We start from the raw sequence: 57,671 nt of genomic DNA, 5'->3' as shown, positions 1-57,671 counted from the left end.
GAGCGGTCGAACTGGTCGCCGTCCCGGTCTCCGTCGATCTCGTGGCTCCAGGCGACGTCCTCTTCCATCAGGGCATCGGCCCGAAGGCTCTCGGTGAAGCTCTGCGCGTCCCGCGCGTCCTGGGAAGGGGAAGAAGAGGAGGTCATTGGGTCCTTACGTCGTTGTGAATGCACTGCTGGGGGTGCAACGCGCGAGGGTCCGGGAAGATTCCCGGCCTCGGCGGCCCGTCGATAGTGACATGCCCGTTCGGAGCGCGTCACACCCTTTTCGCGCCGCCCGTCACCCCGTGCTCCTGGCGCTCCACTCGGGGTGTCCGGGCACGGCCGGGGTCTTCTCCCCGTACAGCCAGGCCTGGAAGAACGGCCCGAGGTCCCGCCCGGCGGTCTCCGAGGCGAGCCGTACGAAGTCGGCGGTGCCGGCCGTGCCGTCCTTGTGGCGGGCGACCCAGGCGCGCTCCAGCCGGTCGAAGGCCTCGGTGCCGATCGTCTGGCGCAGGGCGTACAGGACCAGGGCCGAGCCGTCGTACACGATGGGCCGGAACAGTCCGATCTTCTGCCCGGGTGCGGCGGCCTTGGGTGCGGCCGGGGGCCCGCCGGCGGCCCGCCACTGGTCGGAGCGCTGGTACGCCTCGCGCATGCGCCGCTCCAGGGGGTACTTCCCCAGCCCGTCGGCGTAGAGGGCCTCGTACCAGGTGGCGTGGCCCTCGTTGAGCCACAGGTCGGACCAGGTGCGGGGGGTGACGCTGTCGCCGAACCACTGGTGGGCGAGTTCGTGGACCATCACGGCCTCCACGTACCAGGAGGGGTAGCCGGGCTCGGTGAACAGGCCGCGTTCGAAGAGCGAGAGGGTCTGCGTCTCCAGCTCGAAGCCGGTACGGGCGCTCGCGATCAGCACTCCGTAGTTCTCGAACGGGTAGCGGCCGAGCCGCTCCTCCAGCCAGGCGATGTGGCCGGGGGTCTTGGCGAGCCAGGGTTCGAGCCGCCGTGCGTCGGCGGCGGGCACGACGTCGCGCACGGGCAGGCCGTGCGGCCCGGCCCGGTGCACGACGGCGGAGGTGCCGATGGAGACCTGGGCGAGCTCGGTGGCCATGGGGTGCAGGGTGCGGTACGTCCAGGTCCTCGTGGGCGCGGCCGGGGCGGGGGCACCCGGGAGCGGGAGGCTGCGGCGGACCGGCTCGGGCACCCCGTTGGCCACGGCGGTCAGGCCCTCGGGGGCGGTGACGCGGATGGTGAAGTACGCCTTGTCGGCGGGGTGGTCGTTGCACGGGAAGACCCGGTGGGCGGCGTCGGCCTGGTTGGCCATGGCGAGGCCGTCCGCGGTGGGGACCCAGCCCCCGTCGGAGCGGCCGCGCGGGTCGCTGGTGTGCCGGATGGTGATGTTCAGGGCGGCTCCGCGGGCGAGCGGGAACTGCGGGGTGAGGACGAGGTCCTCGCCGGCCGTCTCGAACCGCGCGGGCGCCCCGTTGACCTCGGCGGAGGACACGGTGCCGTGGGTGAAGTCGAGGTTGATCCGCTCCAGGGGCTCCAGGGTGACCGCCCGGAGGCTGGTGACGGCGTCGAGGGGCCGCGTGTTGCTCGCGTACGTGAAGGACAGGTCGTAGGCGAGGACGTCGTACCCGGGGTTGCCCAGTTCGGGGAAGAGCCGGTCGCCGATGCCGAGGGCCCGGGGCGGCGGGAGGACGGCGGCGACCAGGGTCAGCGAGGCGGCGGCGAGCAGGGCGGCCCGCAGGCGGCGCGAGGTGAGCTGCATGACACACCGCTACCAGCGCCCGCCCCGCGCCCGGGGGCGACGCGCGATGATCCCACCCGAACGGGAGACCCCGGCCGGACCGGCCCGCGCGGAACCGGCCCCCGGGCGGCCGCCCTACGCGCGGCCGACGTCGTAGACGCCGGGGACCTCGCGCATGGCGCGCATCAGGGCGGGCAGGCCGGTCGCGTCGGGCAGCTGGACGGTGTAGGTGTGGCGGACCCGCTGCTCGGTCGGGGGCTCGACGGTGGCGGAGACGATGGAGGCGCCCTCGCGGGACATGGCCTCGGTGAGGTCGGCGAGGAGATGGGGGCGGCCGAACGATTCAGCGACGAGGGTGACCATGCAGTCGGTGGTGGCCCGCCAGTGCACGGCCACGGGGGTGCGGCCGATCTCGCGCATCCGGTCGACGGCCGAGCACTGCACCCGGTGGACGGTGACGGCGCCCCCGCGTACGACGAACCCGGCGACGGTGTCGGGCGGTACGGGCGTACAGCAGCCGGCGAGGCGGACCGGGGCGTCGGGCAGGTCGGCGACCGCGTTGCCCCCGGCGGCGCGCATGGAGGTCATGGGCAGCGGGGCCCGGGGTGCGGCCTCGGGCACCCGCGGACCGTCGGGGTGGGCCCGGAGCCAGCCCGTGATGGCGATGCGGGCGGCGGGGGTGCGGGCGTGTTCGAGCCAGTCGGGGGAGGGTCCCGAGGAGGAGTCCTGGGCGATCAGCAGCTGCACGGTGTCCCCGTCGGCGAGCCGGGAGCCGAGGGCTGCGATCCGCCCGTTGACGCGGGCGCCGATGCAGCCGTGGGCGGCCTCGCCGTGCCGGGCGTAGGCGGCGTCCACGCAGGTGGCGCCCGCGGGGAGGCTGACGGGTGCGGGGTCCGCCGGGCCGTCGGTGAGGAAGACGGTGATCTCCCGGTCCTGGGCGAGTTCGGCCCGCAGGGAGCTCCAGAAGGTGTCCGGGTCGGGGGTGGACTGCTGCCAGTCGAGGAGGCGGGAGAGCCAGCCGGGGCGGGTGGGGTCGATCCGCTCCCCCGGGGCGCCGGGGTCGGCGGGCTCGGCGGGGGCGTAGGGGTTGCCGAGGGCGATGACTCCGGCCTCGGCGACGCGGTGCATCTGGTGGGTGCGGATGAGCACTTCGGCCACCGAGCCGTCGGGGGTGGCGAAGGCCGTGTGGAGCGACTGGTAGAGGTTGAACTTGGGGGCGGCGATGAAGTCCTTGAACTCCGAGACCACCGGGGTGAAGCACGTGTGGAGCTCGCCGAGGACCCCGTAGCAGTCGGCGTCCTCCGCGACGAGGACGAGCAGCCGGCCGAACTCCGGGCCGCGCAGCTCCCCGCGTTTGCGGGCGATGCGGTGGACGGAGACGAAGTGCCGGGGGCGGACCTGCACTTCGGCGGGGATCCCGGCCTCGCGCAGGACGGCCCGTACGGAGTCGGCGAGGGCGGGCAGGGGGTCGCCCTCGGCGGCGTGCGCGGCGATGAGGGCGCGGGTGCGCTCGTACTCCTCGGGGTGGAGGATCGCGAAGACGAGGTCTTCGAGCTCGGTCTTGAGGGCCTGGACCCCGAGCCGTTCGGCGAGCGGGATGAGGACGTCGCGGGTGACCTTGGCGATGCGGGCCTGTTTCTCGGGCCGCATGACGCCGAGGGTGCGCATGTTGTGCAGCCGGTCGGCGAGTTTGATGGACATGACGCGGACGTCGTTGCCGGTGGCGACGAGCATCTTGCGGAAGGTCTCGGGCTCGGCGGCGGCCCCGTAGTCGACCTTTTCGAGTTTGGTGACCCCGTCGACGATGTAGCAGACCTCGTCCCCGAACTCGGCGCGGACCTGATCGAGGGTCACCTCGGTGTCCTCGACGGTGTCGTGGAGCAGGGAGGCCGTCAGCGTGGTGGTCTCGGCGCCCAGTTGGGCGAGGATGAGGGTGACGGCGAGCGGGTGCGTGATGTACGGTTCGCCGCTCTTGCGCATCTGGCCGCGGTGCGAACTCTCGGCGAGCACGTACGCGCGGTGCAGTACGCCGAGGTCCGCGTCGGGATGGTGGGCCCGGTGCGCCTCGGCCACGTGGCCGATGGCGTCGGGGAGCCGGTCGCGGGCGGCCGGGCCGAGCAGGGCGGCCCGGCCGAGCCTGCGCAGGTCGAGCCTGGTCCGGCCGCGCCTGCGCGCGGTGGCTGCGGTCAGGCGGAACTCCGCGCCCGCATCGGGGTTCGTGGCCTCTGCACTCATGGGCACCTCCGGCATCAACCGGCGGTGGTGGGGCAGGGGGTGAGCCCTCAGGGCCGGTGTCTGATGTTACCGACCCCACCACGTGGCGCAGTCCGCCTCTCGCTCAGCGTGAAACGGATCACCCATTCGAGGGAAGCTCTACGCGAAAGCCGTTTCGGTCAGCCAGGCCGGGTCGATCTTGCCTTCGGCCACGATGACGGCGGGGCCGGTCATCTCGACGGAGCCGTCGGGCTGCTCGGTGATGACCAGCGTGCCGCCCAGCACGTCCACGGTGTAGGTGACGGCTTCGCCGGTCAGGGCCGGGTCGGCGCCGTCGCGGCGGGCGGTGGCGACGGCCACGGCGCAGGCCCCGGTGCCGCAGGAGCGGGTCTCGCCCGCGCCGCGCTCGTGCACGCGCATGGCCACGTGCCGCGGGCCGCGGTCCACCACGAACTCCACGTTCACACCGGTGGGGTAGGCCTCGGCAGGGCTGAACGGCGGTGCGGTGTACAGGGTTCCGGCCTCGTCGAGGTCGGCCACGAAGGCGACCGCGTGCGGGTTGCCCATGTTCACGTTGCGGGCCGGCCAGGTCCGCTCGCCGACCGAGACGCTGACCTCGCCCTCGGGGAGCACGGCCCGGCCCATGCCGATGGTGACGTCCCCGGTCTTGTCGAGGTGGACGTGCTTGACCCCGCCGCGGGTGGCGACGGACAGCTCGCCCGGCTCGATGTGCCCGGCGTGCTGGAGGTAGCGGGCGAAGACCCGGACGCCGTTGCCGCACATCTCGGCGACCGAGCCGTCGCCGTTGCGGTAGTCCATGAACCACTCGGCCTCGCCGGCCATGTGCGCGGCCTCGGGGTGCGCGGCGGAGCGGACCACGTGGATCAGCCCGTCGCCGCCGATGCCGGCCCGGCGGTCGCACAGCCGGGCGACGGCCGTCGCGGGCAGGTCGATCGCGTTGTCCGGGTCCGGAATGATCACGAAGTCGTTCTCGGTCCCGTGGCCCTTGAGGAAGGCGAGCTCTGTGGTCGTCACGCGACCATGGTACGGGGGCGGGCCCGCGCGGGGCCGGACGGGCCGGGGCCGTCCCAGGGGGCGAGACGACGGCGCCCGCGGCGGGGCGGTGCGATCGTGCGGATGCCGGGCGGACCGGGCGGCAGGCGCGGCCGTGCGGCGGCCGGGCGGCCGGGTCAGCGCAGGCGGGCCACGCGCCAGACGGCGAGGAAGGCCACGGTGAGGGCCACGGTCGCGTACAGGACGACGATCCGCCAGTCGGGGCGCTCGCCGGAGCCGCGGGCGGGCAGGCCCGGCCAGGAGTAGCCGACCCGGCGGGCGGCCATCATGCCCCAGCCGCCGGCGCAGCAGCTGATCAGCAGGCCGAGCATGGCGACGACGGCCCCGCCGTCGCCGAACTCGAAGGCGAGCGGGAAGGCGAACATGAGCGAGCCCGCGGCGGCGAGCATGACGATCGGGGCCAGCTGCCAGATCCGCAGGCGCCGCTGCGGGCGCAGCTCGACCTCGAACTCGGGGACGGGCTCCTCGTGCTCCGGGCCGTCCGGGCTCAGCCGGTCGGAGTCCGCGGGCAGGCCCAGCACGGCAGGAAGCACCGACTCCTGATCATGTCCGGAGTCGTCGCGCCCGGTGTTCCGAGGGCCGGCCTCCATCGCCACGTGCCCTCCCCACTAGGACTTCGTTCCGCCGAATTTGATGATGGCACGCCCGCGGACCCCCGACGGGCGTCCGGAGCGTCCCGATGCCATCACGTGATCAGGCTGTAACCGCTCGTTCGACCAACGACTGCGCGAGTCCGGGGAGTTCCCCCCGGTCGGCAGCGGCACCGCTGAGCCAGTGGACCCGGGGGTCGCGGCGGAACCAGGAGTCCTGGCGGCGGGCGAAGCGCTTGGTGGCGCGTACGGTCTCGGCCCGGGCCTCGTCCTCGGTGCACTCGCCGGCGAGGGCGGCGAGCACCTGCTGGTAGCCGAGCGCGCGGGAGGCGGTGATGCCCTCGCGCAGCCCCCGGGCCTCCAGGGCCCGCACCTCGTCGACGAGCCCGGCCTCCCACATGCGGTCCACGCGCAGGGCGATCCGCTCGTCGAGCTCGGGGCGGGCCACGTCCACGCCGATCTGCACGCAGTCGTAGACGGAGTCGGGGCCGGGGAGGTTGGCGGTGAAGGGGCGGCCGGTGATCTCGATGACCTCGAGGGCGCGGACGATCCGGCGGCCGTTGCTGGGCAGGATGGCGCGGCCGGCGTCCGGGTCGGCCGCCGCCAGGCGGGCGTGCAGGGCGCCGGGGCCGCGCAGGGTCAGCTCCTCCTCCAGGCGGGCGCGGACCTCGGGGTCGGTGCCGGGGAACTCCAGGGCGTCGATGGCGCCGCGCACGTAGAGGCCGGAGCCGCCGACCAGGACCGGGGTGCGGCCCTCGGCGAGCAGCCGGTCGATCTCGGCGCGGGCCAGCCGCTGGTACTCGGCGACGCTGGCGGTCTCGGTGACGTCCCAGATGTCGAGGAGGTGGTGCGGGATGCCGCCGCGCTCCTCCATCGTCAGCTTCGCGGTGCCGATGTCCATCCCGCGGTAGAGCTGCATGGAGTCGGCGTTGACGACCTCGCCCCCGAAATACCGGGCGAGGGCGACGCCCAGATCGGACTTTCCGGCCGCGGTGGGACCGACGACGGCGATGACCCGCGGAGCGGGGGCTGCACTTCTCACCGACCCAGTCTCGCAAACACCGGGCCCGGTACCCGAACGAGCTACGTGACGGGCCCGCGGCGGGGTCGTTGCCCTTGAGAGGTTCCGCCGGGCCACTGCCCTGTCGGCCGAGCACGGCGACGCGGAACTTTACCCGCACGAGTAACGTTATTGGAGTAGACATGGGCGTTTTTGCATGGTTTCGCCGGAAGGCCAAGGACACCGTCGTGGCGGGGTCCGAGGAGACCCCGGAGCCGGCTCCGGCCCTGACCCAGGAGCCGGAGGGAACCGGCGCCGAAGCGGCCGCCGCGGAGGGATCGGCCGCCACCGATGCGGTGGAGATCCCGAGGCAGCAGTCGGCCGAGGCGGCGGACAGCGAGGCCGGCGAGGGCGCCCGTACGTAGGTATCCGCCAAGAGAAGGTGACCCATGGGCCTGCTGGACAATCTCAAGGCCAAGCTCGCGCCGGCGAAGGACAAGGTCGGCGACCTCGCGCAGCAGCACGAGGGGAAGATCGGCGAGCGCCTGGACAAGGTCGCCCAGGTCGTGGATTCGAAGACCAAGGGCAAGTACAGCGGCCAGATAGCGACCGGCACGGGCAAGGCCAAGGACGCCCTGGGCAAGATCGCCCACAAGGACCACCCGGGCGGTGGCCCGGCGGCTTCCTGACGCGGCGCCCGGTCCGAGGGGCGCGGGGTGCTCCCCGCGCCCCTCGGCCGTGCCGGGCGGCTCGGCCGTGTCCGGGCGCGGGTCCGTCCGTCAGGACCAGGCGGCGACCAGGTAGCCGACCCCGTACGGGGCGTCCTCGTACAGCAGCCGGCCGTCGAGCCCGGCGCCCTCGGCGGCGCCCGCGAGCACCTGCCAGGGCGCCCGGCCGGCGGCCTGGACCGCGGCGCCGAGGGCCGCGTCGATCGCGGCGAGGGCCTCCGTGTCGGCGGAGCCGAGGGCCCGCGCGGCCGCGGCGTCGAAGGGGGCGGCGCGTTCGTCGAGGTAGCCCGGGGCCTTGACCGTGCGGCAGGCGCTGCCGTCGCCCATCACGAGCAGGGCGGTCCGCTGCGGGCCGGCGGACAGTTCGCGGCCTGCGGCGAGGCACTCCCCGGTGCCGAGGGCCGGGTCCACCGCGAGCCCGGTCACGGGGGCGGAGGACCAGCCGGTGTGCTCCAGCAGCCAGGCGGCCACGGCCAGGGAGGCGGGCAGCTCCCGCCCGGCGGGGGCCTCGCCCGTGCCGAGGCGCACCTCGGCGTCTTCCACGCCGAAGGTCCGGAACGAACCGGGCGCACCCTGCGGGTAGCTCCCCGCGGCGGCCCCGGCCGCGGGCCCGACCACGACCAGCCGGTCGGGGCGGGAGGCGGCCAGCACGGCCAGCGCGTCGGAGCAGGCGGTGCGGGCGGCGGCGAGCTCCCCCGCGGCCCCGGCCGCGACCTGCGGCACGAGCAGCGGCGGACAGGGACATACGGCAGCGGCTACGAGCATGATCCGCAGCGTAGTACGCGCAGGGCGGGGTCGGGGGCTGCGCGGAAACGCCGGGGCGCCCGGTCCGCGCGGGACCGGGCGCCCCGGCGGTGCGCAGCAGCGGTGCGTCTCAGGTGAGCGAGCAGCCGCCCGTGGCGGCGGGCAGCGGGGCCGGCGCGCCGATGGACGGCAGGCCGAGCATGACCCCGGCCGGCTGCGCGGGCGCGGCGTTGCGCTTCTCCCAGGCGTCGCCGGCACGCGTCCGGCGGACCTCGGTGGTGGGGCCCTCGGCGAGCAGGTGGTGCGGGGCCGCGTAGGTGATCTCGACGGTCACCACGTCACCGGGGCGGACCTCGGCGTCCGGCTTGGTGAAGTGGACGAGGCGGTTGTCGGGCGCCCGGCCGGAGAGCCGGTGGGTGGCGCCGTCCTTGCGGCCCTCGCCCTCGGCGACCATGACCTCCAGGGTGCGGCCGACCTGCTTCTTGTTCTCCTCCCAGGAGATCTCCTCCTGGAGGGCGACCAGGCGCATGTAGCGGTCCTGGACGACCTCCTTGGGGATCTGCCCCTCCATCTCGGCGGCGGGGGTGCCGGGCCGCTTGGAGTACTGGAAGGTGAAGGCGTTGGCGAAGCGGGCCTCGCGGACCACGTGCATGGTCTGCTGGAAGTCCTCCTCGGTCTCGCCGGGGAAGCCCACGATGATGTCGGTGGAGATGGCGGCGTGCGGGATCGCGGCGCGCACCTTCTCGATGATCCCCAGGAAGCGCTCCTGCCGGTACGAGCGGCGCATCGCCTTGAGGATCGGGTCGGAGCCCGACTGGAGCGGCATGTGCAGCTGCGGCATCACGTTCGGGGTCTCGGCCATCGCGGCGATCACGTCGTCGGTGAAGTCGCGCGGGTGCGGGGAGGTGAACCGGACCCGCTCCAGGCCCTCGATCTCCCCGCAGGCGCGCAGCAGCTTGCTGAAGGCCTCGCGGTCGCCGAGGTCGGAACCGTAGGCGTTCACGTTCTGGCCGAGCAGGGTGATCTCCGAGACGCCCTCCGCGACCAGCGCCTCGACCTCGGCGAGGATGTCGCCGGGGCGGCGGTCCTCCTCTTTGCCGCGCAGCGCCGGGACGATGCAGAAGGTGCAGGTGTTGTTGCAGCCGACGGAGATCGAGACCCAGGCGGCGTAGGCGGACTCGCGGCGGGTCGGCAGGGTGGAGGGGAAGGCCTCCAGCGACTCGGCGATCTCGACCTGGGCCTCTTCCTGGATGCGGGCGCGCTCCAGCAGCACCGGCAGCTTGCCGATGTTGTGGGTGCCGAAGACCACGTCCACCCACGGGGCCCGCTTGACGATGGTCTCGCGGTCCTTCTGGGCGAGGCAGCCGCCGACGGCGATCTGCATGCCGGGGCGCTTGGTCTTCATCGGGGCGAGACGGCCGAGGTTGCCGTACAGCTTGTTGTCGGCGTTCTCCCGCACCGCGCAGGTGTTGAAGACGACGACGTCGGCATCGCCCTCGGCGGTCCCCTCGGGCGCGCGGACGTAGCCGGCGTCCTCCAGGAGGCCGGAGAGCCGCTCGGAGTCGTGCACATTCATCTGACACCCGTAGGTGCGCACCTCGTACGTCTTCACCTGTCCAGGGTAAAGGGGGCGCGGTGGTGGCTCGTGCCGGTCGGTGGGACGGAGGGGGCGGGTGTGACGTGGGACGCCTGGTCTGGCCCGGAATCGGCCGAGCTGGCAGGATCGCGCGCATGCCCCTCCTCATCCCCCGCTTCCGGATCCGCAGGCGCCGTGCCCTCGCGGGTGCGGCGGCCGGGCTGGCCGTGCTCGGGCTGCTGCTCTGGTGGCTGCTGCCCCTGGGGCGCCCGGAGCCGGAGGGCCCGCTGACCTTCAGCACGGGCGGCCGGGCCGGGGTCTACCAGCGCTACGGCGACCTGCTGCGCCAGGCCCTGGCGCGGGACCTGCCGAAGGTGCACGTCACCCTGTTGCCCAGCCAGGGCTCCCAGCAGAACCTGGAGCGGGTGGCGACGGGCAAGGCCGACTTCACCATCGCCACGGCCGACGCGGTCTCGAAGTACCGGATGGACGACCGACCGGGCGCGGACCGGCTGCGGGGCTGCGCCCGGCTCTACGACGACTACGTACAGCTGGTGGTGCCGGCGGACTCGCGGGTGGACTCGGTACGGGACCTCAGGGGTCTGCGGGTGGCGATCGGCCAGCCGGCCTCGGGCGTGCGGCTGATCGCGGAGCGGCTGCTGACGGCGGCGAAGCTGGATCCTGCGACCGACATCACGCCGGTGTCCATCGGCATCGACCAGATGCCGGCTCAGCTGGAGGCGGGCCGGATCGACGCCTTCATCTGGTCGGGCGGCCTGCCGACGAACGCGGTGAAGGAGCTGTCGGAGCGGACCGACATCCGGCTGGTGCAGCTGGGCGACATGATCAAGGAGCTGCAGCGGAGCGGGACCCCGGCGCGGTACTACCGCAGTGCGGTGATCTCCCCCGACACGTACAAGTGGGCGCGGAACAACGACGACGTGACCACGCTGGCCGTGCCGAACCTGCTGGTCACGACGGACCGGACGGATGCGGACCTGACCGAGGGGCTGACCCGGACGGTCATCGGGAGCCGGGACCGGATCGGGCACGAGGTGCATGCGGCGCAGCTGGTGGATCTGCGGACGGCGATCTACACGGATCCGCTGGAGCTGCACGAGGGGGCGGCGCGCTATTACCGGTCGGTGAAGCCGTAGCCGTGCCGGGGCGGGCGGGCTCGCTCTCCGGGGCTGCGCCCCTCCCGCCCTTTCGCCGTTTCCCGGGGCCCCGCCCCCGGACCCCGTTGCGGGGGCTCCGCCCCCGCACCCGCGCTCCTCACACGCCGGAGGGGCTGGAGTCGTCCGCGCCGGCGGGGCGGGAGCCGGCGGAGCCGGAATTGCCGGCGGACAGGAGTTCCGCGGCTGCGGCTGCTGCGCCCACCAGGCCGGCGGAGGTGCCGAGGGCGGCCGGGACCACTTCCAGGGAGCGGACGAAGTCGAGGGTGGCGTAGTCGGCCAGGTGGCGGCGGAGGGGGGCGAACAGGACCTCGCCGGCCGCGGCCACGCCGCCGCCGATGACCGCGAGGTCGGTTTCCACCAGCGTGGCCGTGGCGGCGATGGCCGCGGCCAGGGCCCGGCCGGCTCGGTCGAAGGCCGCCACCGGGACGGGGTCGCCCTCGCGGGCGGCCGCGGCCACTCCGGCGGCGGTGCGGTCGGGGCCGGTCCAGCCCTGCTCGGCGGCCCAGCGGGCGATGGCCGTGCCGGAGGCGATCTGCTCCACGCAGCCGCGGCTGCCGCAGGCGCACGGCTCGCCGTCGAAGGCGACCGAGATGTGGCCGATGTGGCCGGCGTTGCCGGTGGGGCCCGGGTGCAGGCGGCCGTCCAGGATCAGTCCGCCGCCGACCCCGGTGGAGACGACCATGCACAGGGCGTTCGCCCGGCCGCGGGCCGCGCCCAGCCAATGCTCGGCCGCGGTCATCGCCACCCCGTCGCCGACGAGCACGGCCGGTACGCCGGCCCCGTGCCGGGCCAGTTCCGCGGCGGTGCGGTCGAGCACGGGGAACTCGCGCCAGGCGGTGATGTTGACCGGGCTGACGGTGCCGCGGGAGGCGTCCACCGGGCCGGCGCTGCCGATGCCGCAGCGCTCCACGGCGGGCCACGCCGGATCCCGGGCGAGGTCGGCCACGACCTCCGCCACGGCCTGCATGACCTCTTCGGCCCCGGTGCCCCGGGGGGTGGGGCGCTGCGTCCGTGCGGTCATCGTCCCGTCCGGGTGCACCAGGGCCCCGGCGATCTTCGTGCCGCCGATGTCGACGGCGGCGCTCGGGCCGGTGGCCGGCAGGCCGGCGCGCGGGGTGGGGACGGTGGCGGCGGGGCTGGTCACGGGCGCTCCTGTCGGGACGGTCGTGATCCAGTATGCGCGCGAGGGCCGGCACGGAAGCGCCCTTCCCGGCAGCGGACCCGGGCTCGGCACCGGACCGGAGCGGCCCGGCGGAGGTACGGCCCGGCGGCGGAGCGGCCCGGCGGCGGGTGCCGGGAGCCTGCCCCGGACCGCGCCCTACGGGTGGCCGCCCGTGCCCTCGGTGCGGGGGATCGACACCGTCACGCGCAGGCCGTGCGGGGGGTTGCTCTCGTACGACAGGGAGCCGCCGCTCTTGGCCAGCATGGCGCGGGAGATCGACAGGCCGAGGCCCGAGCCCTTGATGTTCTGGTGGCGGCCGCTGCGCCAGAAGCGGTCGCCGATGCGTTCGAGCTCCTCGGCGGTCAGGCCGGGGCCGCGGTCGGCGACGACCACGGTGGCGGCGCCGGGCGCCTCCGTCGTGGACACCGTGACCTCCTCCCCCGGGGGCGTGAACTTCAGGGCGTTGTCGATCACGGCGTCCAGGGCGCTGGACAGGGCGATGGGATCGGCCCAGCAGGTGACGACGGCCTGGCCGGCCTCCGTCAGCCGGACCCCCTTCTCCTCCGCGTACGGCCGCCAGGCGGCGACCCGTTCGGCGGCGAGGGCACCGATGTCCACCAGGCTGTTCTCGGCGGCGGCGTGCTCGGCCAGGGCCAGGTTGAGCAGGTCGTCGAGGACCTGGGCCAGGCGCTTGCCCTCGGTGCGCACGGAGGCGATCTCCTCGTTGCCCTCGGGGAGTTCCAGGGCGAGCAGCTCGATCCGCAGCAGCAGGGCGGCCAGCGGGTTGCGCAGCTGGTGGGAGGCGTCGGCGACGAAGGCCCGCTGCTGCTCCAGGGCCTCTTCGACGTGGTCGGCCATCTCGTTGAACGACAGGGCCAGCCGCTGGAGTTCGGGCGGCCCCCCGGAGGCCGCGACCCGCGAGTTGAGCTGCCCGGTCGCGATGTCGTGGGTGGCCGCGTCGAGGATCCGTACCGGCCGCAGCACCCAGCTGGTCAGCCGCAGGGCCGCGCCGAAGGCCAGCAGCATCGCGGCCGCCAGTCCGGCGACGACGATCAGCCAGCCGCGCAGGATCCGCGAGCGCATCTGCCCGGTGGGCGACTCGGTGACCACGACCGCGACCACGTCCCCGTCCAGGACCACCGGCGAGGCGACGACCAGCCAGGACCGCTGCCAGGGCCACACCTGCGGCGGGTCGTGGCTGCGGCGGCCGGCGAGGGCCTCCTCGAAGGCGCGCCGGCCCTGGCCCTGTTCGGGCAGGCTCCACCAGCCGGGGGCGCGGGCCATCGTGGAGTCCGTACGGGTGAACACGCCCGCCCGGATCCCGTACAGCTCGTGGTAGCGGGCCAGTTCGAACTGCAAGGTGGTGCGGCGCTCGTCGGCGCCGACGGCTCCGCTGGCCGCCGCGTCGCTGACGAACTGGGCGAGTGCCGCGAACCGTGCGGTGTCGTCGATCCGGTCGACGACGACGCGCTGCTGTTCGGCTGCGGCGATGCTGACCGCGAGCGGGAAGCCGAAGGCGATCAGGACGCCCGCCATGAGGACGACGAGCAGCGGGAGGAGCCGGGTGCGCACCGTGGATGACCGTCGGCCGTCAGGGGCCCGGGGGCGGGGCGACGAGCCGGTAGCCGACCCCGCGGACGGTCTCGATGAGGGCCGGCATGCGCAGCTTGGAGCGGAGCGAGGCCACGTGCACCTCCAGGGTGCGGCCGGTCCCCTCCCAGCTGGTGCGCCAGACCTCGCTGATGATCTGCTCGCGGCGGAAGACCACCCCGGGCCGCTGGGCGAGCAGCGCGAGCAGGTCGAACTCCTTGCGGGTGAGCGGCACGTCGGCCCCGTCCACGGTGACCCGGCGGGTGGGCAGCTCGATGCCGACCGGCCCGAAGCGGACCATCGTGTCGGCGGCCGGCACCGCCTCGTCGGCCCCGGAGGTGCGCCGGCTGACGGCGTGGATACGGGCCAGCAGCTCGCCGGTGTCGTAGGGCTTGACCACGTAGTCGTCGGCGCCCATGTTCAGGCCGTGGATCCGGGAGCGCACGTCGCCGCGCGCGGTCACCATGATCACGGGGGTGCCGGTGCGCTTGCGGATCTTCCCGCAGACCTCGTAGCCGTCCTGGTCGGGGAGGCCGAGGTCGAGCAGGATCACCCCGTAGGGAGGGGCGTCGGCGGGCAGCAGGGCCTGCAGGGCCTCTTCGCCGCTGCGGGCGTGCACCACCTGGAAGCCGTGCCGCCCGAGGATCGCGGACAGGGCCGCCGCGACGTGGTCGTCGTCCTCGACGAGAAGCAGTCTCATGGGGTCCCCCTTTCCGGAGTCTCGTACGGGCCACCATGCATCCACGCGGATGAAGAGCCCCACGTCAAGGGGGTTCCGGCGCGGCGCGCCTTCCGTTATGCACCCGGTACGCGTACATGTGGGGCGGTTACGCACAGTGCCGCGGAGAAGCCGTATCGTTATGCTCAATTCTCGCTCAGATGTGATGACGCTGTGCTCACCCCCTCATTACTGTCCTTCCAACCGAGCAGGACGGAGCAAGAGGCCGATGAGCGGAGTATCAGTGGACAAGGGCACGGACGATGCGGTTCCCGCCGCCGAGGGCCTCGTCGTACTGAGCAACGTCAACAAGCACTTCGGCGCGCTGCACGTGCTCCAGGACGTCGACCTGAGCATCGCGCGCGGTGAGGTCGTGGTCGTGATCGGCCCGTCCGGTTCCGGCAAGTCGACGCTGTGCAGGACGATCAACCGGCTGGAGACCATCGACTCCGGCACGATCACCATCGACGGCAGCGAACTGCCGTCCGAGGGCCGCGCGCTCGCCCGGCTGCGCGCCGACGTCGGCATGGTGTTCCAGTCGTTCAACCTCTTCGCCCACAAGACGGTGCTGGAGAACGTGACCCTCGGCCAGATCAAGGTCCGCGGCACGGACTCGGCGACGGCCGTCGCCAAGGCGCGCGCACTCCTCGACCGGGTGGGCGTCGGCAGCCAGGCGGACAAGTACCCGGCGCAGCTCTCCGGCGGCCAGCAGCAGCGCGTGGCGATCGCCCGCGCCCTGGCCATGGACCCGAAGGTGATGCTCTTCGACGAGCCCACCTCGGCGCTCGACCCGGAGATGATCAACGAGGTGCTGGAGGTCATGCAGCAGCTCGCCCGCGAGGGCATGACCATGGTCGTGGTGACCCACGAGATGGGATTCGCCCGTTCGGCGGCCAACCGGGTCGTCTTCATGGCCGACGGAAAGATCGTCGAAGAGGCCACGCCCGAGCAGTTCTTCAGCAGCCCCCGCAGCGACCGCGCCAAGGACTTCCTGTCGAAGATCCTGCACCACTGACCGCCCCTTCTGGTACTCATCCGGTCAGCAGCATTCGCATCGTCAACAACGTCTCACCCGAGGGAAGTTCACCATGAAGGTTTCCAAGGCCGGCTCGGCGCTCGCCATCGCCGCCGTGCTCGCGCTGACCGCGACCGCGTGCGGCGGTGACAGCGACAAGGACGGCGGCAGCGGTGACGGCAAGGGCAAGGTCGTCATCGGCATCAAGTTCGACCAGCCGGGTGTGGGCCTGAAGACGCCGGACGGCAAGTTCACCGGTTTCGACGTGGACGTCGCGAAGTACGTCGCCAAGGAGCTCGGGTACAAGGAAGACCAGATCGAGTTCAAGAAGGCTCCGAGCGCCCAGCGCGAGCAGCTGATCAAGAACGGTGACGTGAAGTTCGTCGTCGCCAGCTACTCGATCAACGACAAGCGCAAGGCCGAGGTCGACTTCGCCGGCCCGTACTTCCTGGCCCACCAGGACCTGCTCGTCCGCGCCGACGACAACAGCATCACCAAGCCCGAGGACCTGAACAGCAAGAAGCTGTGCTCGGTCACCGGCTCCACCTCGGCGCAGAACGTCAAGGAGAAGCTGGCCCCGAAGGCCGACCTCGCGCAGCGCGGCGGCTACTCCGAGTGCCTCACCGGCCTGGAGAACAAGGCCGTCGACGCCCTCACCACCGACAACTCCATCCTGGCCGGCTACGCCGCCCAGCCGGAGCACAAGGGCAAGTTCAAGCTCGTCGGCCTGAAGCTGAGCGACGAGAACTACGGCATCGGTCTGAAGAAGGGCGACAAGGAGCTCCAGTCCAAGATCAACGCCGCCCTGAAGAAGATGGTCCAGGACGGCTCCTGGCAGAAGGCCGTGGACGCGAACTTCGGTCCGGCCAACTACAAGGCCGAGCCTGCCCCGCAGATCACCGAGGGCAGCTGAGTCAGTGACGGGGCGGGCCGCCGGTCCACGGCCGGCGACCCGCCCCGCCCGCCATCCTGGGGAGAGCGCAGGGCAACGACGTGTTCGACTTTCTTGACAATCCGCAGTACGACGTCCTGGGCGCCTTCTGGGTGACGATCCAGCTCACCCTGCTGTCGGCGGCCGGGTCCCTGATCTGGGGCACACTGCTGGCCGGCATGCGGGTCAGCCCCGTGCCGCTGATGCGGAGCTTCGGCACCGCGTACGTGAACGTGGTGCGCAACACCCCGCTCACACTGGTGATCATCGCCTGCTCCGCAGGTCTCGGCGAGACGCTGCGCATCACCCTGGGCGGCGACAACTTCGAGCAGACCGGCTTCCGGCTGGCCGTCCTCGGCTTCATCGCCTACACCGGCACCTTCGTGTGCGAGGCCCTGCGCTCCGGCATCAACACGGTCCCGCCGGGCCAGGCCGAGGCCGCCCGCGCGCTGGGCCTGAGCTTCTTCCAGGTGCTGACGCTGGTCGTACTGCCGCAGGCCTTCCGGGCGGTCATCGCCCCGCTGGCCAACGTACTGATCGCGCTCACCAAGAACACCACGGTGGCGTCGGCGATCGGCGTGGCCGAGGCCTCGCTGCTCATGAAGGAAATGGTCGAGAACGAATCCGACTCGCTGTTCGCGGTCTTCGCCGTGTTCGCCTTCGGGTTCATCGTCCTCACCCTGCCCACCGGCCTCCTGCTGGGCCGGCTGGCCAAGCGAATGGCGGTGAAGCGATGAGCTCCGTCCTGTACGACACCCCCGGCCCCAAGGCCAAGGCCCGCAACATCCTGTACACGGTGATCTTCCTGCTCGTGTCGGCGGGAGTGCTCACCTGGGTGCTGTGGACGATGGCCGACAAGGGCCAGCTGGAAGCGGCGAAGTGGAAGCCGTTCGTCACGGACTCCCACGTCTGGACGACGTACCTGCTGCCCGGCCTCGGTGAGACCCTCAAGGCAGCGGCCGTCGCGATCGTCCTCGCCCTGCCGCTCGGCGCCGTACTCGGCATCGGACGGCTGTCCGACCACCGGTGGGTGCGCATGCCGGTCGGCGCCGTCGTGGAGTTCTTCCGCGCCATTCCCGTGCTGCTGCTGATGGTCTTCGCCTTCCAGCTGCTGGCGGAGTTCACCGACATCGAGTCGGAGTTCCGCCCCTTCTGGGCCGTGGTCATCGGACTGGTGCTGTACAACGCCTCCGTCATCGCGGAGATCGTCCGGGCCGGCATCGAGTCGCTCCCCCGCGGGCAGACCGACGCGGCCAAGGCGATCGGCATGCGCAAGGGCCAGACCATGGCGTACATCCTGCTGCCGCAGGCGGTCACGGCCATGCTCCCGGCGCTGGTCAGCCAGCTGGTCGTGATCGTCAAGGACACCGCCCTCGGCGGCGCGATCCTGGGTGTCGAGGACCTGATGGCGGCCTACCTGACCATCCCGGCGAACTACGGTGCCAACACCATCGCCACGCTGGTCTTCATCGCCGCGATCTTCATCGGCGTGAACTTCGTCCTCACCTCCTTCGCCTCCTGGCTGGAGCGCCGCCTGCGCGCCTCGAAGAAGAGCACCGGCGCCGTCCTCCACGGCGAGGACGTGGAAGAGCTCGCGGCAGGCCCGCACACGGGCGGCCCGGGCGGCGTCTGACGGGGCATCCGCCTGACGTGTGCTCAGCAGGCGGGAGTGACGGATGTGGTGCGGCGGACCCCGGTCCGCCGCACCACACGCGTTTGGGCGCAGCGCTACCAACCGGCACAGGACTGGAAGGGGCTGGGGTGCCGTCTGATGTGATGTCCGGCACGACCCCATCCAGCCGGCATTGTTTCAGCGGTTCTGGTGGCACCGCATCCTCACATTGCGTACGTGAGGGCACGGGCCTGGCAGACGGCCTAGTAGGACCGGCTCCAGTACGACCCGCCCTTTACCGTCGTGAACGGCGGGCAGCCGACAAACGAGTACGTTGTCTTGTTCCAAGCAACTGCGTCGATCTGCATACGAGGCCCGCCATCCCAAGGATCGCAGAAGGCAGAGGCCTTCCAGCTTCCGCCGTTGCCGTGATCACAGATGGCCGCCCATCCATTCCCCGTAGGAGCCCTGAAGGACTTGCAGCCCGTAGGCCAAGCGGTGGCCGCCGCTTGAGCCGTGCCCTGGACCCCGAAGCCCATCACCGCCGCCGAAGCGAGCAGCACCCCTAACATCTTCTTCATAGATTACTCCTTCGAGATTCGACTCTAGACTTCTCAAGACTTATTTCGAGGGGACGTCTCAACACCCGCGTGAATGGCACGATAGGAGCCCTGGCAATACGCGATCGAGTAACCACGCTGCCTCCACGAGCCGCTCCACGTGTCTTTCTTCCCGGATGCCGCGTCCTGGCAGATGACGATGGCTCGATAGGAGCCGCCGTTATGGCTGCTACACGCAGCAACCCCACCCCAGGGTCCCGGAACCTCGTACCTACAGCCCTCAGGGTGCGCCGTCACGGCTGCCTGGGCAGCCGATGCGCTACCCCCGGCCCCCAGAGAGAAAAGGCCAGTCAGAAGCACCCCCGCCACCGGCAGCATGACAATCCGCCGCGCACGGCCATTCTTCATCACGTGGTTCACTCCCCCAAAGGAAATACTGGCAGCACTCTCACCAGTGAGCACCGGAACCCACATCGATTCCATGAATGCACAGACTGATTCGACCACCCGTGCACACCAGCAACATTTGCACGACCTCCCGACCACAGGCAAGCAATCCATTCAGACTTGAGGGTCTCCTGAGCCTGCACACCCACCCAGAGGCGAACCAAATCAGGAGAAATGGGCCCACACTCCCTCTCGAGAGCCAAATGAATGGACTAATTCCGCGAATGCTGGCCAGAAATGCAAGGTGGATAATTTTGGCCAGGTCGGCCTGAGATGCAGCGAGTCTTTACAGCCGTCAACTGGCCGAAATCATTCCCGACGGTAAATAGCACGACCGGCGTGCAGATGGTCGCGCCGCCACGTCCTCGGGTCAGCCCCGCAGGCTGCCCACGCGGGATGCCCCGGAAGCGACGAGCGTCACTTGACGCATGAACCCGCAGTGGGTTGCATACAGTCTGTGATCACATACCGGACATCGGGAGCCGTGACGTGGACCCGGTGATCGTCGTCGGCGCGGGGCCCGTGGGGCTCTCGCTCGCGCTCGCCCTCGCAGGGCAGGGCGTGCCCTCCGTGCTGCTCGACGAAGGGCCCGGCAAGGACGAGCCGCGGCCGGCCCGGACCGTCGTACTGCACTCCGACACGGCCGCGATGGCCCGCCGCCTGGGCTGCGCCACCCTGCTCGACGAAGGGGCCCGCTGGGCGGGCTGGCGGTCGGTCCGGCGCCGCCAGGAGCCGGTGCGCACCGTCTTCGAGGACTCCGGGCCGGCCGGCACGGCCCCGCTGCACGTGCCGCAGCACGCCCTCGCGCGCGGGCTGCGCGACAGTGCCGCCGCCCATCCGCTGGTCCAGCTGGTCACGGACAGCAAGCTGGACTCGCTGGAGCAGGACGGCACGGGGGTCACCGCGCACACCCGGGGGGCCGAGACCACCTGGTGGCGCGGCAGCCACCTGGTCGGCTGCGACGGCGCCCGGTCCACCGTGCGCAAGCTGCTGGGCGTCCGCTTCCCCGGCCGGACGGCCGTCGAGCGGTACGCCGTGGCCGCGCTGCGCACCGAACTGCCGTGGCCCGGCGAGGGCGTGCTGCACCGGATGCCGCCGTGGCTGGAGGCCGGCGCGGCCGGAGAGGTGTGCGCCCGGCCGCTGCCGGACGGGGTGTGGCGGCTGGACTGGCTGCTGCCGCCGCGGGGGGACCTGGTCACCCCCGGCATGCTCGTGGGCTGGGTGCGCGACACCCTCGCCGGCTGGTGCGGGGGCACCCCCGGCCCGTACGAGCTGCTCGACACCGGCGTGCACACCCTGCACCACCGGCTGGCCCGGCGCTGGCGGGTGCAGCGGGCCTTCCTCGCCGGGGACGCCGCCCACCTGCTGGGGGCGCTCGGCACCCAGGGGGTGGAGGAGGGGCTGCGCGATGCCGAGAACCTCGCCTGGAAGCTGGCGCTGGCCTGGCACCACGGCGAGTCCGAGGAACTCCTCGACAGCTACCAGGCCGAACGGCGCACCGCCGTGGCGGCCCGGCTGCGGGCCGCGGACCAGGCGATGGCGGTGCTGCGCGGTGGCGGGGGCCTGCGCAGCTACCTGCCGGGGGCGGCGCGCAGCCACGACGCGATGCTGACGGACGCGCATCTGGGGCGGGGGCCGCTGGGTTCGGCCCCGGGTTACGGGCGCTCGCCGCTGGCCCCGCCGCCCGCCCCCTCGGCGGCCCCGACCGCCACCGAGCCCGGGGCGCCGGTGGCCGACGTACTCGTGACGGACCTGCGGACCACGGCCCCGGAGGGGGCGACCGTGCCGCTGCGCGATCTGCTGGGCCGGGGGCGGCTGCTGGTGGTGCTGGTCGCGCCCGGGACCGGGGTGTGGGACCGGCGGCACTGGCTGAAGGCGGGGCTGATGCCGCGGCTGGCGGCGGCCGTGAGCGCGCTGCCGGTGCGGGCGGAGCTGCTGGTCGCGGACAGCTATCCGGGGGCGGCGGCCCATACGGTGCTCCTGGTCCGGCCGGACGGGCACCTCGCCGCGACGTTCGCCGGTGTGCGGCCGGCCGAGCTGTACGCGGCGGCCGATGCGGTACGCGGCGGCTCGTCGGGAACCTCCTCCGCCCCGGAGGCGGCCCCTGCCACGGCCGACGCGGCAGGGTCCCGTACGGCGGATGGCGCGGGGGCGGCGTCCAGCCCCTCCGGCGTCTGAGGGGCGGGGTTCGCGGGCAACATCCAGCCCCTCCAGGGGGTACCTCCCAGCCCCCTGGGGCTGGGGGAGTCTGAGGGGCGGGGTTCCGGGTGGAGCCCCGGGGCGGCGGGGGGCCGTTCATGTTCGAGTGGCGCTCCAGTGTGATCGATTGACCGGCCCGGGAGGCACATGGTGTACTCCCGGACATGACCGGCATCGACGTACGCCTCTGGCGGAGGGTCCACATGGACCTCCTCCGCTTCGCGGGCTGCGTGTGTCGCCCGTCCTGCTGATTCGCCCTTTCCCCTGCGCGCCCCGCGCCGCCCGGCCATGCGCCCGCGGCCCGCGCGCTGCCCAGCGAACCCAGGACGGTCCTCCATGCCTGCCGCCACCCTCTCCCCGTACGCTCCCGCCCGGCCGTCGGCCGGGCCCTCCGCCGCCGAGCTCCTCGACTTCGCCCGCCGTACCGCCGCCGATCCCGAGCTGATCGCCTCCCTGCCCCTCGATCCGGAAGGCCGTACCTGGGTGCGGCTGGACGGGCCGGGCGGCAGTGAAGCCTGGCTGATCGGCTGGCCGCCGGGCACCGGCACCGGCTGGCACGACCACGCCGAGTCCCGGGGCGCGTTCGCCACCGCCGCGGGCCGGCTCACCGAGCACTCGCTCACCGTCCGCCTGCCCTCCGAGGGGTGGCGCAGCCTGGAGCTGGCGGGGGAGGTGGACCGCACCCGGGTCCTGGCCGCCGGGACGGGCCGGGCCTTCCGCGAGTTCCACGTCCACGACGTGTTCAACGAGTCGGAGACCGAGCACGCGATCTCGGTGCACGCGTACTATCCGCCGCTCCCCCTCATCCGCCGCTACAGCCGCACCGGCAGGGTCCTGCGCCTGGAGCACGTCGAGCGCCCGGCGGACTGGCAGTGAGCGCCGCGGAGCCCGGCGGTCCGGCCGGGATCGACGAACTGCTGGAGCGCGTACGGGCCGGGTACGAGAGGATCGGGGCCGCCGAGGCGTACCGGGCCGCGCAGGACGGGGCGCTGCTCGTCGACATCCGCTACCAGGCGCTCCGCGAGCGCGACGGGCTGATCCCGGGCGCGCTGGTCATCGAGCGCAACGAGCTGGAGTGGCGGCTCGATCCGCAGGGCAGCCACCGGGTCCCCGAGGCCACCGGCCACGACCTGCGGATCGTCGTGATCTGCAACGAGGGGTACGCCTCCAGTCTCGCGGCGGCCTCCCTGCACCAGCTGGGCCTGCACCGGGCCACCGATCTCACCGGCGGCTTCCAGGCGTGGAAGGCGGCCGGGCTGCCGGTGGTGGTCTGAGACCCGGGCGGGTGCCCCGGCGTGCTGCCGGGGCGCCCGCCCCGCCCCTCTCCGCGCTGTGCTATTCGGCCGCGGTGGCCGCGTGCACCGGCCGGACCCGCAGCGCGGCCCGCCCGGGCAGGGCGGTGGCGGCCAGCGCGAGCAGCGTGGCCAGGCCGACGACCGTACCGGCGGCCAGGGGCAGCACCGTCGGGGCGGCGCGGCCCGTCATGCCGGTGCTGAAGGCGGTCAGGACGGCGAGGGCGATGGCCGTGCCGAGCACCGTCCCGGTGAGGACCACCGACAGGGCCTCGATGCGCAGCATCCGCAGCACCTGGCGGCGGGTGGCCCCGGTGAGCCGCAGGAGCGCGAACTCCCGGATCCGCTCGGCGGTGGACATCGCCAGGGTGTTGACGACGGCGATGGCGGTGAAGGCGAGGACCAGGCCCATCGCGAGGAGGTTGATCTCGGTGCCGGCCTGCTGCCGGTCGGCGCGCAGCGCGTCGGCCTGGGCGGCGGACAGCACCGCGGTGCCGGGCACCCCGTGGACGGCGGCGACGGCGGCGGCGAGTTCGGCGCGGCCGGTGCCGGGGGCGGTGGCCACCAGCACGCTGCTCGCGAGCGGATTGTCCACGTGGGCCGCCACCAGGTCGTGCGCGAGGGCCAGTTCCCCGAAGCCGAGGCCGCGGGCGTAGACGGCGGTGACGGTGACCGTGACCGGGGTGCCGTCGCCGAGGGTGAGGCGGAGCGGGCTGCCGGGGCGCAGGCCCAGCCGGGCGGCGGCGAGTTCGCCGACGGCTGCGCTGCGCCCGCCGAAGCCGGCCAGGGTCCCGGCGGTGACCTGCGGATCCCAGGTCCGGGTGAGCCCGGCGGGTTCCGTTTCCGAGGCCGGACGGGGACCGGCTCAGAAGCTCCCGTACCCCAGGTCGTCCGTCTCCTCGCCCTCGGCCTCCAGGGCGCTGCGCACCACGCGCAGCGCCATGCCCTCCGGGTAGCCCTTGCGGGCCAGCATCCCGGCGAGCCGCCGGATCCGCTTGTCGCGCTCCAGGCCGCGGGTGGCGCGGAGCTTGCGGGCGACGAGCTCGCGGGCCGTCTCCTCCTCCTGCTCGGAGTCGAGGTGGCCCATGGCGTCGTCGATGAGCGCGGAGTCCACGCCCTTGGTGCGCAGCTCGCGGGCGAGGGCCCGGCGGGCCAGCCCGCGGCTGTGGTGCCGGGACTCCACCCAGGCCCCGGCGAAGGCGGCGTCGTCGATGAGGCCGACCTCCTCGAAACGGGAGAGGACCTCCTCGGACACCTCCTCGGGGATGCCCCGCTTGTGCAGGGCGTCCGCGAGCTGGCGCCTGGTGCGCGGGGTCCCGGTGAGCAGGCGCAGGCAGATGGCCCGCGCCTGCTCCTCGGGACTCTGAGGGGGCGCGTCCCGCTCGGCCCTCGACGGGCGGGACACGCTCTCCTCCGCGTGCTCCACGGTCAGCTCTTGGCCGTGGCGGCCTTGGCCGTCTTGGCCTTGGTCGCCGGGGCGGGCACGGCGGCGGCCGCGTCCGGCTCGGCGGCGCCGGCGGCAGCGGCCTCCGGAGCGGGCTCGGCAGCGGCGCTCTTGCGGACGCCGACGCCCAGCTTCTCCTTGATCTTCTTCTCGATCTCGTTGGCGAGGTCGGGGTTGTCCTTCAGGAAGTTGCGGGCGTTCTCCTTGCCCTGGCCGAGCTGGTCGCCCTCGTACGTGTACCAGGCGCCGGCCTTGCGGATGAAGCCGTGCTCCACGCCCATGTCGATCAGGCCGCCCTCGCGGCTGATGCCCTGGCCGTAGAGGATGTCGAACTCGGCCTGCTTGAACGGCGGGGCGACCTTGTTCTTGACGACCTTGCAGCGGGTCCGGTTGCCGACCGCCTCGGTGCCGTCCTTGAGGGTCTCGATGCGGCGGATGTCGATGCGCACCGAGGCGTAGAACTTCAGCGCCCGGCCACCGGTGGTGGTCTCCGGCGAGCCGAACATCACACCGATCTTCTCGCGGAGCTGGTTGATGAAGATCGCGGTGGTCTTGGACTGGTTCAGGGCGCTGGTGATCTTGCGGAGCGCCTGGCTCATCAGGCGGGCCTGGAGGCCGACGTGCGAGTCGCCCATCTCGCCCTCGATCTCCGCGCGGGGCACGAGGGCCGCGACGGAGTCGATGACGATGAGGTCGAGGGCGCCGGAGCGGACGAGCATGTCCACGATCTCGAGCGCCTGCTCGCCGGTGTCCGGCTGGGACAGGATGAGGTTGTCGGTGTCGACGCCGAGGGCCTTCGCGTACTCGGGGTCGAGCGCGTGCTCGGCGTCCACGAAGGCGACGGTGCCGCCGGCCTTCTGCGCGTTGGCCACCGCGTGCAGGGTCAGGGTGGTCTTACCGGAGGACTCCGGCCCGTAGATCTCGACCACTCGGCCGCGCGGCAGACCGCCGACGCCGAGGGCGATGTCCAGCGCGGTCGACCCGGTGGGGATCACCTCGATGGGGTCGTTCGGCCGGTCGCCGAGGCGCATCACGGCGCCCTTGCCGAATTGCCGTTCAATCTGCGCGAGCGCGGCGTCGAGCGCCTTCTCGCGGTCGGTGCCTGCCATGGGTTCCACCCGGGATGTCTGAGTCGATCGCTTCACGTGAAAGACGCTAACGCCTGCCACTGACAATGCTCCTCCACGGCCTTTCCGGCTGTGGATAACTCATCAGAATGGATGTTCGATTTCCGTGTCAAGCGAGCCACGCCGCACCCCCGGCGGGCCGCCCGGCGCCGGCCTCCGGGCCCCGGCCCCCACGCTCCCGCCGGTCCCCCGGCCCCGCAGGTCCCCCGGCCCCCTCGGGCCCCGCCTCAGCGCGGGGCGCTGTCGTCGGCCTTGAAGGGGCCGCCGTGGCCGGGCACGATCACGTCCGCGACCGCCAGCACCCGCTCCCGCGAGGCCCGCAGTCCGTCGCGGTCCGGGGCCACCGGGTCCTCGGCCGGGCCGTCCGGCCGCCACCAGAGGTCGCCGACGAAGGCCACCACGCCCTCGTCCGTGCCCGCGAGCAGCGTGATGTCCTCGGGGCTGTGCCCGGGGGTGCGGATCAGCCGCAGCGAAGGGGTGAGCTCGTACCCCTCGGCGTCCCGGTCGGTCCACTGGTCGGCCTCGTAGACCGCCTTGTGGTCGTGCACCCGGGCCCGTCCGAAGAGTCCCACGTTCATGGTGTTGTCGGGGTGGTGGTGGCTGAGCACCACGTCGGTGATGTCGTCGGGGCCGAGCCCCAGCTCGGCGAGCGGGCCGAGGATGCGGTCGCGGCTCGCCACCATGCCGGGGTCGATGATCACGTGCCGGCCCGCGTCGGAGACGTACGAGACGGTGGCGGCCACTCCGGGGCCGGTGGAGAGGGTGTAGCCGGTGGTCAGGATCGTGTGTGCGGCGCTGCGGCCGGCCGGTGCGTCGGTCATGCCTCGATCTTCCCGGCGGGCCGGGCGCCCCACGAGTGGCACGGATGCCAGTGATCGCAGGAAAAGTGCCATACTCCGCGGGTGCCCCCGTTCACGACCGTCGCCGCCTACGCCCCGCCCGGGGTCGGCCTGCTCGCCGTCGGCATCGTCGCCGAGGTCTTCGCCCGGCGCGGGCCGGACCTGCCCGGTTTCGACTTCGCGCTGTGCGCGGACCGGCCGGGGGCCGTACCGACCGACGTCGGCGTGCCCCTGACCGCCGCGCACGGCCTGGACCGGCTGGCCTCGGCCGATCTCGTGATCGCCCTGCCCGGCGCGGAGTTCCGTACGCCGCCCGGCCCCGCGGTGCTCGACGCGCTGGCGGCCGCCCACGACCGGGGTGCGCTGGTGGCCGCCCACTGCGTCGGCGCGTTCGCCCTCGCCGCGGCCGGGCTGCTGGAAGGGCGGCGGGCCACCACCCACTGGCGGTTCGCGGAACTGCTGGCGAGCAGCTATCCGGGGGTGCGGGTCGAGCCCGAGGCCCTGTACCTCGACGAGGGGCGGATCATCACCGGCGCGGGGGCCGCCGCCGGGGCCGACCTGTGCCTGCACCTGGTCCGGCGCGAGCACGGGGCCGCGGTGGCCAACCACATCGCCCGGGACATGGTGCTGCCCTCGCACCGGGACGGCGGGCAGGCCCAGTACCTGGCCGCCCCGGTGCCCGAGGAAGGCCGGGACGAGCGGCTCGCCGAGGTGCTCGCCTGGGCCCGCGCGCACCTGCACGAGCCGCTGCCGGTGGCGGAGCTGGCGCGCCGCGCCGTGATGAGCAAGCGCTCCTTCGCCCGCCGGTTCGCCGCGGCCACCGGGACCACCCCGCACGCCTGGCTGCGGGACCTGCGGCTGAGCAGCGCCGAGGAGCTCCTGGAGACGACGGACCTGCCGGTCGAGGAGGTGGCCCGCCGGGTCGGGTACGGCAGCGCGGCGGTCCTGCGCGAGCAGTTCGTACGCCGCCGGGGCGTGCCGCCCCGCTCCTACCGGCGCTCGTTCACCCGGCTGCCGGAACCGCCGGACCGACCGCCCCGCCCGGGCGCCCGGCATGCGGCCCGGCCCGCCCCGCAGCACGATGGAAGGGTCTCTGCCACCCCAGGGGGGCCATTGGAGTGAGCGGCCATGTCCCTCGTCAAGGCGGGCCCCGACGCCACCGTCCTCGCCGACCACCTGGAGGTGCCCGGGATCGGGTTCCTGCCCGTCAACGCCTTCGTCCTGCACGCCGCCGAACCGGTGGTGGTGGACACCGGACTGTCGCTGCCCGACCGGGACTTCCTGGCGCGGCTCGGCGAGGCGATGGACCCGGCGGAGGTCCGCTGGATCTGGCTGACCCACCCGGACCGCGATCACACCGGGGGCCTGTTCGCCCTGCTGGAGGCGGCCCCGCGGGCCCGGCTCGTGACCACCTTCATGGGCGCGGGGATCATGTCGACCGAGCGGCCGCTCCCGATGGACCGGGTCTTCCTGCTCAACCCCGGCCAGTCCCTCGACGTGGGCGACCGCACGCTGCACGCGTTCCGCCCGCCGCTCTTCGACAATCCGGCCACCGTGGGCTTCTACGACGACCGGTCGGGCACCTGCTTCAGCTCGGACTGCTTCGGCGGGCCGATGCCGAGCGCCGAGCTGGCGGACGGCGGGGAGGCGGCGGAGGTGGAGCCGGAGCAGCTGCGCGCGGCCCAGCTGCTGTGGGCCACCGTGGACAGCCCGTGGGTGCACACCGCGGACGTGTCCAAGTACCTGGCGACGGTGCAGCCGCTGCGGGAGATGGATCCGGGCCTGGTGCTCTCCACGCATCTGCCGCCGGCCGCCGGGATCACCGCGCGGATGATCGACACCCTCGGCGAGGCCCCGGGGGCGGACCCGTTCGTGGGCCCCGACCAGGCGGCCCTGGAGCAGATGCTCGCGGGCTTCGAGCCGGACGCGCCCCCGGCGGCGGCGTAGCCCGTACGCGGGGCGGCCCGGCGGTGCGATCCGCTCGCCTCTCGGCCTCTCCGGAAAACAAAACACCCGAGGGTGTCAACCCTCAGTTGACACCCTCGGACTGTCAACCTAGGGTTGCACCCATGACGAACCCTTCGGTGGAACCCGTTCGCATGTCCAATCCGGTACGCCTCGACGACCTCATCGAGGCCATCAAGCACTCCCACGCCGACGCACTGGACCAGCTCACCGGTGCCGTCGTCGTGGCCGAGCACCTCGGTGACGTCGCCGACCACCTCATCGGCCACTTCGTCGACCAGGCCCGCCGCTCCGGCGCCTCCTGGACCGACATCGGCAAGAGCATGGGCGTCACCCGCCAGGCCGCGCAGAAGCGCTTCGTCCCCAAGGGGGACGGGGACACCGAGGCGGCCCAGGACTTCGCCCGCTTCACCCCCCGCGCCCGCAACGTCGTCGTCACCGCCCAGACCGAGGCCCGCAACGCCGGGAACGCCGAGATCCGCCCCGAGCACCTCGTCCTCGGCCTGCTGGCCGAGCCGGAAGGGCTCGCGGCCCTCGCGCTGAAGGCCCAGTCGGTCGATCCGGCAGCCGTGCGCGAGGCCGCGACCGCGGCCCTGCCGCCGGCCGCCGAGTCGGTCCCCGCGCTGATCCCCTTCGACGCCGGTGCCAAGAAGGCCCTGGAGCTCACCTTCCGGGAGGCCCTGCGCCTGGGCCACGGCTACGTCGGCACCGAGCACATCCTGCTCGCCCTGCTGGAACTGGAGCACGGCGACGGGGTCCTGAGCCGCAACGGCGCCGCCAAGGCCGCCACCGAGTCCCAGGTCACCGAGATGCTCGCCGCCATGGGCGCGGTGCCCGGGGCCGGTCCGTCGGCGTAGCCGGCCGGACCACCTCCCCCGCCCCCTCGGCCACCTCGTACCGCCGTACGTACGCACCCAGGAAGGCCTGCAGCGTGGCCACGGCCGGGATCGCGATGAGCGCCCCGACCGCGCCGAGCAGCGCGGTGCCGGCGATGACCGAGCCGAAGGCCACGGCGGGATGGATGTCCACCGCCTTCGAGGTCAGCTTGGGCTGCAGCACGTAGTTCTCGAACTGCTGGTACACCACCACGAACCCGAGGACGTACACCGCGTACCAGGGGTCTACGGTGAAGGCGATCAGCATCGGCAGCGCGCCCGCCAGGTACGTGCCGATGGTCGGGATGAACTGGGAGACCAGCCCGACCCACAGCCCGAGGGCGGGCGCGTAGGGCACGCCGAGCACCGCGAACAGCACGTAGTGCGCCACGCCCGAGATGAGCGCCATCACGCTGCGCGAGTACAGGTAGCCCCCGGTCTTGAGGACCGCGATCTCCCACGCGCGCAGCACCTCGGCCTGCTTGGCGGGCGGCAGCACCGAGCACAGGGCGCGCCGCAGCCTCGGTCCGTCCGCCGCGAAGTAGAAGGCGAACAGGCCGATCGTCAGCAGCCTGAAGAGTCCGCCGAGCACGGTGGCGGACACGTCGAGCACCCCGCTCGCACTGTTCTGCACGTACTTCTGCAGCCAGTCGGAGTGCAGCAGGCTGTCCTGGACGGCGAGCCTCGACAGGTCGGTGCCGAAGGTCGAGTTGCTCCAGCTGATCACCTTGTCGAGGGTGACGGGGAACTCCGCCACCATCTCGACGATCTGCTCGGCGAGCATCGAGCCGAGCAGGACGACGAACCCGACGGCGGCGACGAACACCCCGAGGAACACCAGGAAGGTGGCGAGCCCGCGGCGCATGCCGCGGGCCGCCATCCGTCCCACGGCCGGTTCGACCGCGAGCGCGAGGAAGAACGCGATCAATATGTTGATCAGCAGCCCGATCAGCTGGTGGAAGGCCCAGCTGCCCAGCTGGAAGCAGGCGTAGAGGGCCAGCACCACCATCACGGCCCGGGGCAGCCAGCGCGGCATCCGCGTCCCGGCCGTGAGGCCGCCCTCCCCCGCGCCGCCGCCACCGGATGCAGCCGGACCGGTACGGGCATCGCCGCCGCGGCGCGATCCCGGGATGGCGCCGCGGACGGCACCCGCCGCGGCGGCCGGGCCGCGGCCCGCTCCGGCGTCCGCCGCCCCCGGCGCACCCTCCGGGGCACCGGGCCCGTCCGGGGCGTCCGGGGCCTCCACGTCGTCCGGCGCGCCCACGGCACCGGGCGCCTCCGCGGCGTCCGGCGCGCGCCCCGGCTGCTTCGTCCCCGCGCGCGCCGAAGCGCCCGCCGGCTGGTCGGTCTCGTCTGTCGCTGCTCCCACGCAGCAAGTCTCGCCTACCCGCCGCCGTACCCGGGGCACCGGCCGCAGCCCCGTCCGGCGCCGGCGCGCACGGCGGGTGTGGGCCCGTGCCTGCCGGTCAGCGCTTGTGGGCGGGCACGTCCATCGCCGCGCACACCGCGCGCCACACGTCCTTGGCCTCCCAGCCCGCGTCCAGCGCCTGGTGCACCGTCCGCCCGCCGAGCTCCGTCATCACGTGGTCGCGTGCGAAGGAGTCGGCGTACCCGGCCCCGAAGTGGTCGGCCATCCGCTCCCAGAAAATCGTCAACCGCATGCACCCAGTATCCCGCCCCGGAGAGTGGCCCCGGCCCGTTCGCCCGGTGCCGCGCCCCCGCACCCCCCTACCGTTTCGCCATGGCTGGAGACGAGGCATCCCCACTGGCCCGCGCCGAGCAGTTCGTCTGGCTCACCGCCCGGGTCCTGGAACAGCGCAGGTTCGCCTTCCACTTCCTCGGCGGCGGCCCCGATCCGGTCGACGCCGCCCTGGGCCCGTACCTCAACGGGGACGGCGGCTACGGCCACGCGCTCGACCCCGACCTGCGGGGCCCGGCCAGCCAGCCCCTGCACACCGCGCACGCCCTGCGCGTCCTCGACAGCCTGGGCCGCTGCGCCGGCCAGCGGATCGAGCGGCTGTGCCGGCACCTGACCCAGGTGTCCACGCCGGAGGGCGCCCTCCCGCTGTGCTCCCCGGCCGCGCGCCCCTTCCCCGCGGCGCCCTGGCACCCGGCCGTGGACGATCCGCCGAGCGAACTGCTCACCACCGGCCCGGTGGTGGGTCTGCTGCACCGCAACCGGATCTGGCACGCATGGCTGTTCCGCGCCACCGAGTGGTGCTGGGACCGGGTGGAGACCCTGCACCACACCCACCCGTACGAGATCCAGGCCGCGGTGTCCTTCCTGGAGGGCGTACCGGACCGGTCCCGGGCGGCGGCGGCCGCCGACCGGCTGGGCCGGCTGGTGCGCGAGCAGCGGCTGGTGGTGCTCGACCCGCGGCGGCGCGAGGAGTACCCGCAGCCGCCCGGCTACGCGCCGGGCGAGCAGCTGTTCCCGCACGATCTGGCCCGCCGGCCGGAGTCCCCCGCCCGCGGCTGGTTCACCGACGAGGAGATGGGCCGCTCGCTCGATTTCCTCGCCGCCGAGCAGCAGGAGGACGGGGGCTGGCCGGTCCGGCGCCGGGCCTGGGCCCCGGGCAGCTCCCTGGAGCGCCGGCCGATCGCGACCATCGAGGCGCTGCTGACCCTGCGCGCCTACCACCGCCCGGAAGGGCTCAGCCGCCCAGGGCCCGGACACCCGCGGTGACGGCCACGGCCGCCGCGACCACCAGCAGGAACGGCGCCCGCAGCAGCAGGGCGATCCCGGCGGCCGCCAGTCCCGCGGCCCGGGCGTCGAGGACGAGCTCGTGGCCGGAGCTGAAGGTCTGCTGGGCCGTCAGGGCGGCCAGCAGCGCCACCGGGAGCAGCGCGGACAGCCGGCGGACGAGCGGGCGCTCCAGGGCGCCGGCCGGGACCAGCAGGCCGAGCAGCTTGACGAGGTAGCAGCCGGCGGCCGTGACGGCGATGGCGATCCAGACGTTCACCGTCCTTCTCCTTCGGGTCGGGAGGTTTCCGTACGGGAGGATTCCGCGCGGGGGGCTTCCGTACGGGAGGTGCGCCCCTTGAGGTACAGGACGGCGGGCGCGGCCAGCGCCGCGACCAGGACCGGCACCCCGGCCGGCACCAGGGGCAGGAACCCCAGCCCGAGGGCCAGCGCCAGCGCGGCCACGGCCCGCTCGGTCGCCGTGCGCAGCATCGGTGCGAGCAGGGCGAGGAAGACGGCGGGCCCGGCCGCGTCGAGCCCCCAGGCGGCGGTGTCGCCGATGGCCTCGGCGCCGAGGGCGCCGAGCAGGGTGGTCAGGTTCCACAGCACGTAGAGGCTCAGGCCGGTGACGGTGAAGCCGAGGCGGGCCGACGGCCGGTCGCGCTGGGCCAGGGAGACGGCGGCCGTCTCGTCGATCACCCAGTGCGCGGCGAAGGGGCGCACCGCCCGGGGCAGCGCGAGGAGCTGGGACAGGCGCAGGCCGTAGAAGGCGTTGCGGGTGCCGAGGAAGAAGGCGCCGGCGGCGGCCGTGAAGGGATTGCCGCCCGCGGCGAGCGCCCCGACCAGCGCGAACTGCGAGGCCCCGGTGAACACGAGCAGGCTGAGCACGCAGGCCTGGACCACGCTGATCCCGGACCCGGCGGCGGTGACCCCGAAGGCGAAGCCGGAGAGCCCGACCGCGATGCCGACGCCGAGGGAGTCGCGGACCACGGCCCGGCGGGCGGTGCGGTCCCACGGCGGGTCTGCGGGCCCGGGCGCGCCGGGTACGCCCTGCGTGCCGGGTACGCCCTCCGTTCCGGGTACGCCCTCCGTTCCGGGTGCGCCCTCCGTTCCGGGTGCGCCGTACCCGTCCTGCCCGCCGCCCGCGCGGTGCCCGGCCCGGTCCCGTCCGCCGGGCGGGTGGGGCCCCGCACCTCCCGCGGGCCTGCCGGCCGCCACCTCGTCTGCCACTTGATCTGCCACACGCCGACGCTATGCGGCCGGTCTTCTCTTCGTCTTGTACGTTCTTGCACCCGGGCCGCCCCGGACCGCCCCGGCCCGCCCCCACCTGCGTGCGCGGGTGCGCGCAGAATGGGGGGATGGGTACGGGAACGGCGGCGCGGCGGGGCCCGGGCGAGTGGGCGCGGCACTGGCAGCCGGAGCAGCTGCCCGGCCTCGACCTGCTGCGCGCCCACTACGTGCGCCACACCTTCCCGCGGCACGCCCACGACGGGTACGTGGTCGCGGCCGTGACCGGCGGGATCGAGGAGATCGGCCTGCCGGGCGGCACCGACCGCGCCGGGCCGGGCAGCGTGGTCCTGATCAACCCGGAGGTCCCGCACACCGCACGGGCCGGGGCCGCCGACGGCTGGGCCTACGCCACCCTCTACACGCCGCGGGACGTCGTGGCCGAGGTCGCGGCCGAGCTGTCCACCCTGCGCGGCACCCCGGGCTTCCGCGAGTCCACAGTGCCGGACGCCGAGGGCTGCCGGCTGATCAGCGAGGTGCACCGGGCGGCCGAGGAGGGCAACGCCCTGGCCGCCGACAGCCTGCTGCGGGTGGTCGTGGCCCGGATGCTGGGCCGGTACGGCGGTCCGCTGCCGACCCGCGCGGTGCCGGGGGCGGGCGCCGCCACCGCCGCCCGGGCCCGCGCGGTGCTGGCCGAGCGGCTGACCTGCCCGCCCTCCCTCGACGCGCTGGCGGCCGAGCTGGGGACCAGCCCGTTCGCGCTGCTGCGCGCGTTCCGCGAGGCGTACGGCATGCCCCCGCACACCTGGCTCACCGACGCCCGGGTCCGCGAGGCCCGGCGGCTCCTGGACGCCGGGACCGCACCGGGAGAGGCGGCGGTCGCGGTGGGCTTCAGCGACCAGCCCCACCTGAACCGCCACTTCACCCGCATCGTGGGCGTCCCCCCGGGCGCGTACCGGCGCGAGCGCCGGGGGACGCGGGGCTAGGGAGGCGCGCGGTTCGGGAGGCGCGGCCGAGGGGCGGGCGGCTCGGGAGGCGCGGCCGAAGGGCGCGCGGCCGAGGAGCGCCGGGCCGAGGGACCGCTGCCGTCGGGCGCCTGCGGCCCGCTGTCAGTGGCCGGGTGCACGATGGGGGGCATGGCCGGCTCCGCGCTCGACTCGTTCTCCCCCGCGACCCGCTCCTGGTTCACCGGGGCCTTCGCGCTGCCCACCGCCGCCCAGGAGGGCGCCTGGACGGCGATCGGGGCCGGCTCCGACGTGCTGGTGGTCGCGCCCACCGGCTCCGGCAAGACCCTGGCCGCCTTCCTCGCCGCCCTCGACCGCCTGGCCAGCGTCCCGCCGCCCGCGGAGTCGAAGAAGCGCTGCCGGGTGCTCTACGTGTCCCCGCTCAAGGCCCTCGCGGTGGACGTGGAGCGCAATCTGCGCAGCCCCCTGACCGGCATCCGGCAGGAGTCGGTGCGGCTCGGGCTGCCGGAGCCGGACATCCGGGTAGGCATCCGCTCCGGGGACACCCCGGCCGCCGAGCGGCGGGCGCTCGCCACCCGCCCGCCGGACATCCTGATCACCACCCCCGAGTCCCTCTTCCTCATGCTCACCTCGGCCACCCGCGAGGCGCTCACCGGCATCGAGACCGTGATCCTCGACGAGGTGCACGCGGTCGCGGGCACCAAGCGCGGGGCGCACCTCGCGCTGTCCCTGGAGCGGCTGGACGAGCTGCTGCCCCGCCCGGCCCGCCGCATCGGCCTGTCCGCGACGGTCCGGCCGGTGGAGGAGGTGGCCCGCTACCTGTCCCCGCGCGGCCGGGTGGAGATCGTCCAGCCGCCGTCGGCCAAGGAGTTCGACCTGTCGGTGGTGGTGCCGGTCGAGGACATGGGCGAGCTGGGCGGCTCCCCCGCCACCGAGGAGCGCGAGGGCGGCGACAGGCCCTCGATCTGGCCTCATGTGGAGGAGCGGATCGCCGACCTGGTGCAGGCCCACCGGTCCACCATCGTGTTCGCCAACTCGCGCCGGCTCGCGGAGCGGCTGTGCAACCGGCTCAACGAGATCGCGTACGAGCGCGCGGTGGGCGAGGCCCTGCCCGAGGGCCCGCCGCCGGCCGAGGTCATGGCCCAGTCCGGGGCCGCGCAGGGCGCCCCGCCGCTGCTCGCCCGCGCGCACCACGGCTCGGTGTCCAAGGAGCAGCGGGCCCTGGTGGAGGAGGACCTCAAGGCGGGCCGGCTGCCGGCCGTCGTGGCCACCTCCAGCCTGGAGCTGGGCATCGACATGGGCGCGGTGGACCTGGTGGTGCAGGTGGAGTCGCCGCCCTCGGTGGCGTCCGGGCTGCAGCGGGTGGGCCGGGCCGGGCACCAGGTGGGGGCCGTCTCCACCGGCGTGGTGTTCCCCAAGTACCGCGGGGACCTGGTGCAGGCCGCGGTGGTGACCGAGCGGATGCGCACCGGGTCGATCGAGTCCCTGCGGGTGCCGTCCAATCCGCTCGACGTCCTGGCCCAGCAGATCGTGGCCATGACGGCGCTGGACACCTGGCAGGTGGACGACCTGCTGGCGCTGGTGCGCCGGGCGGCCCCGTTCGCCGCGCTGCCGGAGTCGGCGTTCACGGCCGTGCTGGACATGCTGGCCGGGCGCTACCCCTCGGACGCCTTCGCCGAGCTGCGCCCGCGGCTGGTGTGGGACCGGGTCGCGGGCACGGTCACCGGTCGGCCGGGCGCGCAGCGGCTGGCCGTCACCTCCGGCGGCACCATCCCCGACCGCGGCCTGTTCGGCGTGTTCCTCGCCGGATCCGACCCGAAGAAGGGCGGCGGCCGGGTCGGGGAGCTGGACGAGGAGATGGTCTACGAGTCCCGGGTGGGCGACGTGTTCACCCTGGGCACCACCTCCTGGCGGATCGAGGACATCACCCGCGACCGGGTGCTGGTGTCCCCGGCGCCCGGGGTGCCGGGGCGGCTGCCGTTCTGGAAGGGCGACCAGCTGGGGCGGCCGCTCGAACTGGGCCGCGCCGTCGGCGCGTTCCTGCGGGAGGTCGGCGGCCTGCCGGAGGAGGACGCCCGGCTGCGGCTGCTGGCCGCGGGCCTCGACGCCTGGGCCGCGGACAACGTGCTGGCGTACCTGGCGGAACAGCGCGAGGCCTGCGGGCACGTGCCGGACGACCGGACGGTGGTGGTCGAGCGGTTCCGGGACGAGCTGGGCGACTGGCGGGTGGTGGTGCACTCCCCGTTCGGCGCGCAGGTGCACGCCCCGTGGGCGCTGGCACTGGGGGCGCGGCTCGCCGAGCGGTTCGGCATGGACGCCCAGGTGATGCACGCGGACGACGGGATCGTGCTGCGGCTGCCGGACGCGGACCTGCTGGGGCTCGACCTGCTGGACCACGATCCGGCGGGCGCGGCCCACGACTTCGCCTTCGACGGCGAGCAGGCCCCGCTGGGCGCCGCCGACGTCCTCTTCGACAAGGGCGAGGTGGACCAGGTCGTCACCGAACAGGTCGGCGGCTCCGCCCTGTTCGCCTCCCGGTTCCGCGAGTGCGCGGCGCGGGCCCTGCTGCTGCCGCGGCGCAGCCCCGGCCGGCGGACCCCGCTGTGGCAGCAGCGCCAGCGCGCCGCCCAGCTGCTCCAGGTGGCCTCCGAGTTCGGCTCGTTCCCGATCGTGCTCGAAGCCGTACGGGAGTGCCTGCAGGACGTGTTCGACGTGCCGGGGCTGACCGAGCTGATGGGGGACATCGAGGCCCGCCGGGTCCGCCTGGTCGAGGTCACCACCCCCGAGCCCTCGCCGTTCGCCCGCTCCCTGCTGTTCGGGTACGTGGCGCAGTTCCTGTACGAGGGCGACTCCCCGCTCGCCGAGCGGCGCGCGGCCGCGCTCTCCCTGGACTCGCGGCTGCTGGCGGAGCTGCTCGGCCAGGCGGAGCTGCGGGAGCTCCTCGACGCCGAGGTGCTGGCGGAGCTGGAGCGGGAGCTCCAGTGGCTGACCGAGGACCGGCGGATCAAGGACGCGGAGGGGGTCGCCGACCTGCTGCGCCTGCTGGGCCCGCTGACCGGTGACGAGCTCGCGGCGCGCGGGGCGGACCCGCAGTGGCCGCAGGCGCTGGGCGCGGCCCGGCGGGCCATCCGGGTCCGCATCGCCGGGGTGGACCACTGGGCGGCGGTCGAGGACGCGGGCCGGTTGCGGGACGCGCTGGGCACCGCCCTGCCGGTCGGGGTGCCGGAGGCGTTCACGGAGCCGGTGAAGGACCCGCTGGGCGATCTGCTGGCCCGGTTCGCCCGTACGCACGGCCCGTTCACCTCGTCGGCGGCCGCGGCCCGCTTCGGCCTGGGCACGGCGGTGACCGAGGGCGCGCTCCAGCGGCTCGCGGCGGCCGGCCGGGTGGTGCAGGGCGAGTTCCACCCCGCGGGCATCGGCCAGGAGTGGTGCGACGCCGCGGTGCTGCGCCGGCTGCGGCGCCGGTCCCTGGCGGCGCTGCGCCAGGAGCTGGAGCCGGTGCCCCCGGCCGCGCTGGCCGCCTTCCTGCCGCAGTGGCAGCACCTCGGCGGGGCGCTGCGCGGGATCGACGGGCTGGCGCGGGCCGTGGAGCAGCTCCAGGGCGCCCCGGTGCCGGCCTCCGCCCTGGAGAAGCTGGTGCTGCCCTCCAGGGTGAGCGGGTACTCCCCGGCGCTGCTGGACGAGCTGACGACCACCGGCGAGGTGGTGTGGGCCGGGGCCGGGGCGCTGCCCGGCAAGGACGGCTGGATCTCCCTGTACCCGGCGGACTCGGCGCCGCTGCTGCTGCCGGAGCCGCATCCGCTGGAGCAGGGGCCGCTGCACCGGGCCGTGCTGGCCGCGCTCGCCGGGGGGTACGGCCTGTTCTTCCGGCAGATCGCCGAGCAGGTCCGGGCGGTGGAACCCGACGCGACCGATCCCCAACTGGCCGACGCCATCTGGGACCTGGCCTGGTCGGGCCGGCTCACCAACGACACGCTGGCCCCGCTGCGCGCCCTGCTCGGCTCCGGGCGCACGGCGGGCGCGACCGCGCACCGGGCCAAGCGGACGGTGCCGCGGGGGCGTTACGGCTCCCTCAGCGCGTCGGTGTCCCGGAGCGGGCCGCCCACCGTCGCGGGCCGCTGGTCCCTGCTGCCCGCGGCCGAGCCGGAGGCCACCCACCGCGCGCACGCCCTGGCCCGTACGCTGCTGGACCGGCACGGGGTCGTGACCCGCGGGGCGGTGGCCGCCGAGGGCGTGGAGGGCGGCTTCTCGGCCGTCTACCGGATCCTGTCGGCCTTCGAGGACAGCGGGCAGGCCCGCCGGGGCTACGTGGTGGAGGGGCTGGGCGCGGCCCAGTTCGCGATGGACGGGGCCGTGGACCGGCTGCGCGCGGCCTCCAACGCCCGGGACCGCGGCGAGTCCGACGGCGGGCGCCCGGCCCTGGTCCTGGCGGCGGCGGACCCGGCGAACGCGTACGGGGCCGCGCTGCCCTGGCCCGAGCCGCCGATGGGGGCCGGGCACAAGCCGGGCCGCAAGGCGGGGTCGCTGGTGGTCCTGGTCGACGGCGAACTCGCGGTGTACCTGGAGCGCGGCGGCAAGACCCTGCTCTCCTGGCTGCCACCGGAGGACCCGCGCCTGCTGCGCGTGGGCGAGGCCCTGACGGCGGCGGCCCGCGCGGGCACGGTCCCCCCGCTGACGGTGGAACGCATCAACGGCGCCCCCGCCCTCACCTCCCCCCACGCCCCGCCCCTGGAATCCACCGGCTTCCACGCCACCCCCCGAGGCCTCCGCGCCCGCCCGTAACCCTCGGGACTCCGCCCCGAACCCCGCGCCTCAAACTCCCCCAGCCCCAGGAGGCTGGGAGGTACCCCCTGGCGGGGCTGGAGTTCGCCCCTCGGCACCCGCCCGCCGTCCTCTCGGGGCTCTGCCCCCAACCCGCGCCCCGAACGCCCGAGGGGCTGGGGGCGGCCCGCCCCATGGGCACCCGCCCGCCGCCGTCTCGGGGCTCCGCCCCGAACCCCGCGCCTCAAACTCCCCCAGCCCCAGGAGGCTGGGAGGTACCCCCTGGCGGGGCTGGAATTGCCCTCGGCCTCGTCGGCCGGGCGGAGCGCATCGACCCCAGCCGGCGGCGAGACGCCCGAGGCCCCCCGGCAGCGCCGCATCGAGCCCCGCCAGCGGTGGAGGCGCGGGGCCCGGGGCAGAGCCCCGGGAGGACAATGGCCGCATGCCCGAAGGAGACAGCATCTGGCGGGTCGCAGCCCGCCTGCAGCAAGCCCTCGCCGGCCGCGAACTGACCCGCTGGGACCTCCGCGTACCCCGCCTCGCCACCACGGACCTCACCGGCCGCACCGTCCTGGAGGTCGTGCCCCGCGGAAAGCACCTCCTGACCCGCATCGAGGGCGGCCTCACCCTCCACAGCCACCTCCGCATGGACGGCGCCTGGCGCGTCTTCCCCGCCGGGGCGCCCTGGCGCGGCGGCCCCTCGTACGAGATCCGCGCGATCCTCGGCACCGCCGCCCACACCGCGGTCGGCTACCGCCTGCCGGTGCTGGAGCTGCTGCGCACCGCCGAGGAGGACCGGGCCGTGGGCCACCTCGGCCCGGACCTGCTCGGCCCGGACTGGGACGAGCAGGCCGCCGCCACCGCCGCCCGCCGACTGGCCGCGGATCCGGGACGCCCGCTCGGCGAGGCCCTCCTCGACCAGCGCAACCTGGCCGGCATCGGAAACATCTACAAGTGCGAGCTCTGCTTCCTCGCCGCCGCCACCCCGTGGACCCCGGTCGGCGAGCTCCCGGAGAGCACCCTCGCCCGGCTCCCCGGCGCCGCCCACCGCCTCCTGAAGGCCAACGCCGGCCCGGCCGAGCACCCCCGCAACACCACCGGCCTGCGCCGCCGCGGCCAGGAGCTGTTCGTCTACGGCCGCGCGGGCCGCCCCTGCCTGCGCTGCCGCACCCCCGTGCGCCAGGCCCCGCAGGACGACCGCCCCACCTACTGGTGCCCGCGCTGCCAGAGCGGCCCCGTCGGCGGGGAGAACAAGCCGCCCGCGCCACCTGGTTGACGGTCCGTCAGATCCGGTCGTACCGTCCCGGCATGCCCTCACCCCAAGCCTCGTACGACCTCACCGGCCGCACCGCGCTGATCACGGGCGCCGCCAGCGGCATCGGGCGGGCCACCGCCGTCCTCCTCGCCCGGGCGGGCGCGGCCGTGCACTGCGCCGACCGCGACGAGAAGGGCCTGGACGAAACCGCCGCCCTCGTGGCCGCCGCCGGCGGCACCGCCGTCACGCACCCCCTGGACGTGACCGACCGGGCGGCCGTACGGGCGGCCGTCGCGGCGGCCGGACCGCTGGACATCGCCGCCGCCATCGCCGGGGTCATGCACACGAGCAGCGTGCTCGACACCACCGACGAGGACCTGGACCGGGTGCTGGACGTCAATTTCAAAGGGGTCCTGCGCACCTGCCAGGAGGCGGTCCGCGCCATGACCGCCGCCGGCCGCCCGGGGAGCGTCATCACCATGGCCTCCGGCGCCATGGACGCCGCCCAGCCCGGCCTGCTCTGCTACAGCGCGGCGAAGGCCGCCGTGGTCCAGCTCACCAAGACCCTCGCCACCGAGGCCGGCCCCCTCGGCATCCGCGTGAACGCCGTCGCCCCGGGCTGGATCCGCACCCCCATGACCGACCGCCACGACCCCGGGATCCAGGAGCAGACCGAGGCGGCGATGGCCCGCATGTCCCCGCTGCGCCGGGTGGGCGAGGCCGGGGACATCGCGCAGACGGTGCTGTTCCTCGCCTCGGACGCCTCGTCCTTCATGACGGGCCAGATCCTCCGCCCGAACGGCGGCGTCGCCATGCCCTGGTAGCCGCCGCCGCAGCCGCCCCCGCCAGCCGTCCCCCGGGTCCCGCGCCCCGCCGCCGCGCCTCGGAGACCCCGGCCGCCCGGGCCAGCGGCACGCAGTGGACCGGCAGCAGGCTCAGCCCCCAGCCGCCGACCGCCACCGCGCCCTCGACCGCCCCGGTCCGCCCGGGCACGAGGGCCAGCCGCAGCACGGCCCACCACCACAGCGCCCCGCCGGCCACTGCCGCGGCCACGACCAGGGGCGTCCGTATCCGCCGCACGGCTGCCTCCTCCGGCCGGGGTCGGGACCCGCCCCACATCCTCCCGCACCCCCGCGGCCCCCGCATCCAGAACGGCCCCGGACAGCGCGAGGCCCCGGCCCGGCGCACACACACTGCGTGCACACCCGGCCGGGGCCTCGCCCCACGCTTCACCTCAAGCGGCTACGACATCCACCGCTTCGGCCGGCGCCTTGATGGTCACCCGCTCGGTGGGGACCGTGACCGAAGCCACGGAAACCGAATTGAGCATCGGGCGGACCGGTACCGGCACCGGTTCGCTTGCCGCGGCCGACTGGGCCAGCTCGGCGAGCGAGAGTTCATCGCTGACTTCGCGCATCAGCTCGGACATCCGTACGTCCAGCGCGTCACAGATCGCGGAGAGCAGCTCGGAGGAGGCCTCCTTCTGCCCCCGCTCCACCTCGGAGAGATAGCCGAGCGAAACTCGGGCGGACGAGGAGACTTCGCGCAGAGTACGGCCCTGGCGCTGGCGCTGCCGACGCAGCACGTCACCCAGCAGGCGACGGAGCAGAATCATCGGTGGCTCCCTCCTCTGACCGTGTAGCGGCATCCTTCACGCCCCACCGTACCGCCTCGCGCCGCGGCCGTGCGGGGAGCGATGTCGTGTTCACTCAGGGCTGCAAACATCAAATCCCCCCGTTCTGTTCCGTACCCTGTGTCCGCGCATTCTCCCGCAGTTCGCTCGAGAGAAGTTCGAGCACCCTCCGTACACTCTCCCTACGGATTTCCGCTCGGCTGCCGTTCAACCTCAAGGCGGCCGTTTTCCCGCCCGCCGGACCGGCCACCGCGACGAAGACGGTGCCCACCGGCTGCCCGTCCTGCGGCTCCGGACCCGCCACCCCGGTGGTCGCGATCCCCCAGACCGATCCGAGCTCCCGCCGCACCCCGGCCGCCATCTCGGCGGCGACCTGCGCGTTCACCGCGCCGCTGCGGGCCAGCAGCTCCCCGTCCACACCGAGCACCCGCTGCTTGAGTTCGGTGGCGTACGCGGTGACCGAGCCGCGGAAGGAGCGGGACGCGCCCGGTACGGCCGTCAGCGCGGCGGCGACCATCCCACCGGTGAGGGATTCGGCGACGGCGACCGTCTCGTCACGCTCCGCAAGCAGGCCCAGGACTTCCACTGCGGTCCCTTCCGCACCGGACGTCTCGTGCTCCCCCACACCCGCCGTCATGACCGTACTCGCCACTCAGTCCTGTCGCTCAGCTCTGCCCGCTCTGTGCGGCGCGCTCCGCCGCCAGTCCCCTGCGCCGGAGGACGACCGCCTGGCGCACGTAGTCCAGGCCGGTGAGCACCGTCAGCACCACGGCGACGGCCATCACCCAGAAGCGCAGCGTCGCCAGCGGTCCGGTCAATGCCAGAACGTACATGCCGACGGCGGTCCCCTGGGCCAATGTCTTCATCTTGCCGCCGCGACTGGCCGGAATCACCCCGTACCGGATCACCCAGAAGCGCAGCAGGGTGATGCCGAGCTCCCGCCCGAGGATCACCCCCGTGACCCACCACGGCAGGTCGCCCAGCGAGGAGAGGCAGATCAGCGCCGAGCCCATGATCGCCTTGTCGGCGATGGGGTCGGCGATCTTCCCGAAGTCCGTGACCAGGTTGTACGTACGGGCCAGATGCCCGTCGAACAGGTCCGTGATCATGGCGATGGCGAACGCGGCCCAGGCCAGCGAGCGCCAGGCCGGGTCGTACCCGCCCTCCGCGAGGAGCAGGAAGACGAAGCCCGGCACGAGCAGCAGGCGGACCATCGTGAGGATGTTCGCGATGTTCCACAGGCTGGCCTGATTGACCGCGGCAGCCCCCAGCTTTCCGCCGGGCGCAGGCCTACGGCCGGTTCCACCCGCCGCTGAAGCCGGGACTCCGGTCATCCGGCCGCCTCCTCGAGGTCCAGGGGCTCGGCGACCAGGTCCACGCCCAGACTGCCGACCACCTTTGCCATGACGATACGGCCCGGGACCAGGCCCTCGCTTGTCGTGAACACAACCTGGCCGTCGGTCTCGGGGGCCTGGTGCGCGGCGCGGCCCGTGGCCCCGTCCTCGTCCCCGGCTTCCTCGCCCACGGCCTCGACCAGCACCTCGACCGTCTCGCCGATGCGCTCCTCGGCGCGCTGGGAGGTGAGCTCCTCGGCCAGGCGCTGCATGTGCGCCAGCCGCTCGGCGATCACGTCCTCGTCCAGCTTGTTCTCGTACGTGACGGCCTCGGTGCCCTCCTCGTCGGAGTAGCCGAAGACGCCGATCGCGTCGAGCCGCGCGTGCGTGAGGAAGCGCTCCAGCTCCTTGAAGTCGGCCTCGGTCTCACCGGGGAAGCCCACGATGAAGTTGGACCGCACACCGGCCTGCGGGGCCTTGGAGCGGATCGTGTCGAGCAGCTCCAGGAACCGGTCGGTGTCTCCGAAGCGGCGCATGGCCCGCAGCACGTCCGGGGCGGAGTGCTGGAACGACAGGTCGAAGTAGGGCACGACCTTCGGGGTGGAGGTCAGCACGTCGATCAGGCCGGGGCGCATCTCGGCCGGCTGCAGGTAGCTGACCCGCACCCGCTCGATGCCCTCGACCTCGGCCAGCTCGGGCAGCAGGGTCTCCAGCAGCCGGATGTCGCCGAGGTCCTTGCCGTAGGAGGTGTTGTTCTCGGAGACCAGCATGATCTCCTTCACCCCCTGCTCGGCCAGCCAGCGGGTCTCGCCCAGCACGTCGCTCGGCCGGCGCGAGATGAACGATCCGCGGAAGGACGGGATCGCGCAGAAGGAGCAGCGGCGGTCGCAGCCGGAGGCCAGCTTCACCGAGGCCACCGGGCTGGTGTCCAGGCGGCGGCGCAGCGGCGCGCGCGGCCCGGAGGCCGGGGCCAGCCCGTCCGGCAGGTCGGCCGGGGGCGTGTCCTGGGCGTGGCCGGGCAGCGCCACCGCGGGGGCGGCCTGGCGCTCGGCGGGGCTGATCGGCAGGAGCTTGCGGCGGTCGCGCGGGGTGTGGGCCTCCACGCTGCCGCCGCTGAGGATGGTCTGGAGCCGGTTGGAGATGTCGGCGTAGTCGTCGAAGCCGAGGACTCCGTCGGCTTCGGGCAGGGCCTCCGCGAGCTCCTTGCCGTAGCGCTCGGCCATGCAGCCGACCGCGACGACGGCCTGGGTCTTGCCGTGATCCTTGAGATCGTTGGCTTCCAGGAGGGCGTCTACGGAGTCCTTCTTCGCGGCTTCGACGAAGCCGCAGGTGTTGACGACGGCGACGTCCGCATCGGCGGCGTCCTCGACGAGCTCCCAGCCATCCGCCGCCAAGCGGCCTGCGAGCTCCTCCGAGTCCACCTCGTTACGGGCGCAGCCAAGAGTGACAAGGGCGACGGTACGGCGTTCGGGCATGGACTCAAGAGTACTTCGTCCAGCCGCCGGCCCCTGCCGGGTGCCCCGACCAGCAGTGATCCCCGGGGCGCGGTGCTGTGCCCCGGGGATCCCGGTGGTGCTTTTCGTTCCCGGCCGCCGGCGCCTTCCACCGGATTCCGTTTCCGGATTCCGGAGCGGCCGGGACGGGCGGCTCAGCCCTCCTGTGCGGGAGTGTCGCGCTGGTCGTCCTTGGTGTAGGTCAGCCGCTCCACCTGGCCCGGCTGGAAGACGTCCTTGATCTCCTTGCCGTTCACGAACAGCTTGACCGCACCGGCGTCGCCGAGGACCAGGTCCACGGCCTCCTTGTCGGTGAAGGTCTTGGAGTCGCCCTGTTCGAGCATGCCGTCGAACAGCAGCCGGCCGTTGGCGTCCTTCGCGGAGATCCAGCTCTGGCCCTCCACCGCCGACAGCACGACCGTGACCATGTCCTTGGGGGCGGCGGCAATGGCGCTGTCCGAGGGCTCGGGGCGGGGCTGCTGGGGCTTCGGGGCCGCCGGCTTGACCGGCGCGGGCTGCTTGGGCGCCGGCTGCGGGGAGACGGATCCCTCCGCCACCGGCTTCTTCCGGGGCTCGTCCTCGCCGTTGAACATGGTGAAGCCGACGAAGCCGATCACGGCGACGATGGCCGCGACCATGGCGGCGGTCCAGTTCGGCCGCTGCCGCTCGGGCCGGATCCGCTCCGCCTCGAACAGGGGTGCGGCCGGGGTGGGGGCGGGACGGCCGCCGTGGTCGGCGTCGTAGCGCTCGACCAGAGGTTCCGGATCGATGCCGACGGCGCGTGCGAGCGTACGGATGTGGCCGCGTGCGTAGACGTCGCCACCGCAGCGGGAGAAGTCGTCCTCCTCGATCGCGTGCACGATCGGGATGCGGACGCGAGTCGTTCCGCTGACCTCGTCGACGGTGAGGCCGGCACGGATGCGGGCCTTCTTCAGGACACGCCCGATCGAGGGCCGGTCGTCGTTCGAAGGCCGGTCTTCTTCGGGAGAGTTGGAGTTGCCGATGGACACGAGGGCGCCTTTCGAGCGTGTAGCCACCTGCTGGACGTCCAGTCTAGGGGGGTGACGAAAGGGGGGAGCAACCGGAGGGCGGCCTCTGTACGCCATCGGTATGGCTCTGTGTCCGGATGAGCCCGGACGAGCCGGATGGCGGTCCAGCTCCGCCCCTTCCCTCAACTTGACGCACGCCCGGGGGAAACGGTTTCCCCCCGATATCGAACGGGTGAGACTCAGGGACCTTCGCCGCGGATGACCGCCAGCACCCCGTCCAGCTCGTCCGGTTTGACCAGCACGTCCCGCGCCTTGGAGCCCTCGCTGGGGCCGACGACCCCCCGGGACTCCATGAGGTCCATCAGCCGGCCGGCCTTGGCGAAACCCACCCGCAGCTTGCGCTGGAGCATCGAGGTGGACCCGAACTGGGTGGAGACCACCAGTTCGGCCGCCTGGCACAGCAGGTCCAGGTCGTCGCCGATCTCCTCGTCGATCTCCTTCTTCTGCTTCTGGCCGACCGTCACGTCCTCGCGGAAGACCGGGGCCATCTGGTCCTTGCAGTGCTGCACCACGGCCGCCACCTCGTCCTCGGTGACGAAGGCGCCCTGGAGCCGGACCGGCTTGTTGGCCCCCATCGGCAGGAAGAGCCCGTCGCCCTTGCCGATCAGCTTCTCCGCCCCCGGCTGGTCGAGGATGACCCGGCTGTCGGCCAGGGAGGAGGTGGCGAAGGCGAGCCGCGAGGGCACGTTCGCCTTGATCAGGCCGGTGACCACGTCCACCGAGGGCCGCTGGGTGGCCAGCACCAGGTGGATGCCCGCAGCGCGGGCCAGCTGGGTGATGCGGACGATGGCGTCCTCGACGTCGCGCGGCGCGACCATCATCAGGTCGGCCAGCTCGTCCACGATCACCAGCAGGTACGGGTACGGCTGGAGCTCCCGCTCGCTGCCCGGGGGCAGCGTGACCTTGCCCTCGCGGATGGCCTTGTTGAAGTCGTCGATGTGCCGGAAGCCGAAGGCCGCCAGGTCGTCGTAGCGCAGGTCCATCTCGCGCACCACCCACTGGAGGGCCTCGGCGGCCCGCTTGGGGTTGGTGATGATCGGGGTGATCAGGTGCGGGATGCCCTCGTACGCGGTCAGTTCCACCCGCTTGGGGTCCACGAGCACCATGCGGACGTCCTCCGGGGTGGCCCGCACCATCACCGAGGTGATGAGGCAGTTGATGCAGGAGGACTTGCCGGAGCCGGTGGCGCCGGCGACCAGCACGTGCGGCATCTTGGCGAGGTTGGCCATCACGTAGCCGCCCTCGACGTCCTTGCCGAGCGCCACGAGCATCGGGTGGTCGTCGTCCCCGTCCGCCAGGCGCAGTACGTCGCCCAGGTTGACCATCTCGCGGTCGGTGTTGGGGATCTCGATGCCCACGGCCGACTTGCCGGGGATCGGGCTGATGATCCGGACGTCCGGGCTGGCCACGGCGTAGGCGATGTTCTTGGTGAGCGCGGTGATCCGCTCCACCTTCACGGCGGGGCCGAGCTCCACCTCGTACCGGGTGACCGTCGGGCCGCGGGTGAAACCGGTGACGGCCGCGTCCACCTTGAACTCGGAGAACACGTTCGTCAGCGAGGCGACCACCGCGTCGTTGGCGGCGCTGCGCGTCTTGCCCGGGCCGCCCCGCTCCAGCAGGTCGAGCGAGGGCAGCGCGTACGTGATGTCCCCGCGCAGCTGGAGCTGCTCGGCGCGCGGCGGCAGCGGTCCGGAGCTCTCCGGCGGCGCCTTGGTGAGGTCCGGTACGACGACGGGCGCGGGCGGGGCCGGGGGCGGGGGCGGGACCACGGGCACGGCGGGGACGCCGACGGGAGCGGGCGGGCCGGCCACGGGCCCGGCCGGGGCGGGCACCGGGGTGGTGGTCTCGACCGGGGGCTGTGCGGTGACCCCCTGGGTCAGGTCGGCGACCAGGGGCGAGGGGGGCAGCCCGCCGAGCACGGCCCCGTCGAGGGCCGCGGCGGCGGCCGCGGCCACGTCCACCGCGTCCAGCGGCCGGTCCAGCGGCTGCCGGTCCGCCGGGCGGCGCGGCCGGCGGCGACGCCTGTCGAGCGCCGCCTCCTCGGCCAGGTCCACGGGGTCCACCGGTCCGGCCGGCCGGCGGGTGCGGGCCTGCCACTGCTCGGGGTCGTGCTCCCTCCCCGTGTCCGTGCCGTACGGGTCGTCCACGTCCGGGGCCACGATCCCGAGCCGCACCCCGAGCTGGCGCAGCCGCTGCGGGATCGCGTTGACCGGGGTGGCGGTGACCACCAGGAGGCCGAACAGGGTGAGCAGCACGAGCATGGGCACCGCGAGCGGCGCTCCCATGGTGAAGATCAGCGGCTGGGAGGCGGCCCAGCCCACCAGCCCGCCGGCGTCCCGCATGGCCTCGGTCCCGGCGTCCCGGCCGGGGGCGCCGCAAGCGATATGGACCTGTCCGAGCACGCCGACGATCAGGGCGGTCAGGCCGATGCCGATCCGCCCGTTGGCGTCGGTCTGCTCGGGGTGGCGGATGAACCGCACGGCCATGAAGCCGAACAGCAGCGGCACCAGCAGGTCGAGCCGGCCGAAGGCGCCGGTGACGAGCATGGTGACCAGCTCGCCGACGGGTCCGCGCAGGTTCGACCAGGTGCCCGCGGCGATGATCAGTGCGAGGGCGAGGAGCAGCAGCCCCACCCCGTCCTTGCGGTGGGCGGGGTCCAGGTTCCGGGCTCCGCGCCCCATGCCGCGGAACACGGCTCCCACCGCGTGGGCGGCGCCGAGCCAGACCGCGCGCACCAGCCGGACCACGCCTCCGGTGGGGGAGGGCGCCGGCTTCGGGGCGGCCTTCTTCGCGGGCGGGCGCTTTGCGGGCGCGGCCGCCTTCTTCGCGGGGGGCTTGCGCGCGGGCGCGGCCTTCTTCGCCGCCGGGGTCGCACGACCGGAGCGGGCCTTTGCGGTGCCCCCACTGCTCTGGGAACCCTTGCCGGAGGTACGTGAGGCCATGGGGGCGAGGTTACCGGTGCTTGCGGCGGCGGACACGTGTGCCCACCCCTTCACCCGTTCGTGTCGGGCCGCGCGTCGGCGGTTTGACGTACGGCCAGGCCCGAGGGCCGGGCCTGAGCGTGCGTCAGGTCTGTGCGGGCAGGACCGCGGCGGGGCCGCCCGCGCCCGGCTCCAGGGCATCCAGGGCCCGGCGCAGGCCGGTCAGTTTGCGCTCCAGATGGGCGGCCGTGGCCACGGCCGCCGCGTCCGCGGATTCGTCGTCGAGCTGCTTGGTGAGCGCCTCGGCCTGCTCCTCGACGGCGGCGAGCCGCGCCGAGAGTTCGGCCAGCAGCCCCGCGGACTCCTTGGTGCCGTTGCCCGGCTGACCGCCCTCCAGCTGGAGCCTCAGCAGGGCCGCCTGCTCCCGCAGTTGGCAGTTCTTCATGTAGAGGTCGACGAACACCGAGACCTTGGCCCGCAGCACCCACGGGTCGAAGGGCTTGGAAATGTAGTCCACCGCGCCCGCCGCGTACCCGCGGAAGGTGTGGTGGGGGCCGTGGTTGATGGCCGTGAGGAAGATGATCGGGATGTCCCGGGTCCGCTCACGCCGCTTGATGTGTGCCGCGGTCTCGAACCCGTCCATGCCCGGCATCTGCACGTCGAGCAGGATGACCGCGAAGTCGTCCGTCAACAGCGCTTTGAGCGCTTCCTCCCCCGACGACGCCCGGACCAGTGTCTGATCGAGCGCAGAGAGGATGGCCTCCAGCGCCAGCAGATTCTCCGGTCGGTCGTCGACCAGGAGGATCTTGGCTTTCTGCACCATGCCCTGTCCTCCTCGCCCCGGTGTGGGGCCTCCCCGACACGCAGAGCCCGCCCGTCCTTGTGCCGGTCATGGTAGCCCCACTCCCGAGATCGCCACACCCTGTCACCGAGATGTCACTGTGCTCGTAGCAGGAACGGCGTGGGAGAGCAGAAGGTTCCCCGTCTCCCAGCCGCCCGCGCCCGCCCCGACACCCAGCGTCAGCAGCCGTCCCCGGCACCCGCCCCGGCGGTCACTTCCCGCGCATCCACTGCTCCATGACGGTCAGGAGGTAGTCGGGATCGACCGGCTTGGTCACATAGTCGGAAGCGCCGGAGTCGATCGCCTTCTCCCGGTCCCCCTTCATCGCCTTCGCCGTCAGCGCGATGATCGGCAGCCCGGCGAACTGCGGCATCCGCCGGATCGCCGCGGTCGTCGCATACCCGTCCATCTCCGGCATCATGATGTCCATCAGGACGACCGTGACGTTGTCGTGCTGCTCCAGGACCTCGATGCCCTCCCGCCCGTTCTCCGCGTACAGCACCGCCAGCCCGTGCTGCTCCAGCACGCTGGTGAGCGCGAAGACGTTGCGTACGTCGTCGTCCACGATGAGCACCTTCTCGCCGTGGAAGTCGTACGTCCGCGGGGCCACCGGCTGCTCCTCCGGAACGCTCCCCCACAGTTCCTCACCGGCGGGCACCCCGTGCGGCTGCCCGGGCAGCGCCGCGGGCTGCCGCTCCGGGTCGCCCAGCCCCAGCCCCAGCGCCTTGCGGCGCCGCCGGAACAGCGTCGGACTGCCCGTCTGCCCGGCCGAGGGCTGGACCGCGCTGCCGGGCGCCGGGTGCGGGAAGGCGGTCTGCGCCGGCGGCAGCGCCGCGGCGGGCGCGGGCTCGGCCGGCGGCAGCTCGGCCGCCGGCATCCGCCGCGACAGGTCCGCCCGGCCGCCCGGAGCGGGCTGCGCGTAGCCCTGCGGGGGCAGCTCGCTCGGGTGCAGCGGCAGGTAGAGGGTGAAGGTGGAGCCCCGGCCGAGCTCGCTGGCCGCGTGGATCTCCCCGCCGAGCAGCCGGGCGATCTCCCGGCTGATGGACAGGCCCAGCCCGGTGCCCCCGTACTTGCGGCTGGTGGTGCCGTCGGCCTGCTTGAACGCCTCGAAGATCACCAGCATCTTCCCGGCCGCGATGCCGATCCCGGTGTCCGTGACCGAGAAGGCGATCAGGTCCCCGTCCGCCTCCTGCAGCGAGCCCGCCTCCAGCAGCTGCTGCCGGATCGCCACCGGCACGTCCGCCCCGGCCGGGCGGATCACCAGCTCCACCGCCCCACTGTCGGTGAACTTCACCGCGTTCGACAGCAGGTTGCGCAGCACCTGGAGCAGCCGCTGCTCGTCCGTGTGCAGGGTGGCCGGCAGCTCGGGCGAGACCCGCACCGAGAAGTCCAGCCCCTTCTCCGCCGTCAGCGGGCGGAAGGTGGCTTCCACGTAGTCCACCAGCTGCACCAGCGCGATCCGGGTGGGACTGACGTCCATCTTCCCGGCCTCCACCTTCGACAGGTCGAGGATGTCGTTGATCAGCTGGAGCAGGTCGGAACCCGCCCCGTGGATGGTCTCGGCGAACTCCACCTGCTTCGGGGAGAGGTTCCCGTCCGCGTTGTCGGCGAGCAGCTTGGCCAGGATCAGCAGCGAGTTGAGCGGGGTGCGCAGCTCGTGCGACATGTTCGCCAGGAACTCGGACTTGTAGCGCATGGAGACGGCGAGCTGCTCGGCCCGCTCCTCCAGCACCTGCCGGGCCTCCTCGATCTCGGTGTTCTTCACCTCGATGTCGCGGTTCTGCTGGGCCAGCAGCTCGGCCTTCTCCTCCAGTTCCGCGTTCGCGGCCTGCAGCGCCTTCTGCCGGTTCTCCAGCTCGTCCGAGCGCTCCCGCAGCTGCTCGGTCATCTCCTGGGACTGCTTGAGCAGCACCTCGGTCTTGGAGTTGACGCTGATGGTGTTGACGCTCGTGCCGATCATCTCGGCGATCTGGCTGAGGAAGTCCTTCTGGATCTGGGTGAACGGCTGGAAGGACGCCAGCTCGATCACCCCGAGCACCGTCCCCTCGAAGAGCACCGGCAGCACGATCACGTGCGCCGGCGGGGCCTCCCCGAGTCCGGAGGAGATCTTCAGGTAGCCGGGCGGGGTGTTCTCGACGAGGATGGTCCGCTTCTCCTCCGCGACCGTCCCGATCAGCCCCTCCCCCGGCCGGAAGACGGTCGGCATCGCACTGCCCGCGTACGCGTAACTGCCCCGCATCCGCAGCTCGTACGGGCCGCCCGCGCCGAGCTCGGCCCCGAGGTCGTCGGCCCCGCCGGTGGGCTGCGCCAGGTAGAACGCCCCGTGCTGCGCGGACACCACCGGGGTCAGCTCGCTCATGATGAGCCCGGCCACGTCGTCCAGCTCCCGGCGGCCCTGCATCAGGCCGCCGATCCGGGCCAGGTTGCCCTTGAGCCAGTCCTGCTCCTTGTTGGCCAGGGTGGTGTCGCGCAGGTTGACGATCATCGTGTTGATGTTGTCCTGGAGGACCTGGATCTCGCCCGCCGCGTCCACGTCCACCTTGAGGCTCAGGTCCCCGCGGGTCACCGCGGTCGCCACGGCCGCGATCGCACGGACCTGCCGGGTCAGGTTCCCGGCCATCTCGTTCACGGACTCCGTCAGGTCCCGCCAGGTGCCGTCCACGTCCCGGACCCGGGCCTGGCCGCCGAGGATGCCCTCGGTGCCCACCTCGCGGGCCACCCGGGTCACCTGCTCGGCGAACGAGGACAGCTGGTCCACCATCGTGTTGATGGTGGTCTTGAGCTCCAGGATCTCCCCGCGCGCGTCGATGTCGATCTTCTTGGTCATGTCGCCCTTGGCGATGGCGGTGGTGACCATGGCGATCTGGCGGACCTGGCCGGTCAGGTTGGAGGCCATGCTGTTCACGGACTCCGTGAGGTCCTTCCACGTACCGGAGACCCCGGGCACGTGCGCCTGACCGCCCAGCCGGCCCTCGGTGCCCACCTCGCGGGCCACCCGGGTCACCTCGTCCGCGAACGAGGACAGGGTGGTCACCATCGTGTTCACGGTGTCCGCGAGCTGGGCGACCTCGCCGCGCGCCTCCACCGTGACCTTCTTGGTCAGATCGCCGTTGGCGACCGCGGCCGAGACCTGCGAGATGTTGCGCACCTGCACCGTCAGGTTGTTGGCCATCAGGTTGACGTTGTCGCTGAGGTCCTTCCAGATGCCGGTGACCCCGCGCACCCGGGCCTGGCCGCCGAGGATGCCCTCGGTGCCCACCTCGCGGGCCACCCGGGTCACCTGCTCGGCGAACGAGGACAGCTGGTCCACCATCGTGTTGACGGTCGTGACCAGTTCGAGGATCTCGCCCTTCGCGTCGACCGTGATCTTCTTCGACAGGTCGCCCATGGCCACCGCCGTCGTGACCTCGGCGATGTTGCGCACCTGCGAGGTCAGGTTGTTCGCCATGAAGTTGACGGACTGGGTGAGGTCCTTCCAGGTGCCGGAGACCCCCTTCACCTCCGCCTGGCCGCCGAGGATGCCCTCCGTGCCCACCTCGCGGGCCACCCGGGTCACCTGCTCGGCGAACGAGGACAGCTGGTCCACCATCGTGTTGAGGGTGTTCTTCAGCTCCAGGATCTCCCCGCGGGCGTCCACGTCGATCTTCTGCGACAGGTCGCCCCGCGCCACCGCCGTCGCCACCTGCGCGATGTTGCGCACCTGCGAGGTCAGGTTCCCGGCCATGCCGTTCACCGAGTCCGTGAGGTCCCGCCACACGCCGGCCACGCCCGGCACCTGGGCCTGCCCGCCGAGCCGGCCCTCCGTACCCACGTCCCGGGCCACCCGGGTCACCTGCTCGGCGAAGGCGGAGAGCTGGTCCACCATCGTGTTGATGGTGTTCTTCAGCTCCAGGATCTCCCCGCGGGCGTCCACGTCGATCTTCTGCGACAGGTCGCCCCGCGCCACCGCGGTCGTGACCTGCGCGATCTGGCGCACCTGCGAGGTCAGGTTCCCCGCCATGAAGTTGACGGAGTCCGTCAGCTCCTTCCAGGTGCCGGAGACGCCCTCCACCCGGGCCTGCCCGCCGAGCCGGCCCTCGGTGCCCACGTCCCGGGCCATGCGGGTCACCTGGTCCGCGAACGAGGACAGCTGGTCCACCATCGTGTTCACGGTGTTCTTCAGCTGGAGCATCTCGCCGGACACATCCACGGTGACCTTCTGCGACAGGTCGCCGTTGGCCACCGCGGTGGTCACCTGAGCGATGTTGCGCACCTGCCCCGTCAGGTTCCGGAACGCGGTGTTCACCGAGTCGGTGAGGTCCTTCCACGTACCCGCCGCACCCGGCACCTGCGCCTGGCCGCCGAGTTCGCCCTCCACACCGACCTCGCGGGCCACCCGCGTCACCTCGGCGCCGAAGGACTGGAGCTGGTCCACCATCGTGTTGACGGTGTTCTTCAGCTCCAGCATCTCGCCGGCCACGTCGACCGTGACCTTCTGCGACAGGTCGCCGTTGGCCACCGCGGTGGTCACCTGAGCGATGTCCCGCACCTGCGTGGTCAGGTTCCGGAAGACCGTGTTCACCGAGTCGGTGAGGTCCTTCCACGTACCCGCCGCACCCGGCACCTGCGCCTGGCCGCCGAGCAGGCCCTTCGCGCCCACCTCGCTCGCCACGCGGGTGACCTCGTCCGCGAAGGTCCGCAGGGTCTCCGTCATCTGATTGATCGTTTCGGCCAGCTGCGCCACCTCGCCGCGCGCGCTCACCGTCACCTTCTGCGACAGGTCTCCGTTGGCCACGGCCGTCGTGACCTGCGCGATCCCCCGCACCTGGGCGGTCAGGTTCCCCGCCATCGTGTTGACGGAGTCCGTCAGGTCCTTCCACACGCCCGCGACCCCCGGCACCTGCGCCTGGCCGCCGAGTTCGCCCTCCGTACCCACCTCCCGGGCCACGCGCGTGACCTCGGAGGAGAACGAGGACAGCTGGTCCACCATCGTGTTCACGGTGTTCTTCAGCTGGAGCATCTCGCCGGCCACGTGCACCGTGACCTTGCGCGACAGGTCGCCCTTGGCCACCGCCGTCGTCACCAGGGCGATGTCCCGCACCTGCGCGGTGAGCCGGTACGCCATCGTGTTGACGGAGTCCGTCAGGTCCTTCCAGGAGCCCGACATGCCCCGGACCTGCGCCTGGCCGCCGAGCTTGCCCTCGGTGCCGACCTCCAGAGCGACCCGCGTCACCTCGTCGGTGAACGCCGACAGCTGGTCCACGAGGTTGTTGACCGTACGCCCGACCTTCAGGAACTCCCCGCGCAGCGGGTGTCCGAGCCCGTCGGGCGACTGGGTCCGCAGGTCCATCCGCTGGTCGAGGTCGCCCTCGGCGACCGCCGACAGCACCCGGCCGACCTCCGAGACCGGCCGGGCCAGATCGTCGACCAGCGCGTTCGACGCGTCGATCGCGGCCGCCCAGGACCCCTCGCAGGCCCCGGTCTCCAGCCGCTCGCTCAGCTTGCCCTCGCGGCCCACCGTCCGCCGGACCCGGGAGAGTTCCCCGGTCAGGTGCAGGTTCCGGTCGGCGACCTCGTTGTAGACCGCGGCGATCTCCGCCATCAGCCCGTCGCCCGAAACGGTCAGCCGCTTGCGGAAGTTCCCGTCCCGCATCGACACCAGTGCCGTCAGCAACCGGTTCAGGGCGGCGGTGTCCACTTCCGTGGTCCCGTTCCGCCGGGACCGCCCGCCCTTCGCACGCGTACTGGTACGCCGCGCCGCCACGCCAGACTCCACCGTGTCCCTCCCGAAAGGGTCGACCGCTCTGCCCGGGCTCTTCAGCCAAGCCTTCCCAGTGTTTCACCCTGGCCGAACCAGGCCATAACACTTCGGCACCTTCGTACAACGACCCGGCCCCCTGGGGGGAATCCCGTCGGAGCACACCCGTACCGACCGCGAAGGTAAGTAACCTGGCATCCGACTGTCCAACCGCTCCGGTCCGCCCGGCAGGGGCGGGGGTGCACACATCGGCGCAGACACACCGGGCACCGGAGGGGTGGTCCGATGCCGGAGCCGGGCCCTGCAACACGATCGGGGAGTCCTGTGATCACGGCCCGGGCGGCTGCCTGCTTCGAACCGGTTCCGCGCTCCGTCGCCGCCGCCCGCGCGTTCGTCCGCGACACCCTCCAGGGGTGGGGCTTCGCCGACATCGTCGACGACGCCGTCGTCCTGACCAGCGAACTCGTCACCAATGCGGTGATCCACGCCGGCACCAGCGCGGACGTCCTCGTCCTGCGCTCCGCCGACGAAAGCATCCGCGTCGAGGTCGCCGACCGCTACCCCGAGCGCGAGGTCCCCCTCCAGCACCCCGAGCGCGGCCTCCCCGCACCCGACCAGGAGAGCGGCCGCGGCCTCATGCTCTGCTCCGCCCTGGCCACCCGCTGGGGCGTGGACTACGCACCGACCCGCAAGCACGTCTGGTTCCAGCTGGACCTGCCGGCCCGTCCCGTCGGCACCCGGTACGCCGGGCCCGCCCTCCCCGACCAGCAGCTCCCCGTCGCGGACAGCAGGGTCCGGGTCGCCGTCCTCCAGATCGCCACCGACGGCACCGTCACCACCTGGAACGAGGACGCGGAGCACCTGTTCGGCTACCCGGCGGCCAAGGTGGCCGGCCGGCCCCTCGGGGAGCTCGCCGCCTGGCCGCACACCCCCGGCACCGGCACCGGCCTCGCCGAGGCCCTCGCGCTCTCCCGCTGGGAGGGCAGCTACGGCATCCGCTGCTCCGACGGCCGCGTGATCCCCGTCTACGCCTCCCACCTGCGCGTACGGGATGCCCAGGGCGCCGCCTCCACCGTCTGCCTGCTCGTCCACGAGCACGAACGCGCCGTCCTCCAGACCCCGGCCCGCACCCAGACCGCCGCGGAACCCGGCCAGCACGCCGAGACCCGCACCGCCGACCCCTTCGAGGTGTTCATCGGCTCCCCGGCCCCGGACGACCTCGACAGCCTGCTCCAGCGCACCGTGGAACGGGCCCGCGACATGCTCGACGCGGACGCCGCCTTCCTCCTCCTCGCCACCGACGACGAGACGGAGCTGGAGGTCCGGGCCACCACCGGGCTGCCCTCCACCCGCCAGCGCTTCGCCCGCGTCCCCGTCGAAGCCGGCACCGGCCGCTACGGCTCGGCGCGCATGCCCGCGGTCCACGACGACCTCGGCGCGGTCCCCGGAGCGGTCCCCCTGCTCGGCGGCACCGGCATGCGCTCGGTGGTCACCGTCCCCCTGAAGGTGGAGGGCCGGCTCACCGGCTCCCTGGGGGTCGCCACCGAAGCCCCGGGCCGCTACTCCAACGAGGAGGCCCTGCGCCTCCAGTTCGCCGCCGACCGCATCGCGCTCGCCGTGGAGTCCGCCCGCCTGGGCGAACTGGAGCGCCTGCGCCGCGGCTCCCTGTCCTTCCTCGTCGAGGCCTCCGACCTCCTGGCCGGCACCCTCGACCGGGACCAGACCCTGGCCCTGATGGCCCAGATGACCGTCCCCACCCTCGCCACCTGGTGTGCCGTCTACACGATCGCGGACCCGGCCTCCGACCCGCACCTCGCGTACGTGCTCCACGAGGACGAGGACCGGATCGACGGCCTGAAGGCCCTCCTGACCCGGATCAGCCCGCCCGAGCCGGTGAACACCCCCGGCGCCCGCCCGTGGCCCGCCCCCGCCGAGGCCGCACACCAGGCCGCCCTGCGGACCTCCATGCGGGCCCTCGACCACGGCGCCCACGAGGGCCCCACGGGCCGCACCCCCGGCCTCGGCTCCATCCTGGCGACGGCCGCGGCCGTGGGCGGCGAGACCGTCGTCCTGCCCCTGATGGCCCGGAACCGGGTCATCGGCATGCTCACCCTCGGCAAGCCCACGGACGAGCACTTCCGCCAGGAGATCGTCGAGCTGGCCGAGGACCTCTCCCGCCGCGCCGCGCTCGCCCTGGACAACGCACGCCTCTACTCGGAGCGCATGGCGATCAGCCGGTCCCTCCAGCGCAGCCTGCTGCCGCCCAGCGCCCCGGCCATCCCGGGCGTCGAGGTGGAGGTCATCTACCGGGCCGCCGGCGAGGGCAACGAGGTCGGCGGCGACTTCTACGACGTCTTCCCCATCCGCGACGGCGCGTACGGCTTCGCCATCGGCGACGTCTGCGGCACGGGCCCCGAGGCCGCGGCCGTCACCGGCCTGGCCCGGCACGCCCTGCGCCTCCTGGCCCGCGAGGGCTTCGGCGGCCCGGCGGTCCTGGAGCGGCTGAACGCGGCCATCCTCGACGAGGGCACCCGCAGCCGCTTCCTCACCCTCCTGTACGGCGAGCTCCGCCCCCGCCAGGACGGCGGCGCCCACCTCAAGCTGGTGTGCGCCGGCCACCCGCTGCCGCTGCGCCTGCGCCCCGACGGCCGGGTGGAACCGGCCGCGGAACCGCAGCCGCTGCTCGGTGTCATGGAGGACCTCGACCTGTACGAGGAGAACGTGACGCTCGATCCGGGGGACGTCCTGCTGTGCGTCACGGACGGGGTCACCGAACGCCGGGAAGGCAGCCGCATGCTGGGCGACGACGGCCTCACAGACGTCCTGACCACCTGTACGGGGCTCACCGCGGGAGCGGTGGCCGCCCGGGTGCTCCGCGCGGTGGAACGGTTCGCAGCCGAGCCCGCCTCGGACGACATGGCCATCCTGGCCTTCCGGATTCCGGAGCCCCGCAGGGCCGACTGAGTGACCGGTCCTCGGCCGGTCCCGCCGCCTGCGCAGCGGGACCCGGCCGAGGACCGTACCGGAAACGCAAAAAGGCCCCCGCCAGATGGCGGGGGCCTTTTCCTTGGAGCCCTTTAACGGAATCGAACCGTTGACCTTCTCCTTACCATGGAGACGCTCTACCGACTGAGCTAAAAGGGCGGGTTGTTCGGCGGCGTCCT

At 73.3% G+C, this 57,671-nt stretch carries 46 protein-coding genes, 1 tRNA gene and 2 pseudogenes (1 of these 49 running past the window's edge); 20 read left to right on the top strand and 29 right to left on the bottom strand.

Annotation, left to right across the window (positions count from 1 at the left end; all coding sequences use genetic code 11):
• The 6 genes from hflX to miaA all read right to left on the bottom strand — a co-directional run.
• Positions 1-146: the 5' end (the start) of a GTPase HflX gene (gene hflX, locus ACZ407_RS14445; RefSeq protein ID WP_468128378.1), read on the bottom strand. Its footprint begins 1,342 nt before the window's first position; 146 of the gene's 1,488 nt are visible here — the first part of the coding sequence; its start codon is at positions 144-146; its stop codon lies beyond the left edge, outside the window.
• Positions 147-279: 133 nt separating this feature from the next.
• On the bottom strand, positions 280-1,749 hold the full coding sequence (locus ACZ407_RS14440; RefSeq protein ID WP_468128377.1) for a M1 family metallopeptidase: 1,470 nt from the start codon (positions 1,747-1,749) through the stop codon (positions 280-282).
• Between the two features lie 114 nt (positions 1,750-1,863).
• Complete coding sequence (locus ACZ407_RS14435; protein ID WP_468128376.1) at positions 1,864-3,963, bottom strand: RelA/SpoT family protein; 2,100 nt, start codon at positions 3,961-3,963, stop codon at positions 1,864-1,866.
• Positions 3,964-4,101: 138 nt separating this feature from the next.
• Entirely contained in the window at positions 4,102-4,977 is an 876-nt protein-coding gene (gene dapF, locus ACZ407_RS14430) for a diaminopimelate epimerase (RefSeq protein WP_468128375.1), read from the bottom strand.
• A 155-nt stretch (positions 4,978-5,132) separates the two neighbouring features.
• Positions 5,133-5,606, bottom strand: coding sequence for a hypothetical protein (locus ACZ407_RS14425; RefSeq protein WP_468128528.1), 474 nt, complete (start codon positions 5,604-5,606; stop codon positions 5,133-5,135).
• A gap of 103 nt (positions 5,607-5,709) precedes the next feature.
• Positions 5,710-6,648: a tRNA (adenosine(37)-N6)-dimethylallyltransferase MiaA gene (gene miaA, locus ACZ407_RS14420; RefSeq protein ID WP_468128374.1), complete on the bottom strand. Its 939-nt coding sequence runs from the start codon at positions 6,646-6,648 to the stop codon at positions 5,710-5,712.
• Between the two features lie 161 nt (positions 6,649-6,809).
• On the opposite strand from miaA, the gene ACZ407_RS14415 reads away from it, so the two are divergent.
• Positions 6,810-7,031 (top strand): hypothetical protein, encoded by a 222-nt coding sequence (locus tag ACZ407_RS14415; RefSeq protein WP_468128373.1) that lies wholly within the window; start codon positions 6,810-6,812, stop codon positions 7,029-7,031.
• A gap of 24 nt (positions 7,032-7,055) precedes the next feature.
• Complete coding sequence (locus tag ACZ407_RS14410; protein ID WP_468128372.1) at positions 7,056-7,295, top strand: antitoxin; 240 nt, start codon at positions 7,056-7,058, stop codon at positions 7,293-7,295.
• 90 nt (positions 7,296-7,385) lie between these two features.
• Here ACZ407_RS14410 and ACZ407_RS14405 read toward each other — a convergent pair whose 3' ends face one another.
• Entirely contained in the window at positions 7,386-8,099 is a 714-nt protein-coding gene (locus ACZ407_RS14405; protein WP_468128371.1) for a class III extradiol ring-cleavage dioxygenase family protein, read from the bottom strand.
• Between the two features lie 109 nt (positions 8,100-8,208).
• Positions 8,209-9,690 (bottom strand): tRNA (N6-isopentenyl adenosine(37)-C2)-methylthiotransferase MiaB, encoded by a 1,482-nt coding sequence (gene miaB / locus ACZ407_RS14400; RefSeq protein ID WP_468128370.1) that lies wholly within the window; start codon positions 9,688-9,690, stop codon positions 8,209-8,211.
• A gap of 119 nt (positions 9,691-9,809) precedes the next feature.
• On the opposite strand from miaB, the gene ACZ407_RS14395 reads away from it, so the two are divergent.
• Positions 9,810-10,811, top strand: coding sequence for a TAXI family TRAP transporter solute-binding subunit (locus tag ACZ407_RS14395; RefSeq protein ID WP_468128369.1), 1,002 nt, complete (start codon positions 9,810-9,812; stop codon positions 10,809-10,811).
• 118 nt (positions 10,812-10,929) lie between these two features.
• On the opposite strand, the gene ACZ407_RS14390 is transcribed toward ACZ407_RS14395, so the two are convergent.
• The 3 genes from ACZ407_RS14390 to ACZ407_RS14380 all read right to left on the bottom strand — a co-directional run bounded on the left by ACZ407_RS14390 (position 10,930) and on the right by ACZ407_RS14380 (position 14,284).
• Positions 10,930-11,934 (bottom strand): ROK family protein, encoded by a 1,005-nt coding sequence (locus tag ACZ407_RS14390; protein ID WP_468128527.1) that lies wholly within the window; start codon positions 11,932-11,934, stop codon positions 10,930-10,932.
• Positions 11,935-12,150: 216 nt separating this feature from the next.
• Entirely contained in the window at positions 12,151-13,566 is a 1,416-nt protein-coding gene (locus tag ACZ407_RS14385) for a HAMP domain-containing sensor histidine kinase (RefSeq protein WP_468128368.1), read from the bottom strand.
• 19 nt (positions 13,567-13,585) lie between these two features.
• The gene (locus ACZ407_RS14380; RefSeq protein ID WP_468128367.1) at positions 13,586-14,284 is read right to left on the bottom strand and encodes a response regulator transcription factor; all 699 of its coding nucleotides are present in this window, start codon (positions 14,282-14,284) and stop codon (positions 13,586-13,588) included.
• Between the two features lie 247 nt (positions 14,285-14,531).
• Here ACZ407_RS14380 and ACZ407_RS14375 point away from each other — a divergent pair, with 247 nt between their 5' ends.
• The 8 genes from ACZ407_RS14375 (at position 14,532) to ACZ407_RS14340 (ending at position 22,340) form a co-directional block, all read left to right on the top strand.
• Complete coding sequence (locus ACZ407_RS14375; protein WP_468128366.1) at positions 14,532-15,317, top strand: amino acid ABC transporter ATP-binding protein; 786 nt, start codon at positions 14,532-14,534, stop codon at positions 15,315-15,317.
• Positions 15,318-15,390: 73 nt separating this feature from the next.
• Positions 15,391-16,230, top strand: coding sequence for a glutamate ABC transporter substrate-binding protein (locus ACZ407_RS14370; RefSeq protein ID WP_468128365.1), 840 nt, complete (start codon positions 15,391-15,393; stop codon positions 16,228-16,230).
• 80 nt (positions 16,231-16,310) lie between these two features.
• A complete protein-coding gene (locus tag ACZ407_RS14365; protein ID WP_468128364.1) occupies positions 16,311-16,985 on the top strand; it encodes an amino acid ABC transporter permease in 675 nt (224 codons plus the stop codon).
• Entirely contained in the window at positions 16,982-17,881 is a 900-nt protein-coding gene (locus tag ACZ407_RS14360; RefSeq protein ID WP_468128363.1) for an amino acid ABC transporter permease, read from the top strand. The genes ACZ407_RS14365 and ACZ407_RS14360 overlap by 4 nt, the downstream gene beginning before the upstream one ends.
• A gap of 1,475 nt (positions 17,882-19,356) precedes the next feature.
• A complete protein-coding gene (locus ACZ407_RS14355; protein WP_468128362.1) occupies positions 19,357-21,045 on the top strand; it encodes an FAD-dependent monooxygenase in 1,689 nt (562 codons plus the stop codon).
• 185 nt (positions 21,046-21,230) lie between these two features.
• Positions 21,231-21,317, top strand: a complete 87-nt coding sequence (locus ACZ407_RS14350; RefSeq protein ID WP_468128526.1) for a putative leader peptide — start codon at positions 21,231-21,233, stop codon at positions 21,315-21,317.
• Positions 21,318-21,402: 85 nt separating this feature from the next.
• The gene (locus tag ACZ407_RS14345) at positions 21,403-21,942 is read left to right on the top strand and encodes a cupin domain-containing protein (RefSeq protein ID WP_468128361.1); all 540 of its coding nucleotides are present in this window, start codon (positions 21,403-21,405) and stop codon (positions 21,940-21,942) included.
• Positions 21,939-22,340: a rhodanese-like domain-containing protein gene (locus ACZ407_RS14340; protein WP_468128360.1), complete on the top strand. Its 402-nt coding sequence runs from the start codon at positions 21,939-21,941 to the stop codon at positions 22,338-22,340. Before ACZ407_RS14345 ends, ACZ407_RS14340 begins: the two co-directional genes overlap by 4 nt.
• A gap of 61 nt (positions 22,341-22,401) precedes the next feature.
• On the opposite strand, the pseudogene ACZ407_RS14335 reads toward ACZ407_RS14340, so the two are convergent.
• The 4 genes and pseudogenes from ACZ407_RS14335 to ACZ407_RS14320 all read right to left on the bottom strand — a co-directional run.
• A pseudogene (locus ACZ407_RS14335) lies at positions 22,402-23,208 on the bottom strand (ABC transporter permease); the annotation flags it as partial.
• Between the two features lie 15 nt (positions 23,209-23,223).
• Positions 23,224-23,874 (bottom strand): annotated as a pseudogene (gene recX, locus ACZ407_RS14330) (recombination regulator RecX); the annotation flags it as partial.
• The gene (gene recA / locus ACZ407_RS14325; protein ID WP_468128359.1) at positions 23,787-24,911 is read right to left on the bottom strand and encodes a recombinase RecA; all 1,125 of its coding nucleotides are present in this window, start codon (positions 24,909-24,911) and stop codon (positions 23,787-23,789) included. The gene recA and the pseudogene recX, both read right to left, overlap by 88 nt.
• Positions 24,912-25,156: 245 nt before the next feature.
• Positions 25,157-25,750, bottom strand: a complete 594-nt coding sequence (locus tag ACZ407_RS14320) for an MBL fold metallo-hydrolase (RefSeq protein WP_468128358.1) — start codon at positions 25,748-25,750, stop codon at positions 25,157-25,159.
• 81 nt (positions 25,751-25,831) lie between these two features.
• On the opposite strand from ACZ407_RS14320, the gene ACZ407_RS14315 reads away from it, so the two are divergent.
• The 3 genes from ACZ407_RS14315 to ACZ407_RS14305 all read left to right on the top strand — a co-directional run bounded on the left by ACZ407_RS14315 (position 25,832) and on the right by ACZ407_RS14305 (position 28,590).
• Positions 25,832-26,890: a GlxA family transcriptional regulator gene (locus tag ACZ407_RS14315; protein WP_468128357.1), complete on the top strand. Its 1,059-nt coding sequence runs from the start codon at positions 25,832-25,834 to the stop codon at positions 26,888-26,890.
• 6 nt (positions 26,891-26,896) lie between these two features.
• The gene (locus ACZ407_RS14310; protein WP_468128356.1) at positions 26,897-27,715 is read left to right on the top strand and encodes an MBL fold metallo-hydrolase; all 819 of its coding nucleotides are present in this window, start codon (positions 26,897-26,899) and stop codon (positions 27,713-27,715) included.
• A gap of 122 nt (positions 27,716-27,837) precedes the next feature.
• Positions 27,838-28,590: a Clp protease N-terminal domain-containing protein gene (locus ACZ407_RS14305; protein WP_468128355.1), complete on the top strand. Its 753-nt coding sequence runs from the start codon at positions 27,838-27,840 to the stop codon at positions 28,588-28,590.
• Here the strand turns inward: ACZ407_RS14305 and ACZ407_RS14300 are convergent.
• Together ACZ407_RS14300 and ACZ407_RS14295 are read right to left on the bottom strand one after the other, a co-directional pair.
• Positions 28,535-29,644, bottom strand: a complete 1,110-nt coding sequence (locus ACZ407_RS14300) for an AI-2E family transporter (protein WP_468128525.1) — start codon at positions 29,642-29,644, stop codon at positions 28,535-28,537. The two genes, ACZ407_RS14305 and ACZ407_RS14300, sit on opposite strands and share 56 nt — an antisense overlap.
• A 430-nt stretch (positions 29,645-30,074) precedes the next feature.
• Positions 30,075-30,269: a DUF3046 domain-containing protein gene (locus tag ACZ407_RS14295; protein WP_468128354.1), complete on the bottom strand. Its 195-nt coding sequence runs from the start codon at positions 30,267-30,269 to the stop codon at positions 30,075-30,077.
• Positions 30,270-30,349: 80 nt separating this feature from the next.
• On the opposite strand from ACZ407_RS14295, the gene ACZ407_RS14290 reads away from it, so the two are divergent.
• Positions 30,350-31,294: a hypothetical protein gene (locus tag ACZ407_RS14290; RefSeq protein WP_468128353.1), complete on the top strand. Its 945-nt coding sequence runs from the start codon at positions 30,350-30,352 to the stop codon at positions 31,292-31,294.
• On the opposite strand, the gene ACZ407_RS14285 is transcribed toward ACZ407_RS14290, so the two are convergent.
• A complete protein-coding gene (locus ACZ407_RS14285; RefSeq protein WP_468128352.1) occupies positions 31,263-31,571 on the bottom strand; it encodes an AzlD domain-containing protein in 309 nt (102 codons plus the stop codon). The genes ACZ407_RS14290 and ACZ407_RS14285 overlap by 32 nt on opposite strands.
• Positions 31,568-32,533, bottom strand: coding sequence for an AzlC family ABC transporter permease (locus ACZ407_RS14280; protein WP_468128351.1), 966 nt, complete (start codon positions 32,531-32,533; stop codon positions 31,568-31,570). Before ACZ407_RS14280 ends, ACZ407_RS14285 begins: the two co-directional genes overlap by 4 nt.
• 116 nt (positions 32,534-32,649) lie before the next feature.
• Here ACZ407_RS14280 and ACZ407_RS14275 point away from each other — a divergent pair, with 116 nt between their 5' ends.
• The 4 genes from ACZ407_RS14275 (at position 32,650) to ACZ407_RS14260 (ending at position 40,323) form a co-directional block, all read left to right on the top strand.
• On the top strand, positions 32,650-33,504 hold the full coding sequence (locus ACZ407_RS14275; RefSeq protein WP_468128350.1) for an AraC family transcriptional regulator: 855 nt from the start codon (positions 32,650-32,652) through the stop codon (positions 33,502-33,504).
• A gap of 150 nt (positions 33,505-33,654) precedes the next feature.
• Positions 33,655-38,265, top strand: a complete 4,611-nt coding sequence (locus ACZ407_RS14270; protein ID WP_468128349.1) for an ATP-dependent helicase — start codon at positions 33,655-33,657, stop codon at positions 38,263-38,265.
• Between the two features lie 421 nt (positions 38,266-38,686).
• The gene (locus tag ACZ407_RS14265; RefSeq protein ID WP_468128348.1) at positions 38,687-39,520 is read left to right on the top strand and encodes an Fpg/Nei family DNA glycosylase; all 834 of its coding nucleotides are present in this window, start codon (positions 38,687-38,689) and stop codon (positions 39,518-39,520) included.
• 32 nt (positions 39,521-39,552) lie between these two features.
• Positions 39,553-40,323 (top strand): SDR family NAD(P)-dependent oxidoreductase, encoded by a 771-nt coding sequence (locus ACZ407_RS14260; protein ID WP_468128347.1) that lies wholly within the window; start codon positions 39,553-39,555, stop codon positions 40,321-40,323.
• On the opposite strand, the gene ACZ407_RS14255 is transcribed toward ACZ407_RS14260, so the two are convergent.
• From ACZ407_RS14255 to ACZ407_RS14215, 9 genes are all read right to left on the bottom strand, one after another.
• Positions 40,271-40,618: a hypothetical protein gene (locus tag ACZ407_RS14255; RefSeq protein WP_468128346.1), complete on the bottom strand. Its 348-nt coding sequence runs from the start codon at positions 40,616-40,618 to the stop codon at positions 40,271-40,273. The genes ACZ407_RS14260 and ACZ407_RS14255 overlap by 53 nt on opposite strands.
• Positions 40,619-40,733: 115 nt before the next feature.
• Complete coding sequence (locus ACZ407_RS14250) at positions 40,734-41,114, bottom strand: helix-turn-helix domain-containing protein (protein ID WP_468128345.1); 381 nt, start codon at positions 41,112-41,114, stop codon at positions 40,734-40,736.
• Positions 41,115-41,223: 109 nt separating this feature from the next.
• On the bottom strand, positions 41,224-41,769 hold the full coding sequence (locus tag ACZ407_RS14245) for a CinA family protein (RefSeq protein WP_468128344.1): 546 nt from the start codon (positions 41,767-41,769) through the stop codon (positions 41,224-41,226).
• Positions 41,770-41,797: 28 nt separating this feature from the next.
• A complete protein-coding gene (gene pgsA / locus ACZ407_RS14240; protein WP_468128343.1) occupies positions 41,798-42,466 on the bottom strand; it encodes a CDP-diacylglycerol--glycerol-3-phosphate 3-phosphatidyltransferase in 669 nt (222 codons plus the stop codon).
• Complete coding sequence (gene rimO, locus ACZ407_RS14235; protein WP_468128342.1) at positions 42,463-43,941, bottom strand: 30S ribosomal protein S12 methylthiotransferase RimO; 1,479 nt, start codon at positions 43,939-43,941, stop codon at positions 42,463-42,465. Before rimO ends, pgsA begins: the two co-directional genes overlap by 4 nt.
• Positions 43,942-44,114: 173 nt before the next feature.
• Positions 44,115-44,969: a helix-turn-helix domain-containing protein gene (locus ACZ407_RS14230; protein WP_468128341.1), complete on the bottom strand. Its 855-nt coding sequence runs from the start codon at positions 44,967-44,969 to the stop codon at positions 44,115-44,117.
• Between the two features lie 218 nt (positions 44,970-45,187).
• Complete coding sequence (locus ACZ407_RS14225; protein ID WP_468128340.1) at positions 45,188-47,950, bottom strand: DNA translocase FtsK; 2,763 nt, start codon at positions 47,948-47,950, stop codon at positions 45,188-45,190.
• 124 nt (positions 47,951-48,074) lie between these two features.
• Complete coding sequence (locus ACZ407_RS14220) at positions 48,075-48,752, bottom strand: response regulator (RefSeq protein ID WP_468128339.1); 678 nt, start codon at positions 48,750-48,752, stop codon at positions 48,075-48,077.
• Between the two features lie 229 nt (positions 48,753-48,981).
• Complete coding sequence (locus ACZ407_RS14215; protein WP_468128338.1) at positions 48,982-54,525, bottom strand: HAMP domain-containing protein; 5,544 nt, start codon at positions 54,523-54,525, stop codon at positions 48,982-48,984.
• A 267-nt stretch (positions 54,526-54,792) separates the two neighbouring features.
• Here ACZ407_RS14215 and ACZ407_RS14210 point away from each other — a divergent pair, with 267 nt between their 5' ends.
• The gene (locus ACZ407_RS14210; protein ID WP_468128337.1) at positions 54,793-57,471 is read left to right on the top strand and encodes a SpoIIE family protein phosphatase; all 2,679 of its coding nucleotides are present in this window, start codon (positions 54,793-54,795) and stop codon (positions 57,469-57,471) included.
• 104 nt (positions 57,472-57,575) lie between these two features.
• On the opposite strand, the gene ACZ407_RS14205 is transcribed toward ACZ407_RS14210, so the two are convergent.
• Positions 57,576-57,651: transfer RNA gene (locus tag ACZ407_RS14205), tRNA-Thr, on the bottom strand.
• Positions 57,652-57,671 lie beyond the last annotated feature (20 nt).

The sequence above is a fragment of the Streptomyces sp. NPDC030809 genome (assembly GCF_055572195.1).
This window is presented reverse-complemented; position numbering and strand designations above follow the sequence as displayed.

Bases quoted from the DNA above. Each gene is read 5' to 3' on its own strand.
- ACZ407_RS14440 (WP_468128377.1), bottom strand. From the start codon at position 1,749: ATGCAGCTCACCTCGCGCCGCCTGCGGGCCGCCCTGCTCGCCGCCGCC.
- rimO (WP_468128342.1), bottom strand. From the start codon at position 43,941: ATGCCCGAACGCCGTACCGTCGCCCTTGTCACTCTTGGCTGCGCCCGT.
- ACZ407_RS14255 (WP_468128346.1), bottom strand. From the start codon at position 40,618: ATGTGGGGCGGGTCCCGACCCCGGCCGGAGGAGGCAGCCGTGCGGCGG.
- pgsA (WP_468128343.1), bottom strand. From the start codon at position 42,466: ATGACCGGAGTCCCGGCTTCAGCGGCGGGTGGAACCGGCCGTAGGCCT.
- ACZ407_RS14345 (WP_468128361.1), top strand. From the start codon at position 21,403: ATGCCTGCCGCCACCCTCTCCCCGTACGCTCCCGCCCGGCCGTCGGCC.
- ACZ407_RS14305 (WP_468128355.1), top strand. From the start codon at position 27,838: ATGACGAACCCTTCGGTGGAACCCGTTCGCATGTCCAATCCGGTACGC.
- ACZ407_RS14290 (WP_468128353.1), top strand. From the start codon at position 30,350: ATGGCTGGAGACGAGGCATCCCCACTGGCCCGCGCCGAGCAGTTCGTC.
- ACZ407_RS14415 (WP_468128373.1), top strand. From the start codon at position 6,810: ATGGGCGTTTTTGCATGGTTTCGCCGGAAGGCCAAGGACACCGTCGTG.
- ACZ407_RS14270 (WP_468128349.1), top strand. From the start codon at position 33,655: ATGGCCGGCTCCGCGCTCGACTCGTTCTCCCCCGCGACCCGCTCCTGG.
- ACZ407_RS14220 (WP_468128339.1), bottom strand. From the start codon at position 48,752: ATGGTGCAGAAAGCCAAGATCCTCCTGGTCGACGACCGACCGGAGAAT.
- ACZ407_RS14250 (WP_468128345.1), bottom strand. From the start codon at position 41,114: ATGATTCTGCTCCGTCGCCTGCTGGGTGACGTGCTGCGTCGGCAGCGC.
- ACZ407_RS14395 (WP_468128369.1), top strand. From the start codon at position 9,810: ATGCCCCTCCTCATCCCCCGCTTCCGGATCCGCAGGCGCCGTGCCCTC.
- ACZ407_RS14210 (WP_468128337.1), top strand. From the start codon at position 54,793: ATGCCGGAGCCGGGCCCTGCAACACGATCGGGGAGTCCTGTGATCACG.
- ACZ407_RS14370 (WP_468128365.1), top strand. From the start codon at position 15,391: ATGAAGGTTTCCAAGGCCGGCTCGGCGCTCGCCATCGCCGCCGTGCTC.
- ACZ407_RS14405 (WP_468128371.1), bottom strand. From the start codon at position 8,099: ATGCTCGTAGCCGCTGCCGTATGTCCCTGTCCGCCGCTGCTCGTGCCG.
- ACZ407_RS14300 (WP_468128525.1), bottom strand. From the start codon at position 29,644: ATGCCGCGCTGGCTGCCCCGGGCCGTGATGGTGGTGCTGGCCCTCTAC.
- ACZ407_RS14375 (WP_468128366.1), top strand. From the start codon at position 14,532: ATGAGCGGAGTATCAGTGGACAAGGGCACGGACGATGCGGTTCCCGCC.
- ACZ407_RS14275 (WP_468128350.1), top strand. From the start codon at position 32,650: ATGGGTACGGGAACGGCGGCGCGGCGGGGCCCGGGCGAGTGGGCGCGG.
- recA (WP_468128359.1), bottom strand. From the start codon at position 24,911: ATGGCAGGCACCGACCGCGAGAAGGCGCTCGACGCCGCGCTCGCGCAG.
- ACZ407_RS14265 (WP_468128348.1), top strand. From the start codon at position 38,687: ATGCCCGAAGGAGACAGCATCTGGCGGGTCGCAGCCCGCCTGCAGCAA.
- ACZ407_RS14245 (WP_468128344.1), bottom strand. From the start codon at position 41,769: ATGACGGCGGGTGTGGGGGAGCACGAGACGTCCGGTGCGGAAGGGACC.
- ACZ407_RS14425 (WP_468128528.1), bottom strand. From the start codon at position 5,606: ATGGAGGCCGGCCCTCGGAACACCGGGCGCGACGACTCCGGACATGAT.
- ACZ407_RS14380 (WP_468128367.1), bottom strand. From the start codon at position 14,284: ATGAGACTGCTTCTCGTCGAGGACGACGACCACGTCGCGGCGGCCCTG.
- ACZ407_RS14435 (WP_468128376.1), bottom strand. From the start codon at position 3,963: ATGAGTGCAGAGGCCACGAACCCCGATGCGGGCGCGGAGTTCCGCCTG.
- ACZ407_RS14360 (WP_468128363.1), top strand. From the start codon at position 16,982: ATGAGCTCCGTCCTGTACGACACCCCCGGCCCCAAGGCCAAGGCCCGC.
- ACZ407_RS14310 (WP_468128356.1), top strand. From the start codon at position 26,897: ATGTCCCTCGTCAAGGCGGGCCCCGACGCCACCGTCCTCGCCGACCAC.
- ACZ407_RS14320 (WP_468128358.1), bottom strand. From the start codon at position 25,750: ATGACCGACGCACCGGCCGGCCGCAGCGCCGCACACACGATCCTGACC.
- ACZ407_RS14410 (WP_468128372.1), top strand. From the start codon at position 7,056: ATGGGCCTGCTGGACAATCTCAAGGCCAAGCTCGCGCCGGCGAAGGAC.
- ACZ407_RS14260 (WP_468128347.1), top strand. From the start codon at position 39,553: ATGCCCTCACCCCAAGCCTCGTACGACCTCACCGGCCGCACCGCGCTG.
- ACZ407_RS14350 (WP_468128526.1), top strand. From the start codon at position 21,231: ATGACCGGCATCGACGTACGCCTCTGGCGGAGGGTCCACATGGACCTC.
- ACZ407_RS14225 (WP_468128340.1), bottom strand. From the start codon at position 47,950: ATGGCCTCACGTACCTCCGGCAAGGGTTCCCAGAGCAGTGGGGGCACC.
- ACZ407_RS14295 (WP_468128354.1), bottom strand. From the start codon at position 30,269: ATGCGGTTGACGATTTTCTGGGAGCGGATGGCCGACCACTTCGGGGCC.